This window comes from Arthrobacter sp. 05L421 (assembly GCF_056397785.1).
Genome location: NZ_JBFTOC010000008.1, coordinates 1 through 56,542, shown reverse-complemented (window position 1 = coordinate 56,542; position 56,542 = coordinate 1). Strand labels below are relative to the sequence as shown.

Genomic DNA, 56,542 nt, shown 5'->3' with positions numbered 1-56,542 from the left:
ACCGACCACAAGGCCCGCCAGCGCAAGCTGCTCGGCTGAACCCCCTCGAACTTCAATCACTCAAGGAAGAGTCCCATGACTGCCACCACTGACCAGACCACCCAGACCCAGAGCACCAAAACCATCCAGCACTTCATCAACGGCGCGGAAACCGCCGGCGTGGGCACCCGCACCCAGCCCGTCTACAACCCCGCCACCGGCGCTGTCTCGGGCGAGCTGCGGCTGGCCAACCGCGAGGATCTGGACGCGACCGTCGCCGCCGCCCGCGCCGCCGCCGATTCCTGGGGCGACATCTCCCTGGCCAAGCGCACCGCCGTGCTGTTCAAGTTCCGTGAGCTCGTCGCCTCCCACGTGGACGAACTCGCCGAACTGATCACCGCCGAGCACGGCAAGGTCCTCTCCGACGCCAAGGGCGAGATCGGCCGCGGCCTGGAGGTCATCGAGTTCGCCTGCGGCATCCCGCAGCTGCTCAAGGGCGACTACTCGGACCAGGTCTCCACCGGCATCGACGTCTTCTCCTTCCGCGAGCCGCTCGGCGTCGTCGCCGGCATCACCCCGTTCAACTTCCCGGTCATGGTGCCCCTGTGGATGGCCCCGATGGCGATCGCCACCGGCAACGCCTTCATCCTCAAGCCCTCCGAACGCGACCCCTCCGCCTCCATGCTGCTCGCCAAGCTGTGGAAGGACGCGGGCCTGCCCGACGGCGTCTTCCAGGTCCTGCACGGCGACAAGGGAACCGTCGACGGCCTGCTGACCCACCCGGACGTGGACGGCATCTCCTTCGTCGGCTCCACCCCGATCGCCCGCTACGTGCACGAGACCGCCACCGCCCACGGCAAGCGCGTCCAGGCCCTGGGAGGGGCGAAGAACCACGCGATCATCCTGCCCGACGCCGATCTCGACAACGCCGCCGACCACCTCGCCGCCGCGGCCTTCGGCTCCGCCGGCGAGCGCTGCATGGCCATCTCCGTCGCCGTCGCCGTCGGCGAAGCTGCAGACCTGCTGGTCAAGAAGGTCGAAGAGCGCGCCCTGGCCGTCAAGGTCAAGAACGGCACCGAACCGGACGCGGACATGGGACCCGTCATCACCCCGGCGTCCAAGGAACGGATCGTGAAGATCGTCACCGAAGCCGAAACCGCCGGTGCCGCCATGGTGGTGGACGGCCGCGACCTCGTGGTCCCCGGCCACGAGGACGGCTTCTGGGTCGGCCCCACGGTCCTTGACCATGTCAAGACCGAAATGACCGCCTACACCGAGGAAATCTTCGGACCCGTCCTGGTCGTGGTCCGGGTGGAGGACCTCGATGCCGGCATCGCGCTGATCAACTCCAACCCTTACGGCAACGGCACCGCGATCTTCACCTCTTCCGGCGCCGCGGCCCGGAAGTTCCAGCGCTCCGTCACCGTGGGCATGATCGGCATCAACGTCCCGCTGCCGGTGCCCGTGGCCTACCACTCCTTCGGCGGCTGGAAGGCCTCGCTGTTCGGCGACAAGCACATCTACGGCCCCGAAGGCGTCTCCTTCTACACCCGAGGCAAGGTGGTCACCTCCCGCTGGCCCGAACCGACCCACGCCTCCGGCGCCTCCTACAACTTCCCGTCCAACTGACTGCGCAACTGACGCCTCGACCAACCACGATCGACTGCTCCGTAACCGTCGTTTTGAGCGTCCAAAACGGCACCTGTGGAGCAACCGATGAGAAGGAATCGACATGACTGAGAACAAGCTGATCATCGGCACCGCGCCGGACTCCTGGGGTGTCTGGTTCCCGGATGACCCCCAGCAGACACCGTGGGAGCGGTTCCTCGACGAGGTGGCCGAATCCGGCTACAAATGGATCGAACTGGGCCCCTACGGCTACCTCCCCACCGATCCGGCACGCCTCGCCGAAGAGCTCAAACAGCGCGACCTCAAGATCTCGGCCGGCACCGTTTTCACCGCCTTCCACCGCGGCCTGGATCAGTGGGACACAGCGTGGGAACCGGCCCGCAAGGTCGCCGAACTCACCGCCGCGATGGGCGGGGAACACATGGTGGTCATCCCGGCGATGTGGCGCGACGACGTCACCGGGGAAGCCGTGGAAAGCGGGACACTCAGCGACAAGGCCTGGAGCGACCTCTTCGCCGGCCACAACCGGCTGGGCAAGACGCTCCTGGAGGACTTTGGCCTGAAGCAACAGTTCCACTCGCACGCCGATTCCCACGTCGGCGCGCAGAAGGACATTGAAACCCTTCTCGCCGCCACGGACGCCAAGTACCTCAACCTCTGCCTGGATACCGGCCACGCCGAATACTGCGGAGCCTCCAGTCTCGACCTGATCAAGAACTACCCGGACCGGATCGGCTACCTGCACCTGAAGCAGATCAACCCGGACATCCTCAAAAAGGTCAACGCGGAAAACATGACCTGGGCCGCCGCCAACCTGGCCGGCGTCATGACCGAACCGCCGAACGGCCTGCCGGACCTGCGCGCCGTCATCGAAGCCGTGGAGGCGCTGAACCGGCCGATCTTTGGCATTGTGGAACAGGACATGTACCCCGTGGCCTTCGACGTCCCGATGCCGATCGCCAAGCGCACCCGCAATTACCTGCTCTCCTGCGGCTCCCGCACGGCCGTCAACTAGAACCGAAGGAAACCACCATGACAAAGATCCTCCGCGTGGCCGTCATCGGCGCCGGCCGTATGGGCGCAGACCACATCCAGCGGCTCAACACCCGCATCCACGGCGCTGAAGTCGCCGCCGTCGTCGACGTCGACCTCGCCCGGGCGCAGGCCGCCATCGAAGGCATTCCCGGCGCCGTCGCCCTCGCAGATGCCGGGGAAGCCCTCAACAACGGCGACGTCAACGCCGTACTGATCGCCACCCCCGGTTTCCTGCACGAGGACATCCTGCTCAAGGCAATCGCCCAGGACATCCCGATCCTGTGCGAGAAGCCGCTCACCCCGGATGCCGAGTCCTCCTGGAAGATGGTCGAGGCAGAGCAGAAGCTGGGCCACAAGCGCATCCAGGTCGGCTTCATGCGCCGCTTCGACGCCGAATACGCCGCCCTGGGCAAGATCATCCGCGACTCCGAACTCGGCGAGCTGCTCATGCTGCACCACCAGCACCGGAACCCCACCACCCCGGCGGGCTTCACCAACGAGATGCTGATCAACGACTCCGTGGTGCACGAATTCGACGCCATCCGCTACTTCACCGGCGAGGAAATCACGTCCGTCCAGGTCCGCCTCGGCAAGGCCACGCGGAACGCGCCGGCCGGGCAGCACGACCCGCAGCACGTGCTGATCGAGACCGAGTCCGGCGTCCTGGCCGACGTCGAGATCTACGTCAACGCGAAGTTCGGCTACGAGGTGGCCACCCAGGCCTCCTTCGAGGACGGCATCGTCAGCATCGGCGGGGACAAAGGCCCCTACACCCGCAGCAACGGCCGCTGGGGCGGCGAGGTCACCCCCGGCTTCGAGGAGCGCTTCGGTGCAGCGTACGACGTCGAGATCCAGTCCTGGGTGGACGCCGCCCTGCGCGATGAGATCGGCGGCCCCACCGCCTGGGACGGCTACGCCACGGCCGCATGCTGCGAGGCAGGCGTCGAGGCGCAGAAGAACGGCGAAAAGGTCGCCGTGAAGCTCAACGCCAAGCCCGCGCTCTACCGCTAGGAACCCTGCCGGCCGGCCTGCTTCTCCTGCAAAGAACGAAGCGCCGGCCGGCTGCACGCCCGCCAGATCCACCATGGAGTGCTCAACGTGAAAATCGCCCTTGACCCCACCCCGTTCCACCACAGCCACGGACTCCTGGAGTTTCCGCGCGTGGTGGCCGACCTCGGCTACAAGTACATGCAGCTGACCCCGCACGCCGATTTCATCCCGTTCTACAACCATCCGAAGGCCGACGACGAGCTCGTGGGCCAGCTCAAGGCGGCCTGCAAGGACGCGGACATAGAAATCGCCTCGGTGCTGCCGGTGCTGCGCTGGTCGGGGCCGGATGAGGACGCACGGGAGGCCGCTGTCCGCTACTGGAAGCGCGCCATCCAGATCACGGTGGACCTGGGCGTGAGCACCATGAACACCGAGTTCAGCGGCCGGCCGGAAAAGGCCGAGGAATCCGAGCGGGCCTTCTACCGCTCCATGGAGGAACTGCTCCCCATCATCGAGCGGGAGGGGATCGACCTGCTGATCGACCCGCACCCGGACGACTTCGTCGAGGAGGGCCTGGCAGCGATCCGGGTGATCCGCGGGCTGAACTCGAAGAACGTGGGCCTGGTCTACGTGGCCTCGCACAGCTTCCACATGAAGAACGCGCCGCTGGAGATCATGCGGGCCGCCGGCGACAAGCTGCGCCTGGTCCACGTCGCCGACACCATGGACCACCACGCCTCACACGGGCTCCGGTACATCACCAACCCGCCCGGGAACCCCGTCCGGGTGCACCAGCACCTGAAGATCGGCGACGGCGACGTCAACTGGGACGAGTTCTTCGGCGGCCTGCAGGAGATCGGCTTCCTGGACCGTGACGACACGGTGATGGTGTCCAGCGTCTTCGCCGAGGACGACAACGCCGCCGAAGTTTCCCGGTATCAGCTGGAGACCATGAAGGAGCGCGTCGAGAAGGCGAGCCGTTGACGTTTCCGATCGAACGGAAGAAAGCCCCGCCCCGGCACTACCCAACTGTGCCAGCTGGTTGGGCGCCGCTGGGCGGGGCTTTTCTGCGTTTCGCGCGCTAGACCATGGTGGCGCTGCTGCGTTCTCGCGCTAGACCGGGGCGTGCAGGCGGGGGAGGGCGTCAACCAGCGGCGCCAGTTCCGGCACCTCCTGGGCCTCGGCCAGCGCCCGCTCCAGCGTGGCGTCGTGGACCGGCCTGCTCTGCTCGAGCAGCGTGATGCCGCTGGGGGTGAGCTCGGTGTAAATTCCGCGGCGGTCATCCGCGCACAGGATCCGAGTCAGGAGGCCGCGGTCTTCGAGCCGGTTGACCAGGCGCGTGGTGGCGCTCGCGCTCAACGCGGTGGCGCGGGCCAGCTGCTGCATCCGCATGTGCCAGCCGTCCTGCCGGCTCAGCGCGTCCAGCACGGTGTACTCCACCACGGAGAGCTGCGCCTCGCCCTGCAGGGACCGCTCCAGCTCGGACTCGATCAGCCCGTGCAGGGCCGCCAGGGTCCGCCAGCCTTGCGCGCGGACCTCGACGGCGTCGTCCTTGATGCCCATCAGGTGTTTCCCTTCAACTCGCGTGCCCGGCGGGGGTGCTGCAGGACACATCAAATAATAGTTGCTTGCGCGCTATATCTGCTTGTGCAACAATAAATAACGCGTCTGCAACTACTAGCCTACGCGCCATATCTCTTTCCGTACAGCTTTGTAAGGAGCACCTCCATGCCTGTTGGCCTGATAGCCCTCGCCCTCGGCGGGTTCGGCATCGGACTCACCGAGTTCGTCATCATGGGCCTGCTGCCGCAAGTGGCCGCAGACTTCCACGTCACCGAGGCCACCGCGGGCTGGCTCATCTCCGGCTACGCGCTCGCCGTCGTGGTCGGGGCGCTGGGCCTCACGGCGGCCGTGACGCGCTTCGAACGCAAGCCGGTGCTGGCCGTGCTGATGGTGCTCTTCATCGCGGGCAACCTCGTCTCGGCGCTCGCGCCCGATTATTCGATGATGATGACCGGCCGCATCATTGCCGCGCTGGCCCACGGCGCGTTCTTCGGCATCGGCGCGGTGGTGGCCGCCAGCATGGTGGCGCCCACCAAGAAGGCCGGCGCGATTGCCATCATGTTCACCGGCCTGACCGCCGCGAACGTGCTCGGTGTCCCGTTCGGCACCATGCTGGGACAGGCCGCGGGCTGGCGCTCCACGTTCTGGGCGATCACGGTCATTGGCGTCCTGGCACTGGCCGGCATTCTCGCCCTGGTGCCGAAAACGGGAGCAGGCGAGATCGCAGCTGGTTCTGCCCCTGGTTCTGCCGCAAATTCGGGCGGCCTGCGCGGCGAGCTCCGGGCCTTCCGGTCCGGGCAGGTCTGGCTCTCCATCCTTGTCACCATCCTCGGCTACGGCGGCATGTTCGGCGCCTTCACCTACATTGCCTTCACCCTTACCGAGGTCACAGGCTTCTCCGCCACCACGGTCCCGTGGCTGCTGATCCTCTTCGGCCTCGGGCTCTTCATCGGCAACACCGTGGGCGGCAAGGCGGCCGACAAGAATGTGGACCGCACCCTCGTGGTAGTGCTCGCCATCCTGGTGGTGGTGCTCGTGGTCTTCGCCCTGACCGCCGGCAACCAGCCGGTGACCATCGCCTCCATGGTGTTGCTGGGCGGGTTCGGCTTCGCCACGGTTCCGGGGTTGCAGATGCGCGTCATGAAGTACGCCAGCAGCGCCCCCACCCTGGCCTCCGGCGCCAACATCGGCGCCTTCAACGTCGGCAATGCCCTGGGTGCCTGGATGGGCGGCGTCACCATCACCGCCGGCCTCGGCTACACCTCGCCCATCTGGGCCGGCGCCGGAATCACCCTGCTGGGCCTGGCGGTGATGGCGTTCGCGGCAGCCGCTGCAAAGAAGCACGACGCCGACCTGCCGGGAACCGGCGGATCAACTGTTCCCGCCGTTCCCGCCGTTGCCGTGGCGGAAACCAGCACAGACCTTCCCGTCACCGAGGCGGCAGCCGTTGCCCGCTGACCGGCCGACTACAACAACAACACCAGGAAACACCATGAACTCAATCCCGAATATCGTCCTCAACAACGGGGTGCGGATGCCACAGTTGGGCTTCGGCGTCTTTCAAATTCCCGACGCCGAGACCACCGAGGCCGTAGCCGCGGCGCTCGCGGCCGGCTACCGGAGCATCGACACAGCTGCCATCTACGGAAACGAAACCGGAACTGGCCGCGCGCTCGCCGAATCCGGCATCGCCCGGGAGGACCTTTTCATCACGTCCAAGCTCTGGATCGACGACCTCGGCTACGAGCCGGCCCTTGCCGCCTTCGACGCGAGCCTGGCCAAGCTGGGTCTCGACTACCTGGATCTTTACCTGATCCACTGGCCCGCGCCGGCGTCGGACCGGTATGCCGACTCCTGGCTGGCCCTTGAGAAACTCCTTGCCGACGGCCGGGTCAGGGCCATCGGCGTCTCCAATTTCGAGCCGGGGCACCTGCAGCGGCTCATCGACCTGGGCGGAACGGTGCCGGCCATCAACCAGGTGGAGCTGCACCCGGCCCTGCAGCAGCACGACGTGACGGTGTTCAACGCGGCGCAAGGCATTGCGACGGAGGCCTGGAGCCCGCTGGCCCAGGGTGCCCTGCTGGCAGATCCGGCCATCAGGGAGATCGCCGCCCGGCACGGCAGAACCCCGGCGCAAATCATTCTGCGCTGGCACCTGCAGCAGGGAAGGATCGTCATCCCGAAATCAGTGACACCGGCCAGGATCCGGGAAAACCTGGAGGTGTTCGACTTTGACTTGACCGAGGCCGAACTGGCCGCCGTGAATGTCCTTGAGCGGAACGGGCGCACCGGACCAGACCCGGCCACGTTTAACGGCTAACCGTCCGTGCCTGTACGGCCCAGCAGACCTGCGGCAGGCCCAGCGGGCGCAGCGGCAGCCGGCCCAGCGAACTCGCGGCCTAGCGGCCAAACGGCAGCCGCGGGTCCGGGTTCTGGCCCTCCCAGGTCTGGCGGATCCAGCCATGGTGCGGATCATCGCTGATGAGCCACGCCCGGACCGGGCCCGGACCGGCCATGACGTTGAGGTAATACAGGTCGTAGCCGGGGGCGGCCATGGCCGGCCCGTGCCAGCCGTACGGCACCAGGACCACGTCGCCGGTCCGGACCTCGGCCGCAACGTCGATGGGCCGGTCGTCGGAGGCGTAGACGCGCTGGTAGCCGATGGCGTCGTCGGCGCCGGGGCGCTGCGGTGCTCCGGGCGTCACCCGGGTTTCGAAGTAGTAGATCTCCTCAAGATTGGTCTCGCCGTCCTTCTCCTCGTCGTGCTTGTGCGGGGGATAGGAGGACCAGTTTCCGGCCGGGGTGAGGACCTCGCAGACGATGAAACGGTCCGCCTCCAGCGCGGCGGGGGTGCCGAAGTTGTGGACCTGGCGGGAGCAGTTGCCCGCTCCGCGCAGTTCCACCGGCGTCTCGGCGGCGGTGATGAGGCGGGTCGGGTAGGAGGCTTTGGCCGGCGCGGTGGCCACCGCCACCCGTCCGCCGTCGGGCGAAGTGATGGCTACTGCCTTGCCGGCTCCGGTGTAGAACACATCGCTGGGGCCGCTGAAGACGCTGTCCCGGCCGGCCAGAGCGTAGTCCTGGCCGTCCACGGTGGCCACGAAGGAGCCGCCCAGCGGGATCACGATGCGTTCTTCCGCCGCGGCGTCCAGTCCGACGGCGCCGCCGGGCGCCAGTGTGGCGACCTTCAGCCCGGTGTGTGCCCAGCCGTCCACCTCCAGTCCCGAATCTGACGTCCCGATCGAAATGTCCCACTTGCCTTCGGCGGCGGTGCCGAGCGGATAGACCCAGGTGGCCATGGAAGTTGCCCTTTCGTTGTCGCGCCGGAGGAGGGCGCGTGTGTGTGCGGGGTTGGAGGCGGTGGCGTTCGGAGCTGGCGCCTGACTCGACGCCCTACCGTTCGGCGCCGACCGTTGAGCTCTTATCTCTGAACTCTTACCTTTGGACCAGTGTCATTTCGAAGCTGTAGGAATCCGCCCGGTAGACGTGGTGGCCGGTTTCCACATTGCGCCCGGTGTCGTCCACGGCGGTCCGCTCCATGGTGACCAGGGCGGAGCCGGGCGTGGTCTCAAGCAGCGGCGCCTGGTAGTCGTTGGCGATCATGGCGCCGATCCGCTGCGAGGCCAGGCGGAAGTTCACGCCGCCGTTGCGCAGGATGGCGTAGAGGCCCTGCGCGCCCAGGCTTGCCTCATCGATGGCGGTGATGTCGTCCCGCACCCAGTTCTCCATCAGGGCCAGCGGCTTGCCGCCCACTTTCCGGAGCCTGGTGAAGTGGTAGACCTTGGCGCCGGCCGGAAGGTGCAGCGCCGTCCGGGTCACGGCGTCCGCCTCCTCGTGCGAGAAGCTGAGCACGTCGGTGGTGGGCTTGCTGCCGTTGTTGGTCAGGTCGTCGTAGAGGCTGGAGAGTTCCAGAGGGCGGCGGACCTGGCTGGAGACCACCTGGGTGCCGACTCCGCGCTTGCGGACCAGGAGGCCGGAGCGGACCAGCTCATCCATGGCTTTGCGCATGGTGGGCCGGGAAAGGTTCAGCTGGGCGGCCAGGTCGATCTCATTTTCCAGCCGGCTGCCGGGCTCCAGCAGCCCCGTGTGTATCGCGGCCTCGATGCCCTGCACCACCTGGTGGTACAGGGGCACCGGGGAAGAGCGGTCGATCCGCAGATTTAGTTGATTCGCCACTGGGCGTGCTCCCTTGTGCTCCGCGGCGGCCGAAGGGCCAGCCGGTCTGCGTATGTCAGGCTATGTTCGCTTGATAGGACATACTGCCTTTTTCTGATAGTAGCAGGGCCGCCGCGGGGAGCCAAGGACCGCCCTGAGGGGCCAGAAGGGTAGAGGCTGGGCGGGCACTACGGGAACGCTCTGGTTCGCAAATTTGGCCATCTCTTCACGTTGCGTTACGTCAAAACATCCTAATGTCAGGACAAACTATTGACAACTGTGATTGGAGTCACCATGATCGGTGGTAGATGGCTCACAGACCGACGCGATGAAGCGGCCGGCGTGGCCCGGAATCGAAGGAGATTGATCGTGACCAAGTTCTCGTGGCGGAAAGCGACCCTCGTGGCGGCCGTTGTACCCATGCTGGCCCTGAGCGCGTGTTCCAGCACCGGTGGCAAGCCCGCTGACACAGGAAATGCAGCCGGTGGCGGCCAGGTTGCCTCGACGCCACGGATTAAGATCGCCTTAATTACCCACGCCGCAGCGGGCGACACGTTCTGGGACATTGTTCGTAAGGGCGCCGAGGAGGCATCGGCCAAGGACAACGTTGAGCTCCTCTACACGTCCGATCCGGAAGCCGGGCGCCAGGCCCAACTCATCCAGCAGGCTGTCGACCAGAAAGTCGACGGCATCGCGGTCACGCTCGCCAAGCCCGAAGCCCTCAAAGACGCCCTGAAGAAGGCCACCGACGCCGGAATCCCGATTGTGAGCCTCAACGCCGGCGAGGATGTCTCTGCGCAGCTGGGGGCGTTCACGCACTTCGGCTCGAACGAAAAGCTCGCCGGTGAGGCGGTCGGCACCCGGCTCGCGGCGGAGAACTTCAAGCACCCGGTCTGCGTGATTCAGGAGCAGGGCCACGTCGGACTTGAAGCCCGGTGCGCCGGCGTCAAGGCGAAGGTGCCCGGAACGGAGATCCTTTACGTCGACGGCAAGGACATGACCTCCGTTCAGTCCACCGCCACGGCCAAGCTCCAGGCGTCCAAGGACGCCGACGTCATCATCGGCCTCGGCGCACCCATCACCCTGACTCTCCTCAAGTCGGTCGCTGACGCCGGCAGCTCTGCCAAGGTTGCCAGTTTCGACCTGAACGCAGAACTCGCCCAGAAGATCGTGGATGGTGCAGTTCTGTTCACCGTGGATCAGCAGCCGTGGCTGCAAGGCTACGGCGCTATTGACGCGCTGTGGCAGAAAAAGCGCGGCGGCTTCAGCATCGGCGGCGGCCAGCCTGTCCTGACCGGTCCCGCGATCGTCGACAAATCAAATGCGGCCGATGTCCTGAAGTTCGCCCAGCAGGGTATCCGCTAAAAGCCCGCTGGCCGGGCCGGTGTATGCCGGCCCGGCAGCAAGGAGAATTCTCATGACCGTCACCCAGACCAAGACAGAGTCAGCGGCGCCCGATGAGCGCGTCGCCAAGCGCAGTCCGTTCCAGAAACTTCTCGGACGTCCCGAGGTCGGTGCCCTGGTGGGCGCGATCGTCCTCTTCATCTTCTTCGCGTTGGTGTCCCCGACGTTTACCCAGCCCGGTGCCCTGGCCACCATCCTGTACGGTTCCTCCACGATCGGGATCATGGCGGTGGGGGTGTCCTTGCTGATGATCGGCGGGGAGTTCGACCTTTCCACCGGCGTCGCGGTGATCACCTCGGCGCTGACGGCGTCGCTGTTCAGCTGGAACTTCAGCACGAACGTCTGGGTCGGCGTCGGCCTGGCCCTGGTGGTCTCCCTGTCCATCGGCTTCATCAACGGCTGGATCCTGATCAAGACCAAGCTGCCGTCCTTCATCGTCACCCTGGCCACGTTCCTGATGCTGACCGGCCTGAACCTGGGCCTGACCCGGCTGATCGGCGGCTCGGTCTCCTCACCCTCGATCGCCAACATGGACGGCTTCGACTCGGCCCGGGCGGTCTTCGCGTCCTCCGTGAACATCGGCGGGGTCGAGGTCAAAATCACGGTGTTCATCTGGTTCGCGCTGGTCGCGGTGGCCACCTGGGTGCTGATGCGGACCCGGGTGGGGAACTGGATCTTCGCCGTCGGCGGGGACGCGAACGCGGCCCGCGCCGTGGGCGTGCCGGTCAAGGCCACCAAGATCGGGTTGTTCATGGCCGTGGGCTTCTGCGCCTGGATCCTGGGCATGCACAACCTCTTCGCCTTCGACACCGTGCAGTCCGGCGAGGGCGTGGGCAACGAGTTCCTCTACATCATCGCCGCGGTGATCGGCGGCTGCCTCCTCACCGGCGGCTACGGCTCGGCAATCGGCGGCGCGATCGGCGCGTTCATCTTCGGTATGGCCAACAAGGGCATCGTCTACGCGCAGTGGAACCCGGACTGGTTCAAGTTCTTCCTGGGCCTGATGCTGCTGCTGGCCACCATCGTCAACCTCATCGTCAAGCGCCGCGCGGAACTCAAGTAAGGGCCGGAGAGAACCATGAATGCCAAAGAGATCGACCAGCAGACCCTGCTGCAGAACGAACAGGACCCCCTCACCCACACCCCCGTGCACCTGCTCTCCCTCGACGGGGTCGCCAAGCACTACGGCAATATCATCGCCCTGTCCGACGTCACGATGGCCGTGGACAACGGCCGCGTCACGTGCGTGCTGGGCGATAACGGCGCCGGCAAATCCACGCTGATCAAGATCATCGCCGGTCTGCATCAGCACGACGCCGGGGTGCTGAAGGTGATGGGCGAGGACCGGAAATTCGCCTCGCCCCGGGACGCCCTGGACGTCGGGATCGCCACCGTCTACCAGGACCTCGCGGTGGTGCCGCTGATGCCGATCTGGCGGAACTTCTTCCTCGGCTCCGAACTGACCTCCGGCTTTGGCCCGTTCAAGAGCATGGATGTCGAGAAGATGAAGGACATCACGCTCAAGGAACTCGCCGCGATGGGCATCGACCTGCGCGATGTGGAGCAGCCCATCGGCCAGCTCTCCGGCGGTGAACGCCAGTGCGTCGCGATCGCCCGGGCCGTGTACTTCGGCGCGAAGGTCCTGATCCTGGACGAGCCCACCGCGGCCCTGGGCGTGAAGCAGTCCGGCGTGGTGCTGCGCTACATCCTGCAGGCCCGCGACCGCGGCCTCGGCGTCATCTTCATCACCCACAACCCGCACCACGCCTTCCCCGTCGGGGACCGCTTCCTGCTGCTCAAACGCGGCAAATCGATCGGCTACTACGACAAGAAAGACATCACCCTCGACGAACTCACCGCCCAAATGGCCGGCGGCGCCGAACTCGCCGAACTCGCCCACGAACTCGAACAACTCGGCGGCCACGGCGACATCGTCAAGGAAGTCCAGGGCGACGTCGCCGACGTGTCCCAGACGACCGGCAAGACCTACGAATAACTGCCGTCCCAAACCTGAAAGGACAAGCCTTTGGCTTACCTCAACCGCAACGCGTCCGACGCCGCCCAGCCAGTGCGGATCGGGCTCATCGGCTCCGGCTGGATGGGCGCCTTCCACGCCGAGAGCATCGCCCGCCGTGTCCCCGGCGCCGTCCTTGCCGCCATCGCCGATCCCAACCTTGAATCCGCCGGGGCGCTGGCAGGTGCCCTGGGCGCCGCGAAGGTGACCGCCGACGCCGCCGATCTCCTGGCCGACCCGGAGATTGACGCCGTCGTCATCGCCAGCCCGGCGCGTTTCCACTCCTCCCTGATCGGCCAGGCCGCAGCCGCCGGGAAGCACGTCTTCTGCGAGAAGCCCTCAGGGCTGGGACTCGAGGAGCTCGACGCGGCCCTGGCCGCCGTCGACGCTGCCGGGGTGCACTTCCAGATCGGCTTCAACCGCCGGTACGCCGCGGACTTCCAAGCAGCCAAGAAGGACCTTGCCGCCGGAATCGCGGGGGAGCCGCAACTGCTGCGTTCCCTGACCCGGGACCCGGGCACCGGAAGCATAGGCCACGCCGCAAGGATCCCGGCGTGGACCATCTTCCTGGAGACCCTGATCCACGACTTCGACACCCTGAACTGGTTCAACGAGGGCGCCGAGCCCGTCGAGGTGTACGCCGTCGCTGACGCGCTCGTGGAACCGGACCTGCGCGAGAAGGGGTTCCTGGACACCGCCGTCGTGACCATCCGCTACAGCAACGGCGCGATCGCCGTCGCCGAGGCAAACTTCAGCGCGCTGTACGGCTACGACATCCGCGGGGAGGTCTTCGGCTCCAAGGGCATGGTCCAGGCCGGCCGCGCCACCGAAACCACCGCCCGCCGGTTCACCGCCGAGGGGATGTCTGCCGACACGCCACGGCTGAACGTCGAGCTCTTCCGGCAGGCCTACACTGACGAGCTCGTGGACTTCGCGGACGCCGTGCGCGCCCAGCGGGACGGCCGGCGTGACGGAACAGAGTCCGAATCGAAGACTGAGCCGGCGCCGAAGCCCTTCAGCCTCACCCCGGGAGCCTCTGACGCCCGGCGCGCGCTGGCCATGGCGCTGGCCTGCATCGAGTCGGTCAAGCAGGGCACGCCGGTGGCTGTCAACGAGAAGGCGGTCCTCTGATGCGGCTCGCCGTTTGCGCTGAAATGGTCTTCACCGACCTGCCGTTCACGGAGCGTGTGCGCCGGCTCCACGACGCCGGCTTCGACGTCGAACTCTGGGACTCGCGGTCCAAAGACATCGGCGCGCTCAAGGCCACCGGCGCGGTGTTTTCCTCCATGACCGGATACACCTCCGGCAGCCTGGTGGATCCGGATACGGCGGACGACGTGGTCCGGACTGCCGAGTCCCTGATTCCAACCGCCCGGGAGCTTGGCGTCAGCCGGCTGGTGGTCCACCCGGCGGAACTCGTCGACGGCCGCGCGGCCAGGCCGGTCTACCGGTCCAGCGGCCACATGTGGGCCACCGGCGCCCGGACCCTGGAACGGCTCGGGCAGCTCGGTGAAAAGTACGGCGTGACGTTCTGCCTCGAAAACCTCAACACCATCCGGGACCACCCCGGCATCCCGCTGGCCCGTGCCAAGGACACGCTGGCGCTCGTGCAGGCCGCCGGGCACCCTAACGCCAGGCTCATGCTGGATCTGTACCACGCCCAGATGGGGGAAGGGAACCTGGTGGAGCTCGTCCGGAGCGCCCTGCCGTACCTTGGCGAAATCCAGGTGGCCGACGTTCCCGGCCGCTGTGAACCCGGCACCGGGGAAATCAACTACGCGGCCGTCGCCAGGGCGCTCGTGGACGCAGGCTATGAAGGAACCGTGGGCATGGAAGCGTGGGCCAGTGGCGACAGTTATGCGGCCCTGGAGGCCTTCCGTTCAGCGTTCACCGTGACCGCAAAGGCAGCCGCACGAAGGACGTCGTGCTCGGACTCGTCGGGGTCGGGCGAATCGGCGTCATGCACGCCAACAACATCGCCGCCCTCAACGAGGTCCTGAACCCGCAGGGCATCAACGTCCGGCTCCGGCTCACCGACGTCGCCGAAGAGCATGCCCGGACGGTGGCCTCCGGTCTCGGCGCCGAATTCCTGCCGTCGGCCCAGGCTCTCCTTGGCTCCGGGCCGGACGGCCTCGTCATCGCCACCGGAACGGGAACCCACCCCGAGCTCATCAAGGCGGGTGTGGACGCCGGGATCCCGGTCTTTTGCGAGAAGCCCGTGGCCCTGAACGTGGCCGATGCCCTGCCAGTGCTCGACTACATCCGGGACCGGCAGGGCGTGGTGCAGATCGGGCATCAGCGCCGGTTCGACGCCGGCTATCTGGAGGCCCGCCGCGCCTACCAGGCCGGTGAGCTGGGCTGGATCCATTCCCTGCGCGCGGTCACCTGCGACATGACGCCGCCACCGGTCGAGTTCCTGGCCAGTTCAGGCGGGCTGTTCCGGGACTGCTCGGTCCACGATTTCGACATCCTGCGCTGGCTGACGGGCCGCGAAATCGTCGAGGTCTACGCCAAGGGCTCCAACAACGGGGATCCGGCCATTGGCGAGGCTGGCGATGTGGACACGGCCCTCGCGCTGGTGACGTTCGACGACGGCACCGTTGGAACGGTGTCTGCCACCCGCTACAACGGGGCGGGCCACGACGTCCGGCTGGAAATCCAGGGCTCCCGGAGTTCGCTGATGGTGGGTCTGGACGACAAGGCCGCTCTCGCCTCCGCCGAAGCGGGGATCGCGTTCCCCACCGGGAAACCGCACCTGACCTTTGCCGAGCGGTTCGAGCCGGCGTACCGGTCCGAGATGGCTGCCTTCGTCGAGCTGATCCTTGGCCGTCGGGAGAACCCCTGCACCCCGGAAGACGCCGTGGCGGCGTCCCGGGTGGCTGATGCCGCGCAGGAGTCGCTGGCCACCGGTGTCCCGGTCCGCGTGGCCCTGAGCGTCGCCCGGTGAGCGCCGCCCGGTGAGCGCCGCCCCCGGTGAGCTGCTGCGGCCGACCGCCAGCTGACCGGAGCCTCGGGATCGCATGCCCGGGATCAAGCGCAGTGAAACGGAAACCCCGGGGCCCCAGGCCCCGGGGTTTCCCGTTATCTGCCCTCAATCCCGGGTGCGGCACACGTCCACGAACGCCCGGAACGGCTCGAGCCGTTCCCCGGCCGGGAGCTCCAGTGCCTCGGGGTGCCACTGGACCGAGGCCACCCAGCGCTCCGGATCCTCCAGCGCCTCGACCGTCCCGTCCTCGGCCACCGCCGTCACCTGCAACTTTCCTGCCACCCGGGCCACGGCCTGATGGTGGCCGGAGGCGATCTTCACGCTCACGGCACCGGACCCGCCCCCGTACAGGGCGGCCACCTTGGAGCCGGCCTCGACCACTACCTCGTGCCAGGCCCACGGGCCGCACCCGTGCACCGGCGCGGGCTCGTGGTGCACCACTGCCCCCGGCGCCATGTCCTGGATCAGCGTCCCGCCGTAGAGCACGTTGAGCAGCTGATGCCCGCGGCAAATGCCGAGCACGGGCAGCCCGGCGTCGATCGCAAGACGTGCCACGGCGAGATCCAACGCGTCCTGGGCCTGGTTGACGTCGTAGCAGAGATCGGTTTGTGCCTCGCCGTAGAGGCCGGGGTCGAGGTCGCCGCCGCCGGGAAGAACGACGCCGTCAAGGGACGCCAGCGCCGCGGCGAGGCCGCCGTCGTCGGGCCCCGCAGCGGTGAGCAGCACCGGTTCGCCGCCGCCTTCACGCAGCAGCTCCACGATGCACTCGAACAATCCGTTGGCTTCCGCCACGCGCGGGTCGGGATCGGCGGAGCTGCTGAGGCGGACGGGAACGCCGATGCGCGGCCGGCCGCCGGAGAGGTTGCGGGAAGTCTGCATGCCTCATTCTGCAACATGATCCCGGACTAGGATTGCCAGATGAACGCCCGCTATCTCGTGTCCCGCAGCCGGTACATCGCCGCTGCCCCCGGTACCATCTTCGACGTACTCGCCACGCCGGCCCTGCACAGCGTGACTGACGGCTCGGGCACCGTGAAGGGCGCCCAGCCGCGCGGACCCAGGCGGCTGTACCTCGGTGCCAGGTTCGGCATGGAAATGAACATGCGGGTGAACTACAAGATCCTCAATAGGGTCTGCGAATTCGAGGAAGGCCGCCGGATCGCGTGGCGGCACTTCTACGGCCATGTGTGGCGCTACCTGCTCGAACCGTCCACGGGCCCGGACGGCACTGCCGGCACGCTGGTCACCGAACAGTGGGATGCGCGGCGTGTCCGCGGCAAGAGCATGCTCCGGCTGGCCGGTTATCTGCGCCGCCATCCGGCCAACCTGGAACAGACGTTGGCCAAGCTGGACGCCTACATGGCCGCGCACCCGGACTTGGGTAATGTGGAGGGCAGCACGAAACGCGACTGAAGGTGGGAACTGGGATGGGCCGCAGGACTCTGGTCGACGATCTCGTCGACGGCCTGCTAAACGACATCCTTGACGGAAAGCTCCAGCCCCACAGCACGATTCCGCCGGAAGCAGATATCGCCAAGGCTTACGGCGTCAGCCGGCTGACCGTGCGCGAAGCCCTCAAGGCGCTCCGCGCACAAAACATCCTCTATGTGAAGGCCGGCAGGGGAACCTTCGTCAACCCCACGGACAACTGGACCGGCCTGGACGCGATCTTCAAGGCCGCTTCCCACGGCAACGCGGCCGATCAGGTCTCGGTGGGCCTGATCGAGATGCGGCGCATGGTGGAGACCGGGGCCGCCGCGCTGGCCGCCAAACGCTACACACCGGAGCACGCCGAGCGGATGCGCGAGTGCATCGAGGACATGAAGCGCTTCCACGAGTCAGGCGACCTGGACCGCTTCGTCGAAGCGGACATTGGCTTCCACGACGCCGTCCTGAGGGCCTCCGGCAACCCGTTCGTCCGTGCCCTGTTCGGCCAGCTGGGCCAGCTTTTGTACATCACCCGCCGCGAGACGTCGGCTGTCGGTGTGATCCAGCAGCATGCCATCGATTACCACCAGCGGGTCATGGACAGCATCCTCAGCGGCGACGCCGAGCGCTCGCGGCAGGCGATGGATGAGCACATGGACCAGACCAATGCGGACTACGAACGGTACGTGCGGGGCGCCAAGTCCTGACGTCCGCCCCCGGGCCATTGACGTAACCCGAATCACATTCTAAGATCGTGCCTAGTCCTTGAATCAGATGTCTGACATCTGACTCAACAAGATTCCTGCAGCACGCGCTTCCAGGCGGGCAGGATGACCACCCCCATTCAAGCCATTTTCTGACCCGGCACAGCCGCAGGGCAGGAAAACACGTAAGAAGGTCGATGATGACTTCATTAGCCCCCAAGTCCTTCGGACTCGGCGAACTGGGCGACCGTACGCTGCGCAAGGTCCGCCGCCGCCATGCCCTTGATTGTCCTGCTCTACTTCGTTGCCTATTTGGACCGCAACAACGTCGGATTCGCCAAGCTCACCATGAGCGAGGACATCGGCCTGAACTCCGCCGCTTACGGTCTGGGCGCCGGCATCTTCTTCCTCGGTTACGCCCTCCTCGAGGTTCCCAGCAACGCGGGCATGTACCGGTTCGGGGCCAGGAAGTGGCTGGCCCGCATCCTGATCACGTGGGGCATCTTCGCCACCGCCATGTGCCTGGTGAACGGTGAAAGTACCTACTTCATCGTCCGGTTCCTGCTCGGTGCCGCCGAGGCCGGCTTCTTCCCTGCGATCCTGTTCTACCTGACGCTGTGGTTCCCCGCCGCGCAGCGCGTCACCGTGCTGGGCATCTTCATCCTCGCCCAGCCTGTCTCCAATGCGCTCGGCGCCCCGGTCTCCGGGCTCCTCCTGCAGATGGACGGCGTCATGGGCCTCCAGGGCTGGCAGTGGCTCTACATCATCGAAGGCATCCCGGCGATCGCGCTGGGCCTTCTGACGCCCATCCTCATGACGGACCGCCCGCGGGACGCCAAATGGCTCGACGCCGACGAGCGCAACTGGCTCACCGCCACCATGGACGCCGAACTGGCCGCCAAGTCACAGTCGGGCAAGCACAACTTCCTGGCCGGCCTCAAGGACAAGCGCACCCTGGTCTACTCGGCCCTGTACTTCGGCCTGGTGTGCGGGATCTACGGCCTGGGTCTGTGGATGCCCACCATCGTCGCGGCCCTGGGCAATTTCTCCACCGCCGAGGTCGGCTTCATCGTCTTCATCCCCTATGCCGTGGCCGCCGTATTCGTCTACTTCTGGAGCAAGCGCGCGGACCGGACGGGCAAGCGGGCCTGGCACTCCGCGGTCAGCATGGTGCTCGCAGGCGTGGGACTCCTCGCCGCCGGCTACCTGCTCCCGGTCAACCCAATCCTTGCGATGATCGGCCTGACAGTCTCGGCCATGGGGATCTACGGGGCCATCGCCCCCTTCCTCTCGATGCCCTCCGCCGCCCTGACCGGTGCGGCCGCCGCCTCCGGTCTGGCCTTGGTGAACTCCCTCGGAAACCTCGGCGGCTTCATCTCCCCGTACGCCGTCGGCCTCCTCAAGGACGCCACCGGCAGCAACCAGAGCGGGCTGCTGTTCCTGTCCCTGTGCCTGTTCCTCACCGCCGTGGCCACCTACCTCTACGCCCGCAGGCGCCCGGAGGGCGACGCCGCCCTTGACCCCGCGGTCGCAGCGGCTGCCGCCGTCGTCGCCCCGGCCAAAGCACTCTGATCCCCAAGATCCCGAACTCCCCGAAAAGGAACCTCCTTCATGACATCAATTACCCCCTTCCCCACTGAACGCACCGTGGTCCTGACCGGTGCCGCGTCAGCCCGCGGCATTGGCCGCGCCGCCGCCGACCGTCTGGCCAGCGAGGGCTGGTCCATCGTCATCCTGGACATCAATGCCGAGGATGCTGCCGCAGCTGCCGCCGAGATCGGTTCCAACCGCGCGGTCAAGGCCATCGGCGTCGGCGCCGACGTCTCGGACGCCGCTTCGGTGGACCGGGCCATCACCGAGGTCGAGGGCGCGCTGCCCCCGATCGTGGCCCTGGCCAACCTGGCCGGTATCAGTTCCCCGACGACGTTCATGGAAACCACAGTCGAGGAATGGGACAAGGTCTTCGCCATCAACATGCGCGGATCCTTCATCGTCTCCCAGCGGGTGCTAAAGGGCATGATCGAGCGCAAGCTTGGCCGGATCGTGAGCATCTCCTCGATTTCGGCCCAGCGGGGTGGCGGCACCTACTCCAAGGTCGCGTACAGCGCTTCCAAGGCCGGGATCATCGGATTCACCCGTGCCCTGGCCCGCGAGGTGGGCGAATTCGGCGTCACCGTCAACGCCATCGCCCCCGGCCCCATCGACACCGACATCATGGGCGGCACGCTGAGCGAGGACCGCAAGGCTCAGATGTCCGAGGGCATCATGATGGGACGCGTCGGCAGCCGCGAGGAAGTGGCGGCCCTGATCGCCTTCCTGCTCGGCCCGGACGCCGGTTACATCACCGCGGCCACGTATGACATCAACGGCGGCCTCCAGGTCTCCTGACCTGCCCGCACCCAACCTGCACGCACCCCCGTTGCGGTATCACTTTGGGGTCCTAAAATCCCTGAATGGCCGCCCAGAGTGATAGCGCAACGGGTGTCAGGAGCGCAACGGGGGTCAGAGATCCTTGCGGCACTGGGCGTGGCCGAGCTGGTAGAGCCCGTTCAGGTCGCCGTCGGCAAGCCCGTCCGGGGCCCCGATCTCCGGGTACATCAGCTGGGCCGGGTCATCCACATGCTCCAGGCCCATCACGTGGCCGAGTTCGTGCAGGATCACGGCCGTGGCATAGGCCGCACCCTCGGGCCGGTCCAGGTCTTCCGCGATTTGCGGGGCGTCCAGTTCCAGGCTGCCGGTCACAAAGCTCTTGGGACCGTCGCCAAAACTGAAGTGCGTGCTGCCGCCGGTGCCGATCACCGGGCCTTTAAGCTGCGGGGCATGCTCCGGCGTGGTCCAGGCGATCAGTAGCGGCGCCCACCGGTCCCCGTAAAGATTCTTCTGGTAGGGCGCGCGGGTTGGCGAGGGCGCCTCGGATGTAGGGCCGTCATTGATGAACTTGATCCCGGTGGCCTCCGAGATCGTCCGGATGGAGTCTTCCACGAGCCGCTCGGCGCCCTGCGGGGCCAGGACGGCATTGATGACGTAGTGCAGAGGCCGGCATGGCGAATACCCCACCGGAGTGCCGTCGCCGTTCGTCGCGAGGAACTTGTAGGAGGTGCTGGCGGTCTCCGGTTTCCGGGGCGTGCCGAGGGGTTTGTCCTGCTCCTCGAGCCCGGGCGGGGGAGTGTCCGTCCGGTCCCCCTCGGCCGGCACGGCAGGCTGGCCGGATGCCTGGCCGGACCGTGGTGCCACCGGCTGGGCACGGCCTGCGTTGTCCCCTGTTTCGTGTCCCGTTCCGCGGGGGACCTCGAAGAGGCCGGTGAATCGAGGGTCGCCGTAGACCAGTCCTGCCGTGAGGAAGGCCCCGCCGGCGATCACCGCGGCGGCGGTAAGGTTCCTGGCAACCCGCAGCGCCGTGGCGCCCCGGCTGTGTCGCGGCCCCCGGTCCCGAAATTCAGGACCTTCCACTAGCCAACCACGGCGCCAAAGGCCATGCCCAGCAAGTACGTCACGCCGGCTGCGCCCATGCCGATGGCCAGTTGGCGCAGGCCGCGGGTGGCGGGCGAGGTGCCCGAGAGCAGGCCCACGACGCCGCCGGTGAGCAGCAGCGCCAAACCGACCAGGGAAGCCGAAACCACCAGTGCGGCGATTCCCGTCATCCCCAGCAGGAAGGGAATGATGGGGATGATGGCGCCGGACGCGAAGAAGCAGAAGCTCGACGCCGCCGCGCCCCACGCGGTGCCGACAGCCTCGTGCTGGTCCTCGCTTTCGGGCAGTTCCGGGCGCAGGGAAAGGCTCGGATCGCAGTCGCAGTCCAGCAGGCCCATCCGCTCCGCGACGCGGTGCTCGGCGGCCTCCCGGGACATGCCGCGGGCCAGGTAAACGAGCAAGAGTTCGTTGTGCTCGATATCCAGCAGCGGCGCCGCCGCCAACGTGATCTGGGTGGGACGCGTCGCGGCGAGGAGCTCCCGCTGCGACCGCACGGAAATGAACTCGCCGGCGCCCATGGACAGTGCGCCGGCCAGCAGCCCGGCGACGCCGCTGAGAAGCACCACCTGGCTCCCCACGCCCGAGGCCGCCATGCCCATGACGAGGGACAGGTTGCTGACCAGCCCGTCGTTGGCGCCGAAGACGGCAGCCCGGAACGTTCCCGCCAGCCGGTTGCGGCCCCGGGTGGCCAGTCCGCGGACCACTTCCTCATGGATCTGCTCGTCGGCGACCATGGCCGGGGTAGCGAACGTTTCAGTGGCGTAGGGGGAGCGGCTCTCCGCCCGCTGGGCCAGCGCCAAGACGAAGACCGAGCCAAAGTGCCGGGCCAGGAAGCCCAGGAACCGGCTCCGCAGTGAGGCATGCCGGTCCTTGCCGGCGTGCTCGCCCAGCAACTGGATCCAGTGCGCCTCATGGCGTCCCTCGGCCTCGGCCAGGGCCAGCAGGATGGCGCGCTCCTCGCCGGAACGGTTCTGCGCCAGGTCACGGTAGACGGCCGCCTCGGCACGCTCATCGGCGAGATACTGGCGCCAGCGCTTGATGTCCGCGGCGCTCGGATCTGCGCTCGGATCTGGGCTGGAAGCTGGGCTTGGTGCGGTGACGGGAGTTGCGCCGGAGGCAGGGGAGACGTGCGGCGGGGCGGGATGCGGGTCCGTGCTGCGGGCCGAAGCGGCTTGTGTCGGGTGTTGCTGCGAAGAATCGTTGCATTCCGATTCGGTGTGCTGAGACACGAAAAACTCCTGGGTTTGGTCGGGCGTGGTCCGGCCCCATTGCGACTCCAGAGTACCCCGTAATTCCGCGCTTTTCCGGCTGGCAATCCTCAGTGGAAAGTTTAGGCAGCCCGCAACTGGCCTGCCGCGGCGGGGCCGTCTGTCGCTGCTTTCCGCCAGCAATTGTGAGCCCTTGACCGTCCGTTTTCGCGGTGGTCGAATGAAACCCAGGGCGGGTTCCCCGGGGCCTTGCCACCACCGACGCCGCATGGAGGTTGCATCATGGATAGCACCGCATCACACCCCATCCAGCCGGCCAGGGAGTCACTCGAGTCCGATCCCGCCTACGACTACGCCGAGGACGCGCCCGTCAGTGATGCCGCGGAGACCGAGGACGAGGAGCTTCTCCAAGAGGCTGATCGGCTCATTCCGCTGGACGCGGAGGACTTCCTGGGCGACGAGAAACCGGTGGTGCCTCTGGAGGGGGAAGAATTCCTGGAACCCGAAGAGAACGAGTGAATCCCGCGGACTCTTAGGTGCCTTAAAGGCCGACGGCGGCGCCCCCGGAAGGGGAGCGCCGCCGTCGACCGTTAACTCGCCGTCAGGACCCAGTGGGTCAGGACTATAGGCGTCAGGAACCTAGTGCGACGGCACCGAAATGTGTGCGCTCTCGGATGCCTCGCCGGCAACTCGCCGCTGCCAGTTCTTCATGACGGCGGAATCCGTCGGCTTAGTCAGCAGCGACACGACGATGTAGACGACAGCGGATGCCGCGAGGCCGTAGTAGATCGGCTCGTTGGCGTAGATGCCGTCCAGCGGTACTTCGGCGTTGATTTCCAGCACGATCATGGTGCCGAGCGTGATGACCGTACCCACCGCCATGGACGCGGCGGCGGCCACACCGGTGCCGCGCTTCCAGACCAGGCCGCCGAGGATGGCCACGAGCAGGCCGCCGACCAGGATGTCGTAGGCAATGGTCAGGGCGGCGACGACGTCCTTGGTGATGATGGCGATGACGATAGCCACGATGCCGAGTCCCAGGACCCACATGCGGTTGGCGCGGACGTCGTGCTCCGGGTTGTCCGTGTCGTCGGTGTTGATGGTCTTGCCGAACCAGCCGGCGACGAACGGGACCACATCGGCGCGGGCCACGGTGGCGGCCGCGATCAAGGCGCCGGAGGCGGTGGACATCATGGCGGCGACGGCGGCGGCGAGCACGAGGCCGCCGATGCCGATGGGCAGCAGGTGGGTGGCGACCTCGGCGTAGACAACGTCCTTGCCGAGGGCCTTGACGTCGATGTTCGGCAGCGCAACCCGGGCGCCGAGGCCGATCAGGGCGCCGGCAGCGCCGTAGAGGATGCAGTAGACGCCGGCGGTGGCGCCGCCCCAGCGGGCAACAGTTGGGGTCTTGGCGGTGAAGACGCGTTGCCAGATGTCCTGGCCGATCAGCAGGCCGAGGGTGTAGACGACAAAGTAGGTGATGATCGTCTGGACGCCGATGCCGTCAATCTGGAAGAAGCTGGCGTCAACACGGGCACGGATGCCGTCGAGGCCGCCGGCGGCGTTGAGCGTGAACGGCAGCATCAGCACGAAGATGCCGACGGTCTTGATGACGAACTGGACCTGGTCGGCCAGGGTGATGGACCACATGCCGCCGATGGTCGAGTAGACCAATACGATTGCCCCGCCGACGGCGATGGCGAGGGCACGGTCCCAGCCGAAGAGCACCACGAAGATGGTGGCGTAGGCGCTGGTGGAGGTGGCGCAGAGCATCAGCGTGTAGGCGAGCATCACGATGCCGGAGGTCTGCGTGGACTTACTGCCGTAGCGCAGGGTCAGCATCTGGGACACGGTGTAGATCTTCAGCTTTTGAATGGTGGGGGCGAAGAGCAGGCTCAGCAGCAGGACGCCGGCGCCGATTGCCACGACGAGCCACATGCCGGAGATGCCGAACTTGTAGCCCAGGCCCACCCCGCCGACAGTGGAGGCGCCGCCCAGGACGACGGCGGCCATGGTGCCGGTGTAGAGGAACGGGCCGAGGCGTCGGCCGGCGACGAGGAAGTCGCTATTGTTCTTGGTGCGGGACTTGCCCCACCATCCGAACGCCAGCATGGCGGCCAGGTACACCACCACGATTGCGATGTTGACGAAACTTGCGTCCATTAAGGGCTCCTTGGAGCTGGTTGGCAGCGGATGCGCATTGCCGGGCCTCAACAGTGTGTTCGGCAAGGCTGCTGCTGCGTGAAGTGGTTGGTGGAGGATGTCCGTCGGAACCTCCGGTATTGCCCAATAGGCAACACATGTTGCCAAAAAGAGTATGTTGTGACCCCGGTAACAGTCAAGGCGCAGCGCGTGCTGCCGCCGCATCCGCGTCACGAAGGCCCGCTCCCGCTAGGATTGCTCCAATGATGGGGCCAAGCGGCCGGCCGTGAAAGGTTCCTAAATGAAGGCTCTACCAGTTGAACCGAGCAATGTTCCCGTTGCCATCGGTTCGCGGATCCGCGCCGCCAGGCAGTCCCAGCGGCTCACCATTGAACAGGTCGCGGACGCCACCGGGCTCACCAAGGGATTCCTGAGCCGGGTTGAACGGGACCTCACATCGCCCTCGGTCGCTTCCTTGGTGACGCTGTGCCAGGTCCTGTCCATCTCGATCGGCGACCTCTTTGCCGCACCCGAAACGCACCTCACGAAGCAGAACGAGGGCCCCCGGATCTCCCTCGGCGGTGAGGGGATCGTCGAGCGGCTGCTGACCGCTCGCTCCGAGCGCCGCGTCCAGATCATCCAGGCTGTGATTGAGCCGCGCGGGCGCGGCGAGTCCGAGCTCTATGCCGTGGACTGCGACGTCGACGTCCTGCACGTGGTCAAGGGAAGCATCCGGCTGATCCTCACCAATGAGGAATTCGAGCTCAGCACCGGGGACACTGTGACGTTCCCCGGCCGGGAACCCCACACCTGGGTCAACCCCACCGACGACGCCGTCGAGGTTCTGTGGGTGCTGGTCCCTGCCGCCAGCCGCTGAGGTCATAGGCGGGCCTGGCTGCGTTCCGGTGCCGGGTGCCGCCGCACTCCTTCCCGGTTGCTAAGCCGACGGGGGCCGCGGGCCAGCGCCCAGTCCCGGAATCTAGCGGGTGGTCCGCGGCCGGCCCGGAGGCAAGTGGGCAGGAAAGTCACGGTCTGCGCGGGGTCCGGCTCAGCACGGCTCGAATTTCAGCGATGACACGCTCCGGCTCAAACCAGATGTGCTCCGGCATGTACCTCAGCACGGCAAACCCGTTGACCGTGGAGGCGTTGTTTCGCCCCAGGTCCCGGCGCATGGCCTCGCGGTCGGAATGGAATGCGTAGCCGTCCACTTCCACGATGAGGAATCCCTCAATCAGGAAGTCGACCCGGCCGATTCCCGGGAGCTGGACTTGGGTGTCGAAGCCGATTCCGTTTGCCTTGAAGAGATGCTGGGCATCTACCTCCACGATTGACTCGGCGCGTAAATCCACCTGCCGCAGGGCCTGGAGTACCGGACCTGACCGGTCGCCGATGAGCTGGGCCTTCAGCAATTCGAGGGGAACGCCATGTAAGCGCATGGCTGATGTCGCCAGGGCTGTTGATGCGGGCGGCCTCAAGCACGACAGGGCATGCAGCGCAACGTCCCCGACCGCGGCCACTGGCAGCTGGGCAGGGCCATCGAACCTGATGGTCCGGTGCCTGATGAAGCCGGTTCCGTGGCCGTGGTTGCAGGCCAGATGATGCTGGGCCGGAAGGTCTCTAAGCCACAGGCCGTAGTGCGCGGCCGCACTGGCGCAGGTGACCCGGGCATTGTGCCAAATGGCCGCAGCGAGCTCCGGCTGGCACTCGGCGAGCATGAACACTCCTCGCCTGGGTTGGCGTGCCCCCGCCCTCGTCAGCCTGACGATGTCCGTCCGGGAGTATCCCGCGGCCAAAAACTGGCCGGTCCCGGCGACTCCGCCGAGTTGTGCAAGGTAGTTGATGGGGTCCATGTCGCCAGTCCACAGGGCCGGCCTGAACCATGGAAGACGGCAATGGGGCTATGTGGGCATGGGGTCAAGCGGACAGGGGGCTCTGCTGGCAATTCGGCGGTTGCGAATTCACCGGCGGGCGCTGCCTGCCTTCCTTCCCGGTTGCCCGGCGCGGGCGCAGCTCCGCGGCCGGGAAAAGCTCTGGATCCCGGGGCGGGGCCAGGGACGGGTGTGGAGCAACCGGGAAGGAGCGCCGACCGGCCACCTGGGGTTCTGGTGAGACTTGCGTCACATGCCGGAAATCTGCCGGAAACGGCAATTTAATGCCCGGGGCCTCCATGTAACGTGCCGGCAAGAATCGGAATGCCTTCCCGAAACACGTCGTGGGTAGCGTCATCTGCGGGGGGACGTACAACAGTCCCAAAACGTCACATGGTCTCGCCGAATCGGCGCCTCGTAGCGCCGGCACTCGAGGAAGGCTCCCGCTATGAAGTTCTCTGTGCTTGCAGTAGGAATGGCAGTAGATCCGCAGGTCCTTGACCCCGGATCGACCGCGTGGATGCTCACGGCGTCCGCGCTGGTCCTCCTGATGACCCCCGGGCTTGCGTTCTTCTACGGCGGGCTCGTCAGAATGAAGTCCGTCCTCAACATCATGATGATGAGCTTCGGCGCCATGGGCGTGGTGGCCGTCGTCTGGGCCCTGTGGGGTTACGGACTGGCCTTCGGCCCGGATGCGTTGGGCGGATTCGTCGGGGATCCCTTCACTAATTTCGGCCTGAGCGGGCTGACCACCAGCATCGGCACCAAGGCCGCAGGCCTGCCGGACATGATCTTCGTCGGCTTCCAGGCCACGTTCGCCATTATCACCGTCGCGCTCATCAGCGGGGCGGTGGCCGAACGCGTCAGGTTCGGACCCTGGCTGCTCTTTGCCGCCCTCTGGGTCACACTCGTCTACGCGCCGATCGCGCACTGGGTCTGGGGCGGCGGCCTCTTTGGACCCACCGGCATCATCGGCAGCAAGATCTCTGCCCTGGACTTCGCCGGCGGCACGGTGGTCCACATGAACGCCGGCATAGCCGGACTCATGCTGGCGGTGGTTCTGGGCAAGCGGCTGGGCTTCATGAAGGACCCCAACATCCGTCCGCACAACCTGCCGTTCGTCATGCTCGGCGCGGGACTGCTCTGGTTCGGCTGGTTCGGCTTCAACGCCGGCTCGGAACTCGCCGCCGACGCCACGGCCGCCCTGGCCTGGACCAACACGCTGCTTGCCACCAGCGCCGCCCTGCTGGGCTGGCTGCTCGTCGAGCGGCTGCGCGACGGGCATGCCACCTCGCTCGGGGCCGCCTCGGGTGCCGTCGCGGGACTCGTGGCAGTCACCCCGGCCTGCGGCTTCATCGACCCCGTCGGAGCGATCCTGATCGGAGTGATCGCCGGAGTCGTCTGCGCGCTCGCCGTCGGGCTGAAATTCAAGATCGGACTCGACGACTCCCTGGACGTCGTGGCTGTGCACTTCGTTGGCGGCCTGTGGGGGACCCTGGCCCTGGGCTTCTTCGCGCTGCCGTCCGCCAAGACCGGCGGCGGCCTTTTCTACGGCGGCGGCCTGGCGCAGTTCTGGCCACAGATCCTCACCGCGCTGATTGTCACGGCATGGAGCGCCGTCATGACCACCCTGATTGGCTTCGCGATCCACAAGAGCATCGGCATGCGCGTTTCCGAGGCCAACGAGCTCTCCGGCATCGACGTGACGGAACACGCCGAAACGGCGTACGAACTCCTCATGGTCGGCGGCAGCTTCCGCCCCGGTGACCCGCATGCCAGGACAGATGCTGCCCATGCCCAGGCCGAAGGTCAGGCCCAGACCCCAGCCCACGCCCAGGCCGAAGGTGAGGCCGCGCGCGGCAAGGTGTCGTCATGAAGCTCGTGACGGCCATTGTGCGGCCGGAGCGGGTTGACGCCGTCAGCGCGGCCCTGGAGCGGTCCGGAGTCAACGGCTTGACTGTGAGCCAGGCCAGCGGCTACGGCCGGCAGCGGGGCCACATCGAGGTGTACCGGGGTGCCGAGTACAGCTCCGACCTGCTGCCCAAAGTGCGGCTGGAAGTCCTGGTCAATGAGGACGCCCTCGGCGCCGTCATGGCAGCCATTGAAGAGGGCGGACGCACGGGCCACTTCGGCGACGGCAAGATCTGGATCATTGACGTGCGCGACGCCGTCCGCGTGCGGACGGGCGAGCGGGGCGCCTCGGCCATCGCGTGAGGCCGCTGGTAACGCCATTGGTAAACAAATGATGCGCAATGCGAAACTTCGAGTGTATGATGGCTGTCACAACCGTCGGTCAATCCTCGAAGGAGAGGCTTCTTTTGGAAGAGCTGCGCATCGAGGCCAATGGCAACCTTGGCCCCATCGATTCATCCCGCGTCCCACGCTACGCCGGGGCTGCCACATATGCCCGCCTGCCGCGCCTGGACCAGGTGGCCAAGGCTGACGTCACGGTGGTCGGCGTGCCGTTCGACTCCGGCGTCTCCTACCGCCCCGGCGCCCGCTTCGGGTCCAACCACATCCGCGAGGCCAGCCGTCTGTTGCGCCCGTACAACCCGGCCTGGGACGTCAGCCCCTTCGAGAACATCCAAGTTGCCGACGCCGGTGACATGGCGGTCAACCCGTTCAACATCAACGATGCCATCGAAACCATCCAGCAGAACGCCCTGGACCTGACGGCGTCCGGCAGCAAGCTGCTGACCCTCGGCGGCGACCACACCATCGCCCTGCCGCTGCTGCGCGCCGCTGCCGAGCGCGCCGGCGGCCCCATCGCCATGCTGCACTTCGATGCCCACCTGGACACGTGGGATACCTACTTTGGTGCCGAATACACCCACGGCACCCCGTTCCGCCGCGCCGTCGAGGAAGGCATCCTGGACACCGAGGCCATCAGCCACATCGGCACCCGCGGCCCGCTTTATGGCAAGAAGGACCTCGACGACGACCACCGCTTCGGCTTCGGCATTGTCACGTCCTCGGATGTCTACTACCAGGGCGTCCTGGAGACAGTGGCCAAGGTCCGGGACCGGATCGGGAACCGCCCGCTCTACATTTCGGTGGACATCGACGTCCTTGACCCCGCGCACGCGCCCGGCACCGGCACGCCGGAAGCGGGCGGCCTCACCAGCCGCGAACTGCTGGAAATCATCCGCGGGTTCCGCGGCATGAACCTGGTCGGCGCCGACGTCGTCGAGGTCGCCCCGGCCTACGACCACGCCGAGATCACCGGCGTGGCGGCAAGCCACGTCGCCTACGAACTCGTGACCCTGATGGCGGACCTCGCCGTCGAAGGGGACCGCTTCGGCGCACCGAACGGCTACGCTGCCCAGGCCCTCGGCCAGGAATCCCGCCGCCCCGCCGGCTTCGGCTCCTCTGTGACTTCGCGATGACCGGCGTGCGCAACGGCGGAGACCTCGTCGTCGAGACCCTTGAGGCGCTCGGCGCCAAGACCGTCTTCGGCATCCCGGGCCAGCATGCCCTGGGCCTGTTCGATGCCATGGGCCGCGGAAACCTGCACTTCGTCTCCTCCCGGGTCGAGAACAACTCGGCCTTCGCCGCGGACGGCTACTCCCGCGCCACCGGCGAGGTCGGCGTGCTGTTCCTCTCCACTGGTCCCGGCGCGCTGACGTCCCTGGCCGGGCTGCAGGAGGCCTACGCCACCGGCGTGCCCATGGTCGTTGTCGCGAGCCAGATCCCGCTCGATGGCCTCGGCGCCCGCCGCAAGGGCATGCTGCACCAGCTCGATGACCAGAAGGCCTCGGCCGCGAACGTCACCAAGTCCCAACGGCTGATCCAGCACGCCTCCGGCATCCCCTCGGCCATCCAGGACGCCTGGACCGAGGCGATCTCCTCGCCGCAAGGCCCGGTTTGGCTGGAAATCCCGCAGAACGTGCTGCTGGACCCCATTATGGTGCCGCCGGTGGAGGACGCCCTCGCCGAAGCGGCCGACAACCCGCCCCGGGTGGAGCTGGTCCGGGAAGCCGTCAAATGGCTCTCGACGGCGGAACGTCCCGCCATCATCGCCGGCGGCGGCACCCGCCGCGGCCGGGCCGAGAAATCGCTGCTCTCGATTGCGGAGAAGCTGCGGGCACCGGTCATGTGCACACCCGGCGGCAACGGCGCGTTCCCCTGGAACCACGAGCTCTCGCTGCAGTCCTGGATCGAGGACCAGCACATGACGGACGTGTTGCAGGACGCCGACGTGCTGATCGTCATCGGCTCCTCCCTGGGCGAGGTCACCTCCAACTACTTCACCTTTGAACCGCGCGGACGGATCATCCAGATCGACGCCGAACCCCGGGTCCTGGAGTCCAACCGCCCCGGCCTGGGCATCCGGGCCGACGCCGGCCAGGCCCTCGCCGCCCTCGACGAGGCCCTGATCGAACCGCACGGCGAACGCGCCGACTGGCACGGCACCTCTCCCGAAGCCCTGGTCAAGGACACCTTGGCCAAGGTCACCGCACGGCTCGAGTCCCAGGACCTCGGCAAGGAACTGAAGTTCATGGCCGACATCCGAGAGGCCGTTCCCGCGGCGATGCAGACGTTCTGGGACATGACCATCTCCGCCTACTGGGGCTGGAGCTGCTGGGACGCCCGCGAGGGCCAGTTCCACTCCGCGCAGGGCGCCGGCGGGCTGGGCTTCGGCTTCCCCGCGGCGATCGGCGGTGCCGTCGGGCTGGAAACCACCGGGACGCCCGGCGGTTCGGCCCGGGTGCTGGCCGTCTCCGGCGACGGCTCGGCCATGTACTCCATTTCCGAGCTCGCCACCGCCAAGCAGCACAACGTCCCGGTCACCTGGCTGATCGTGGACGACGGCGGCTACGGCATCCTGCGTGAATACATGGTGGGAGCCTTCGGCAAGGCCACGGCCACCGAGCTCGCCCGGCCCGACTTCGTCAAGCTGGCCGAGGCTTTCGGGGTCCCGGCCGTCCGGGTGTCCCCCGAGGACGTCGGGGACGCCCTGAAAGCCGGCTTCGCCGCGGACGGCCCCAACGTCGTCGTCGTCGAGACCCTGCTCAAAATGTTCGGCCCCACCCACCTGGCGACGTAGTCGGCCCGGGGCCGCACTGCCCCAAAACAGCACAGCACAACACAGCGGACCGGCCGGTCTGCCCCTCACGATGAGGGGCAGGCCGGCCGGTCCGCGTTTGTCGTTAAGCCCCCTTTCGGCGCCACTTCGGGACCCGCATGGCACCCCCTCACAGCACCTCTCACAACAGAGTTAGTTTCCCGAAGTAACCAATTTAAGATATAGTTGCCTTGGGCAAACAAAAAAGGGGTGTCCATCATGTCAGTTGAAACCAACGCTGCAGCCAAACTCGTCTACCAAATTTTCGACCTCCAGCGCGCCGTCCGCTGCGTAGCCGCCGCCAGCCTGCGCGGGCAGGACACCGGAGTGGCGCTTCAGGGCGTTCTTCGCTTTGTGGGGGAGGGCGAATCCCGGGCCACGCATCTTGCGGAACGGCTCGGCGTCAGCGCGCCGGTCCTCAGCCGGCACATCGCCGAGCTCGAGGAGCACGGCTATGTTGTCCGCCGGCCGGACCCCGAAGACGGCCGCGCACAGCTGATCGCCCTGTCCGCCACCGGCGCGGAGAAACTGCGCGTCATCGAGGACCAGCGGACGGCCGCCCTCCAGGGCTTGCTGCAGGACTGGAGCCAGGACGACGTCGAACTGACGGCGCGCACCCTCGAAAAACTTGCTGAGTCCCTCAGGACTTCAGCCCGGGCAACGACGGCCGGACCCACGAATACGACCGAAATTGTTGAGGAGTAGATATATGGCTAGCCACGCTGCCGCCACGGGGCCGGATACCGCGCCGTTGAACCCTGCGCCGTTGAACCCTGCGCCGTCGGACCTGCCGCGGATGGCGCCCCGGGCATCCCACCCCGCCGCAGCACCTGCGGAGATGACCCACCGCCAGATCATGGAGGCCCTCACCGGGCTGCTGGCGGCGTTCTTCACCGCCATCCTGAGCAGCACGATCGTAGCCAACGCGCTGCCCACCATCATGTCCGAGCTCAAGGGGACCCAGACGGACTTCGCCTGGGTGATCACCGCCGCGCTCCTGGCCAACGCGGCCACCACGCCGATCTGGGGCAAGCTGGCGGACCTCTTCAACAAGAAGGTCCTTGTCCAGCTGAGCATCGTGATCTTCGTGGCCGGCTCCGTCATGGCCGGACTGTCAGAGACCATCCCGCTGCTGCTGACCGCCCGTGTCATCCAGGGCATCGCCATGGGCGGGCTCACCGCTCTGGCCCAGGCCATCATCGGCTCCATGATCCCGCCGCGTGACCGCGGAAAATACTCCGGCTACATGGGCGGCGTCATGGCCGTGGGCACTGCCGGCGGCCCGCTGCTCGGCGGCTTCATTGTCGACAGCCCGCTGGGGTGGCGCTGGACCTTCTTCGTCTGCGTCCCGCTCGCGGTGGTGGCGCTCATCCTGCTGCAGGTCACCCTGAAAATCCAGCACGTCAAGCGCCCGGCCAAGATCGACTGGCTCGGCTCCATCCTCTTGACCTCCGGCGTCAGCCTGCTGCTCATCTGGGTCTCCTTCGCCGGCAACCCGGACTACTACGACTGGTGGTCGTGGCAGTCCGTCGCCATGGTGGGCGGCGGCGTCGTGCTCCTGGGCCTGCTGGTGCTGGTGGAATCCAGGGTGGCGCAGCCCATCATCCCGCTCAACATCATCTCGGAGCGGACCACCGCCCTCGCGATCCTCGCCTCGGTGGCCGTTGGCGTGGGCATGTTCGGCTCCTCGACATTCCTCGGCCAGTACTTCCAGGTGGCACGCGGTGCGAGCCCCACCGAGGCCGGTCTGCTCACGCTGCCCATGATCGCAGGCAACCTGATCGGTTCGGTCGCCTCGGGAATGCTCATCAGCCGCACCGGCAAGTGGAAGCGGTATCTGGTGGCGGGAGCCATCCTGCTGATCGGTGGCCTCGGCCTGGCCGGCAGCATGGACCACACCACTGACCTGTGGCTGACGGGTATCTACACGGCCATCCTTGGCGTTGGTCTGGGCCTGCTGATGCAGAACCTCGTGCTCGCTGTCCAGAATACGGTCCAGGCCAAGGACATCGGCACTGCCAGCGCCTCCGTTGCCTTCTTCCGGTCCGTCGGCGGAGCAATCGGCGTCTCGGTCCTCGGCGCCGTGCTGGGCAACCGGGTCAAGGTGCTCGTGGTGGAGGGACTCGCATCCGCCGGAATCAAGGTTCCGGCCGGATCTGCCGGTGCAAGCATGGACCTCAAGGACATGCCGGCACCGATCCGCGACATCATGCGGGCTGCGTATGGCGACGCGATCGCTGAGGTCTTCCTGATCTCTGCGATCATCGGGCTCGTGGCGCTGGTTGCCATCCTGTTCATCAAGGAACGCCCGCTGCGCCGCACAGTCGATGTCCGTCCGGAGCCCGCCGAGCAAGCAGGGGACGCAGCCACCGATGCCGCTGTGGGCGTCTCCGGAGGCGCGGCGGTAACGGTTTTGGCGGGTACTTTGCGGAACGGCTCGGACGACGCCGTCGGGGCAGTTGCGTCCGACGGCGGCATCGTGGACCTGGACCGGGAATTCATCGAGGTACTCAGCCGGGAGCGCGCCGAATCCCGCTTCCCCGATGCCGCCCGCCGGGAAGCCGACCTTGGCTACCGGGCCGGCGCCGGCTCCGGCCAGGACTCCGCTCTCTCGGAGTCCGGTGCGGCGGAATTCAGTGCGGACCGGGCGGCCGATAGGGAGGGTTCCCGGCAGCGGGCCCGGACCCTGGTGGCCGAAAACCCGACCCAGGCCGCCGATGTCGTACCCGTCCTGCTGCAGACCCAGCAGCTGCTGGCGGAACAACAGCTCCAGCTGGCGGATGCCCTGCTCGCCGTGCATGAGCAGGCCGCCGAGCAGCGTGCGATCGCTGCGGAACAGGCCCGTGTTGCCGCAGAGCTCACGGTCCTGCGCCGCCAGCTTGCCAAGGAGCGCAAGATGCAACGCGCGGCGGCCGACTACATCGCCACCCACGGCCGGCACCGCACCGAGTAGCGCCGGCCGGCAGTACCGGACAGCCTGGCACCGCATTTGTGCGGTGCCAGGCTGTGTACTGCTGGTGCCGGATCCCAGAGGTCCGCGGCCGCCCCAGGGCAGCAGCGGGGCCTCTGCGCAGCCGGGGGGCCTTCGTGCTGCTGGCCATCGTGCGACCTGCATTTGCGCGGCAGGGCCGCCGGAACGCTGCGGACAGAGGCTTAAGTACGTCGTTTGGATGATGTTCAGTGTCCCGTGTTCCACCCGGCCGGGGGATTTCGTAGAGTTGGGTGGCTAATGGCTGTCGGTCCCCTGGGATAGTCTCCAATCAGCTTTCCAATGAACTTTGATTTGTTCGGTTTTTGTTGGTCTTTGTTCGGTCTTCGTAAATTTCAGTCTTCGTAAGGACTCGTGGGCATGCTCGTCACTCTCATGCGGCGCTATTCCAAGCCGTATCTGCCATACATCGCGGCTGTGGTCATCTTTCAATTGGCTTCGACCATCGCGGCGTTGTACCTTCCCAGCCTCAATGCCCAGATCATCGACGAGGGCGTCTCCCGCGGCGACACGGACTACATCTGGCGCACCGGCGGGGTCATGCTCGGCGTCTCCCTGATCCAGGTGGCCACCGCGATCGCCGGCGTCTACTTCGGCTCGAAGGCTGCGATGGCGTTCGGCCGTGACCTGCGCCGCGGCGTCTTCCGCAAGGTGAGCAGCTTCTCGGCGCGGGACGTCAACCTCTTCGGTGCCCCCACCCTGATCACCCGTGGCACCAACGACGTGCAGCAAGTCCAGATGCTCATGCTCATGGCCCTGAACTTCATGGTGGCCACGCCCATCATGTGCATCGGCGGGATCTTCATGGCCCTGCGCGAGGACCTCAACCTGTCCTGGCTCGTCTGGGTTTCCGTGCCCCTGCTCGTCGTAGTGGTGGGCTACCTTGTGGTCCGCCTGATGCCGCTCTTCCGTTCCATGCAGGAGAAGATCGACCGGCTCAACGGTGTCCTCCGCGAGCAGATCATCGGCATCCGCGTGGTCCGGGCCTTCGTGCGCGAACCCCACGAGGCCGAGCGCTTCGGGGCGGCCAACAAGGACCTCACCGACGTCTCGCTGAAGATCGGATCCTTGTTTGTGCTGATGTTCCCCGCCATCGGCATGATCCTGCACGTCTCAACGGCCGCCGTGCTGTGGTTCGGTGGCCAGCGCGTCGATGCCGGCGAAATGCAGGTCGGCTCACTGACCGCCTTCCTCCAGTATCTGTTGCAGATCCTCATGGCCGTCATGATGGGTACCTTCATGGCCATGATGATTCCCCGCGCCTCAGTCTGCGCCGACCGGATCGGCGAAGTGCTCGACGTCGAACCCTCAATCCACGAATCGCTCACCCCGGTGGCGCCGGCCGCACGGTCCGGTCGCGTGGAATTCCGCAACGTGACCTTCGCCTACCCCGGCGCCGAGGCGCCCGTGCTGAGCGACATCAGCTTTACGGCAGAGCCCGGAAAGACGGTGGCGATCATCGGCTCCACAGGCGCCGGCAAGTCGAGCCTGCTTGCCCTGCTGCCGCGGCTCTACGACGCCGAGTCGGGTGAGGTCCTGCTCGACGGCGTCCCCGTCACCCAGCTGGACCGGGCCCAGATCACCCAGCGCGTGGCCATGGTGCCGCAACGGCCCTACCTGTTCTCCGGAACCATTGAGCACAACCTGCGCTTCGGCAAGCCCGAGGCCACGGACACGGACCTGTGGGAGGCCCTCACGGTCGCCCAGGCCGCGGATTTCGTGCGCGAAAAGAAGGGCGGCCTGGCATCGCGGATCGCCCAGGGCGGCACCAACGTCTCGGGCGGCCAGCGGCAGCGGCTGTGCATCGCCCGCGCCCTCGTCACCGAGCCCAAGGTCTTCCTGTTTGACGACTCGTTCTCAGCCCTTGACGTCGCCACCGATGCCAGGCTCCGCCGCGCGCTCAAGGCCAAGACGGCCGATGCCACGGTGATCATCGTCGGCCAGCGCGTTTCCACCATCGCCGATGCGGACCAGATCCTGGTGCTGGACAACGGCAGGATCGTGGACCGCGGAACACATGAGGAACTGTTGGAAAGCTCCAGCACCTATCAGGAAATCGTCGAATCCCAGCTGAGCGCGGAGGCAGTGGCATGAGCATTAACGAGAAAGTCTCCACCACTTCGGCCGCCGCAGCCGACACGACCGCAACCGACACCACCGCGGCCGGGACTGCCGGAACCGACCTGATGGACGACGACTTCATCGAGGAGGAGTACACGCCCGGCGAAGCCGACGGCGGCATGTTCGGCGGTGTGCCGGCCAAGAAGGCCCAGCACTTCTGGCCCTCAGCCAAACGGCTCATGGGGCTGCTGAAACCCGAGCGCGCCGGCATCATCGTCGTGCTCGCCATGGTGACGGTCGCCGTCGTCCTCAACGTCATTGCCCCGAGGATCCTGGGCCAGGCCATGGACGTGATCTTCGCGGGAGTGGTCGGCAAGCAGCTCCCGGCCGGTGCCACCAAGGAGCAGTTCATCGACGGACTGCGCTCCCAAGGCCAGAACAACTTCGCCGACATGCTGGCCAAGATGGACGTAGTCCCGGGCACGGGCATCGATTTCCAGAAGCTCGCGTTCCTCATCAGCGTGGTGCTGGTGATGTACTTCGTCGCCAACATCTTCCTGTGGCTCCAGGGCTATGTCCTGAACGTGCTTGTCATGCGCGTGGTCCGTAACCTGCGTGATGACACCGAGAAGAAACTCAACAAGCTCCCGTTGAACTACTTCGACACCCGCCAGCGCGGCGACATCCTCTCCCGCGTCACCAATGACGTCGACAACATCCAGCAGGCGCTCCAGCAGGCCTTCGCGCAGCTCGTGAACTCTGCCCTGACGGTGATCGGGATCGTGATCATGATGTTCATCGTGTCCTGGCAGCTGGCCCTGATCGCGCTCGTCGCCCTGCCGCTCTCCGGCGTGGCCGCCGGCATCATCGGCGCCCGCAGCCAGAAGCTCTTCGCCGCCCAGTGGAAGAACACCGGTGAGCTCAACGGCCAGATCGAGGAATCGTTCTCCGGCCACGACCTGGTCCGCGTGTTCGGCCGCGACGCCGACATGCTGGCCCGCTTCGACGAGCGCAACGAGGAACTGTACAAGGCCAGCTTCGGGGCCCAGTTCGTCTCCGGCATGATCATGCCGGTCATGCAGTTTGTTTCCTACCTCAGCTATGTGGGGATCGCCGTCGTCGGTGGGCTGCGCGTGGCATCCGGTGCCATGAGCCTGGGTGACGCCACCGCGTTCATCCAGTACTCGCGCGAGTTCACCCAGCCGCTGGGCCAGATGGCCGGCATGGCTAACATGCTGCAGTCCGGCGTCGCCTCAGCCGAGCGCGTCTTCGAATTCCTCGACGCCGACGAGCAGGACGCCGAGACCGCCACCGAGCACCTCCCGGCGAAGACCGACGGACACGTCGAATTCCAGCACGTCACCTTCAGCTACACGCCGGACAGGCCGCTGATCGAGGACCTGTCCTTCACGGCCGAACCCGGGCACACGGTGGCGATCGTGGGACCGACCGGCGCGGGCAAGACCACCTTGGTCAACCTCGTGATGCGCTTCTACGAACTCAATGCCGGCAGCATCACCTTGGACGGGGTGGACATCACCAGGCTGAGCCGTTCGGAGCTGCGCGCCAAGGTGGGCATGGTGCTGCAGGATGCCTGGTTGTTCGGCGGAACCATCTACGAGAACATCCGTTACGGCAAGCTGGACGCCACCGAGGACCAGATCATGGCCGCGGCCAAGGCCACCTTCGTGGACCGCTTCGTCCGCGCGCTGCCGGACGGTTACAACACGGTCATCGACGAAGAAGGCAACAACGTCAGCGCCGGCGAAAAGCAGCTGATCACCATTGCCCGGGCCTTCGTGGCGAACCCGTCGCTGCTGATCCTGGACGAGGCCACGAGTTCCGTGGATACCCGCACCGAAGCCCTGGTCCAGAAGGCCATGGCCGCATTGCGCACGGAGCGCACCAGCTTCGTCATCGCCCACCGCCTCTCCACCATCCGGGACGCAGACACCATCCTTGTCATGGAGGACGGGCAGATCGTCGAGCAGGGCCGGCACGCCCAGCTGCTGGCCATGGAGGGCGCGTACTACCGGCTGTACATGTCCCAATTCGCCGGCGAGGACGCGGACGCGGCTTTGCTGGATCCCGCGGAGGACTCGACGGCGGTGCACAGCTGAGCGCCGTCGGGCGCCCCGCCGGGGAGGGCACGGCCGTCGGGCGCCCCGCCGGGGAGGGCGCAGCAGGGGAAAGCCGCCCCGCAGTTGCAGGCCCCGCCGGCGAAGGCGTCGCCGGGGAAGCCTCCACGGGGGAGGGGCCAGCCACGGAGCCCCGGCGCCTCGAGGTGGAGGTGCCGATGCGCTGGAGCGACATGGATGCCTATGGGCATATCAACAACGTCCAGATTGTCCGGATCCTGGAGGAAGCCCGGATCGCGGCGTTCGGGCCGCCCCGGGGCGCCGGACTGCCCGGAACCGAACCCCTGGTGTCGCTCTTCAACGACATCCCGGAAGGGACGCTGGCGCTCGTGGTCGAGCACAAGATCAGGTACGTCAGGACGCTGGAATACCGGAATGTGCCGGCCGTCGTCCAGTTGTGGATCGGCGCCGTCAAGGGCGCCAGCTTCGACATCCACTACCTGGTGCAGGATCCTCTCACGCGGGAGGACTGCGTCCGGGCCACGAGCCACCTGGCCTTCGTCGATGAGGCAACCGGCCGGGTGCTGCGGCTGACGCCGGAGCAGAAGGAGCGGCTGGCCCCGTACACCCGCGCCCACCCGGTCCCATAGCCTCTACCACCGTGCCGGTGGGGCTCCTACAATGAACAACTCCGGACGCTCTAAGGAGGCGTGGTCGCTGTGAACATGGGCAAGAACATGCACAAGAGGCACACCCGCAAGAAGAATTGGAAAGAACTCTCGCCGATGGCAAGGTTCGGTACAATCGTGGCGGCCACCGTTCAGCTGACGCTGCTCATTGCTGCCCAGACGGACATCAATCGGAGGCCGGCCGAGGAGATCCGGGGCAACAAGGCGCTGTGGCGGTTTGCCACCTTTGTGAACTTCATTGGGCCGGCCACGTATTTCACCGTCGGTGTGAAGCACCGGGCTGGCGCGAAGTAGGGGCAGAAGTCCGCTTGCCTGCGGTCTACTGAACGGTAGCTTTGGGGCGGCGTTAAATGCGCGCGTTCAGTTTAAGCCTGTAAATTGAACGTATGACCCCAGCCAAGAAGCCTGCCCTGCACCGTGCCCTCGGCATCTCCAAGGAGATAGAAGACGCGGCGTGGTTTGTGCTGGGGCCCGGATTGCTGGGCAAAGCGTCCGCCCTGGACGGCCGCACCAAAACCTGGTCAGTCCAGGCCGCCGCGGAGTTGCTGGAACGCCTTGAACGCGGCGTTCCCGATCCCAAGGCGCCGATGATGACCAACCTGCGCCAGAACCTGGAAGATGCCACCCGCGGGGCGAAGCAATTGGCCGTGGAGCTACTCTTCCTCCAGTCCCTGCCGCTGGCCCACGAGGTCAAGTCCCTGAAGGTCAAGCGGGCTCGCGTGGCCGAGGCGGCGTCCTGGCTGGAGCCTCCGCTGGAGCTCCCCGACGAGCTCTACGCGGGCATGACGGACCACGGCGTGATCCGGGACCGGACCGCGGAATTCAACTGGACCATCTGGGACCACCTGAAATGGCTCTGCCGCTTCGTGAAGCACGTCGCACAGCGGCCGGCCCACGTCGTCCAGACTGCGGTCAAGGATCCGCTGGCCTTCCACCGGCTGGTCGCCGGGACCCCGGATGACCAGCCGGCCATCCGCCGCAGCATCGAGTTCCTGGTCTGGCCCAGCTACTTCGAACCCGTGGTGGCCGACGTCGAACGGCAGGAAATCCGCGACGCCTTTGCATCCCTGGTGGGCGGGGCCAAGGGGGACAGCGACGAGGACATTTCAGCGGACATCCACAGGATCCGCCTGCACCTGGACCAGCAGGCCGGGCAGCGGATCGACTGGTACTCCCGCCAGCTGGTGAGCCAGTGGCGGAAGGTCGGCGACCCCGGCCGCCGCGCCTGGCTTTTGCGCACCCACCACGAGAACGCCGAGCTGCTGGGGGAGTGGCGCGACGAGGAAGCGGTAACGCTCGACGTCGAACACCTCCGCCTGCTGGACCCCGGCGTTTCGGCCGGGCTGGTCCAGAATGCGGTGGACGAGGACTACAAGCACCTCGGTTACGTGGAGCGCGAGGACACCAAGACCGCCGTCTTCGCCTTCCTGACCGTCATGAAGCCGGGTGACCTCGCGCTGTACCAGAGTTCGGGCAAGGTCCGGATCGGTGTGGTCCTCGGCGAACCGGAGCATGGAAAGGACAATCGCCAGCTCCGCCGCAAGGTCCGCTGGTTCGATGAGGAGCACGACGCCACCGGGCTACCCCGCCACGTGCAGCGGCAGCTGACCACGTCCGGCAACATCGTGGACATCACCCGGGTGATCCAGGCGCTCGAGGCGCTCCTGCCGGCAGAAGCGGAAGCCGAGGACGGAGACGGCGCCGAGCCGGCTGCCGCCGTCGAACCTGCCTATGAGGGTTTCCGGCCGCTGACGCCGGAGTTCGCCGCGTCCCTGCACATGGACCTGGACCCGCTGCAGGAAATCGCCGAACTCCTCGAGGAGAACCGGCAGCTGGTGCTCTACGGTCCGCCGGGAACGGGCAAGACGTACCTGGCCAAGCACCTCGCCGCCGAGCTCGCCGGCGACACGACGGACGAGCGGGTCAAGCTGGTCCAGTTCCACCCGTCGTACGCCTACGAGGACTTCTTCGAGGGTTTCCGTCCGGACAAGACGGACGAGGGCCAGGTGTCCTTCAAGCTCGTGGCAGGCCCGCTGCGCCGGCTCGCCGAGGAAGCTGCCAAGCCGGGAAACGAGAGCAAGCCGTACTTCCTGATCATCGACGAGATGAACCGGGCAAACCTCGCCAAGGTGTTCGGCGAGCTGTACTTCCTGCTCGAATACCGCGATGACCGCATCTACCTCCAATACAGCCCCAACGAGCCGTTCACCCTGCCGGACAACCTTTACATCATCGGCACCATGAACACCGCGGACCGTTCCATCGCGATGATGGACGCGGCCATCCGGCGGCGGTTCTCCTTCATCGAGCTGCATCCGAAGACCGAACCTGTGAAGGGCTCGCTGCTGCGTTTCCTCCAGGCCCGCGACCTGGACACGACCCCGGCCCTGCTGCTTGACGCCTTGAACGACGCGATCGACGAGTGGGACCGCGACCTCATGATCGGTCCCTCCTACTTCATGAAGAAGTCTGCCCAGACGCCCAAGGGACTGCGCAGAATCTGGAAGTACGAGCTGATGCCGCTGCTGGAGGAGCACTATCACGGCCAGCTCAACCGCGCCCAGCTCGAGGAACGGTTCGGACTGGAGCAACTCCTGGGCCGCCTGGCGCATGCCTAGGCTGGCCGGGGACGCGGTAGCGCTGGACCGCAGTCCGTCGGGCCGCACGGACCGGGCCGGGTCGAACCACGGTTCGGCTGGGCGCAGTTCGTCGGACAGGGGTTCGGCCAAGTCGGGTTCCGCCAAGGTGACTTCGAACGGGCGGGGTCAATCCGGACGCGGCGGCGCAGCGGAGCCCTGCCGGCACATTGTCCTGGACGAGCTCTCCGCCGGCGTCGTGGAGCGGCTTGATCCGGACACCGCGGCCTACGTCAACGCCAGCGGCCTGGCAAAGGCCTCCCCGATGGGCATGGGACTGTACCGGATCGAACCGGTGGGGAGCGTGGGCTCCGTGCGGACCCACGCCGTGCAGCTGGAGGTGCGGCCGAAGGGACGGCTCGGGCTGAGCCGGCTGCTGTTCCTGCTCGGTTACGCGGGGGACCAGGGTTTCCGGGACGAGTCGGTCGCCGCGGTGGAGCACACCGACCTTTGGAGCGCCCTGGCCGAATCCCTGGCGCAACTCGCGGACCGGGCGCTGAGCCGGGGTGTGCTGCAGGGCTATCTCATGGTGGAAGAATCCCTCCGGACCGTTAAGGGCCGGATCCGGATGTCGGACCAGATTTCCCGCCGCCCGGGGATGCTGGTCCCGCTGGAAGTCTCCTATGACGAGTTCACCGAGGACATCGCGGAGAACCGGATTCTGCGCGCCGCGCTGGAGCGGATGTCCCAGGTGCCGCGCGTGCGGCCGGAAGTCCTGAGCCGGCTGCGCCAGCTGAAGGGAAAGCTCGACGCCGTGACGCGCCTGCAGTCCGGCGCGCCGCTGCCGCAGTGGCGGCCCAGCCGGATGAACACGCGCTACCACGCGGCCCTCCGGCTCGCCGAGCTGATCCTGCGGAACGCGTCGGCTGAGGCCGGTGACGGCAAGCAGCAGTCGGCGTCGTTTGTGGTGGACATGGCCAAGGTGTTCGAGGACTTCGTGGGGGTGGCCCTGCGCGAAGCCATGGCCGCCCATCCCGGAGAAATGCGGTTGAGGTACAACGCGCTGCTGAACGAGGCCGTCCGCGACTCGGATCGGATTGTGGTCCAGCCGGGGGCCGTCCACTTCCTCGGCGGCCGGCCCGTGATGGTGTACGACGCGAAGTACAAGGCCGCGGCTGACGCGGGCGCGTCACTCTCGGGCGACCACTACCGGATGCTCGCCTACTGCACGTCCTTGCGGGTGCCGACGGCATGGATCATTTACCCCGGAGCAGGGGAAATCAAGCTGCGCCGGATTCTCAATACCGACATCGACATTGTCGAGTTCCCGCTGGATCTGTCCCTGCCGCCGTCGGAAATCCTGGCCTCCGTGGCAGATCTTGCCCAGCAGTCCTGGGGCGAAGTGCTCCGGCAGGCCACTATCGCGCGTTAGTCCAGCTAAACCGTTCGGCCAGCTAAACCGTTCAGCCACCTAAACCGTTTGGCCAGCTAGGCGGATGCTTGCTGGTCCGCCACTGTCCGCAAATGTCCCAGGAGCGCCTTTTCCGGCTGGCCCGGGTTGTTCGCGACGTGCCACTGAAGTTTCTCCCGCACGTCAGCTTCTTCCGGATCAGTGCCCGCGAGGACCTCGTCGATGATCGAGGTTGCCTGCCGGCGCAGCGGCTCCAGATCAGGGTCCGCGCCGCGGAAGTGGCGGGGCCGGGGCCGAATGGCGCGGTGTTTGGTGTGGCCGAAGCGGGAGAACTGAAGAACTGTGGAGCTGGAATCTGCTGGCGTAGCAGCCGTGTCGGACTCGTCGTTGGACATCAGCAAGTGCGGCATCGTGCGCTCTCCCGTGTTTGCAGTACGCAGTGGTACTGACCGAATATTTCCCTAAGGCCCCCGGAGTCGAATATTAGCGGAGGCCGTTCAGCCTGCATCGGAAGCAGGCGGCGCGACACGCAGGATTTCTTCCGGTCATCGGATGGCCTCAGGAGGGTTCGTCCGTTGGCAGCTCCCGTGGCAGGCCTCTGAGGAACACGTCCAGCCGGAGCTCCAAGGCCGATCGGTCCTTCAGCTCGCACTCCCACACCGTGAGCACTTCCCAGCCCTCACGCTCGAGCTGAAGCCGCTGGGCGGCGTCGCGGTTCCGGGTTCGCGTGCGCTTGGTTTCCCAGAACTCGGCATTTGCTTGGGGTGCATGCTGCCCTACCCGGCAGTCATGGAAGTGCCAGAAGCAGCCGTTGATGAAGATGACTTTGTGGCGGCCGGCGAAGACGAGATCGGGGTTGCCCGGGAGTTTGCCGCCATTTGCCGCGCCATGCAGGCGATAGCGGTATCCCTTCGCGTGCAGCAGCCTGCGGACCAGCATTTCCGGTTTGGTGTTCTTACCCCGGATCCGGGACATGTTCCAGCTGCGCCGCTCCGGAGTCAGCTTGTCCGCCATCATTTAAGTCTAGGCGGCCGCCAAGCCGTGGCGCTTGCCGGGCTGTATCGACGACGGCGGGCAGCTAGCGGGCAGCTGGCGGGGCCGGCAGCCGCCGTCGGGCGCTAGAACTCCCGCTCTGGGTGTTCGCCAAACTGGAAGTGGCGTCCGCTGACCGAAGTCGGTGTGATTTCCACGTAGAAGTCCTTCAACGTGGGAACCCAGGGTTTCAGCCCGAGGGCCTCGGCGTCGGCAATGTCTGCCGACTGATCGAGTACCCGCGCAGTGCCGCGCAGGACCACGGACCACGCTTCCTCGGATAGGATTCCGTCGGTTTCGAAGAGCACCTTGGAATTGATGGTGAGCTCGGCCAGTTTGTTGCCCGGGGCGGTGCGGAGGAACAATTTCCGTCCGCTGGCCGCATAGTTCACCGGGAAGATGTCAGGTTCTCCGGCGACAGTGACCACCAGCCTGCCGTGTTTCGTGCTGTCTATCAGTTTCCAGGATTGCTCGTCGTCCAGCTTGAGGATGGGATTGCCGTCTTCGTGTTCAAACATCATGGGTTCATTGTTCTGTCCGCGATAGGGACATGGCTAGGGGCTAAAGGACTCATGACGGGTGGGCTGCCGGTTGGTGGGGCGAAGCGCAGCCTGTGGATAAACTTGACCAGCAAAATGTGATCTCAGTTACCCTTAAGCCATTCGGCTTTCAAGTGTCTTGATTTTCTATCGGGGGAGTACCTGACCATGACATTTCGCACCTCGCTTTCTGGCATCTGGCGAGCCGGTGCGGTCGCTTTGGTGTCGATCTCCTTGGTGTCTGTCACGGCGTGCAGCGGGGGCGGAACGCCGCCGCCCGGATCTCCATCGCCTGCTGAATCGCAAAGCCCGTCAGCATCGTCCACTACAAGTGCAGTTCCGACGCCCACCGCCAGCTATAAGCCGGCCGACGCATCGGGAAGGGCACAGAACGTTCCGGTTCCCGAACTGCCCGAGGCCGCGAAGGCGGAGACGAAGGCAGGTGCTATTGCTTTCGCCGCCTATTGGTTCAAATTGCTCAGCTATGGGTACGAAACTGGCAAATTGACCCAGTGGGAGGCAGTGACGTCGCCAGGCTGTGATCCCTGCTCGAAAGCCAAGAGTGTCATTGGCGCTTGGCATTCAGGAGGCCGTTGGCTTGTGGGAGGAACTATCACGACTCCGACAGTGAGCAGCCAATTCGTTCGTGACGCTGACGCCACCTATCAGGTAGTCGTCCAGACGCATCAAGCCCCGCTTACCTACATGAGGCAGGACGCTACTGTTGCGCGTAGCGATTCTCAGCCGGACGACAAGGGGAATCTTCTGTTTCTAAGCTACGGCAACGGTAGATGGACACTCGTTAACATCGGCAGCATCGTCGGCTGAATGATGGGCCCTGTGAGCCGGTACCGAGTTCGGTTATTGCTAGCAGTCGCCGCTGCTTTGACGTTCGGCATGGGAATTTCGACTGCGCGGGCAGAGCCGCCTGAAATTTTTGGCGACTGGACTCCGGTCAGCGTCAACGTCGGTGGTTATAGGTTGGATCCCGCGACGGGAAAATTTGTTGCTCTCCATCCAGGAACCCCCTCCACCGACCCCTTCCAATACAAATACGAGCTCCAATGCCACTTGGGCGGAGGCGACTTTGACGCCGATTGTCTCGCCCGAGCGGTGGACTGTTCGAGCGGGCCAGACGGAAAGCCCGGCATTCCCGTTGTCTGGTTAAAGGCGCCGGCGGGCGTGCCCAATCCGACATGGTCATTTCACTCCGGCCCAACCTGTCTCTTCGATCCCAGGCCCGAGGACCTGCTTCCTAGAATTGCCGCAATGATCCAGCGAGAGTTCCAGCGGCTTCCGATATCTGCTGGAAGTGCCACGGCCCAACCCAGCCCCAACACCCTGCGCGGAGCAGAGACTAACTTCTTTGCCAGCGCTGCAGATCAGCAGTTCGACATCACGATCCTGGCTCAGGCCGTCCACGTCGTTGCCAAGCCCGTGGAATACTCCTGGAGTTATGGGGATGGCACTACGTTGGGCCCGCAAACGGCGGCCGGCGGACCGCTTCCGCAGGACCGCTGGGGCGAGAAGACCCTGACAAGCCACGTCTACGCCCAGACCGGCAACTTCCCCGTGGTTCTGACAACGCATTTCCAAGGCACCTACTCCGTCAATGGCGGCCCACCCCTTCCCATCCCCGGCCGAGGCTCCTTCAGTTCGCCGCCGCAGACCGTCAGCGTTTGGCGTTCGATCACCAGGAATTACGCCGACACATGCCTGCAGAACCCCCGAGGCCAGGGCTGCCCCGGCGTCGCCGCTCCGTCTCCCTAGTGCGTCGCCGCTCCGTCTCCCTAGTGCGCAGCCGCGCCTGCTCCCGAGCGCTGAGTCCCGGTGTTGCTCCCAGGTGGCTAGCGCGCGCGGCCCGACAATTCACCCCAACGGTGGCTCCACGTCTCGTGGCTATGCTCGCAGCTCCCGGTCCACCCGTTCCATCCGGGCGCTCACAAGCTGGCACCGGGGATCGTTCGGTCCGATCAGCGCCGCCGCGGCAGCAGCAGTCGCCGTATCGGAAGATCCCATGTCGCTTGTGCACCACTGCAGCATTAGCCGGGCATCACCGCTGGACCGGATGGACGCTCCTACGGCTGCGTTCAGTTCGTCCCGCATGAACCCAACTGCCAGATTGGCCGAACGGGTGAGGAGTTTTGCCGAGTAGGCCGTAAATGCCTCGGCAACCCGCCCGTCCCGCAGATGCGCGGCCACGACTGAAGCATCCGTGACGACGTTGACCGTTGAATAGAACCGGTAGGGGTTTGCTTCCAAGACATCGCCCAGGATGTTGCGTATCCGGTGCATCTCGGTCCGGATCGCGGCGCCGGTGCCCGTGTCACCATGGATCTCGTACGCCAGTTCATCGGCGCTCCAGCCCTGGTCACGTGAGGCCAGCAGGGCCATGATCTCGGCACGCCGCAGCGTCAGCGGGCGCCTGCTGCCGCCGTCGAGCGCCGCGGACGGCGCGTCTCCCAAGAGCCGCAGCACCAGCTGCGACTGGGCGCCGTCGCGCCGTGCTCGCTGGTCGCGTGGTGCCGAGTGCCCTGGGGGCCGGGCATCGCCGTTGGGAACCGCAGCCGATCTCAGCAGCTCCTCTGCAAGCCGCACTCCACAACGCACCAGCCGCAGGCTGTCCGGCGTGACCGACTCGAACGGTCCGGAGACATCCAGGACGCCGACGATTTCGCCCGACAAGGGGTCGCGAATCGGAGAGGCAGTACAAGCCCAATCATGATGGGTCCGCACGAGGTGCTCGGCCGAGAAGAGCTGCGCCGGGGCGCCGGTTACCAAAGCCTCGCTGATGGCGTTGGTGCCAACCCCGGACTCGGACCAATCCGCACCCTCCACGAACTCCAGCGAGTCTGCAAGCCGCAATGCGTGTTTGCTTCCAACACGCCACAGCACTTCGCCCTCGTGATCGGTCACGATCAGCAAATGGCGCCCGGTGACGGTTTCATCGGCCAGCAACTGCGAGAGCGCAGGCATCACCGCGGCCAGCCGATGGCCAGCACTGAGGGAGCGCGCCTCGGAAACTTCATGCCGGTGCAGCGGCCGGTGCCGGTCCGGATTGATACCCAACGCGAGGGAACGCTGCCAGGACTTGATAAGCGAAGGGGACAGGTGCGGATCCGGATGGCCGGAAATGGTGGCCTCGTGCGCCGCCCGAAGAGTTCGGGCGTACTCCGCCGGCGCGGAAAACCTGAGGTCTGAGGGATACGTAATGGAGCCATTGCCCTGCCGCATGCTCATTCTCCCAACTCGCCCTCGAATCGTCGCACCCGGCAGGTTCTCGGCCGCCGTCGTCTCCCGGGCGCGCCGGCCGACAGCTTGAGAGCTCCGTGTAACCCGATTGTAACCCCCTGCCATCTTTACTTGTGATGCGGGTCACCGCGTGGTCTAGGCGTCACGCAAAGGGAACGACCCACTGTCAGCAATGGAAAGAGGAATCATGCCTGAGACACCAAACGGCGTCGTCGGGGCGTGGCTGGCGCAGTTCGATGAGGCGCTGCGCAGCCACAACACGGACGCCGCACTGGAACTTTTCGACGACGATTCGTACTGGCGCGACTTCGTCTCCTTCACCTGGAACCTCAAGACACTCGAAGGCAAAGCAGCCATCGGCCGCATGCTCGACGCCACCCTAGACGATGTCCAGCCCACCAACTGGACCCTGGCCGAGGACGCCACCGGGGATGCGGCAAATGCGGAGGCTTGGGTAAATTTCGAGACCGCCCAAGCCAGGGGCTACGCCCATTTGCGCCTCCGAAATGGCAAGTGCTGGACCCTGCTCACCACCATGCAGGAGCTTAAGGGCTTCGAGGAGAGGAAGGGCCCCAATCGGGAGAAGGGGGTCGCCCATGAGATCACCAAGGGCCGCAAAACCTGGCTGGAACTGAAGGAAGAGCAAGAAGCGCGACTGGGCTACGAAGACCAGCCCTACACCGTCATCATCGGCGGCGGACAAGGCGGAATCGGACTGGGGGCGCGGCTGCGGAGACTCGGCGTGCCCACCATCATCATCGAAAAGAATGAGCGCCCGGGCGACTCGTGGCGCAACCGCTACAAGTCCCTCCACCTGCACGATCCGGTCTGGTACGATCACCTTCCCTACATAAAGTTCCCCGACGACTGGCCGGTTTTCGCGGCCAAGGACAAGATCGGCGACTGGTTGGAAAACTACACACGGATCATGGAACTGAACTACTGGTCCAAGACCGAGTGCACCAACGCCCGCTTCGACGAATCGTCCCAGGAGTGGGTGGTGGAGGTGATGCGCGACGGCGAACCGGTCACCCTGCGCCCCAAACAGCTTGTGTTCGCCCTGGGTGTTTCGGGGCACCCCAGCGTCCCCGTATTCGACGGCGCCGAGTCCTTCCTGGGGGAGCAGTACCACTCGTCCAAGCACCCGGGCGGTGGAGACTGGACCGGCAAGAAGGCCGTGGTCATCGGCTCCAATAATTCAGCCCACGATATCTGTGCCGACCTCTGGGAGCATGGGGCCGATGTCACCATGGTCCAGAGGTCCTCTACTCATATTGCCCGCAGTGAGTCCCTCATGGACCTTGCGCTGGGCGATCTGTATTCCGAAAAGGCACTCGCGAACGGCGTCACCACGGAGAAAGCCGATCTGCTGTTTGCGTCGTTGCCGTACCGGATTCTGCCCGAAGCCCAGATCCCTGTTTATGCGGAGATGGCCAAGCGGGACGCCGGCTTCTATTCCCAGCTGGAGGCAGCAGGCTTTGACCTGGACTTCGGCGTTGACGGTTCCGGCCTGTTCCTGAAGTACCTGAGGCGCGGTTCCGGCTACTACATCGACGTCGGTGCCTCGCAGCTCATCATCGACGGTCGGGTCAAGCTCGCCAACGGCGAGGTCAGCAAGATCACCGGCAACTCCGTCGTGATGGCCAACGGAACCGAACTGGATGCAGACGTCATCATCTACGCCACCGGCTATGGGTCGATGAACGGCTGGTTGGCTGATTTGGTCTCGCCCGAGGTAGCCGACGCCGTCGGCAAGTGCTGGGGTTTCGGATCAGATACGCCCAAAGATCCGGGCCCGTGGGAGGGGGAACTGCGCAATATGTGGAAGCCCACAAACGTGGAGAACCTCTGGATCCATGGCGGCAATCTGCACCAGAGCCGTCACTACTCCACCTATCTGGCCCTGCAGCTCAAAGCAAGGATGGAAGGACTCCCAACGCCGGTCTTCGAGCTGCAGCCCACACACCACACGCGCTGAGTACACCTGCTGACACGCGGGTCGTGACAATCCCAGAGACGGCCACCAGACTGGGGTTACGGCCCCGTCGTGAGAACCCACCGACATTCCGTGGATGCGTCTGACCGGGCGCATCCACGGCCTGGAATGCGAAGGTTAAACATCATGAAAGCAGCACGATTCCACGCCCGCGAGGATCTCCGGATCGAAGATGTTCAAGAGCCGGAGCTGCGTCCGGGAACGGTGAAGATAGCCGTAGCCTGGTGCGGTATCTGCGGCACCGACCTCCATGAATTCCTCGAAGGACCTATTTTCACCCCGCCGCCCGGCCACCCCCACGTTCTTACTCACGAGGCCGCCCCGGTCACCCTGGGGCACGAGTTCTCCGGCACCGTTGAAGAACTTGGTGAAGGCGTCAGCGGTCTGGCCGTCGGAGACAACGTCGTCGTTGAGCCGTACGTCGTCTGCAATGAATGCGGTCCCTGCCGCAGCGGACACTACAACCTGTGTACAAAGTTGGGCTTCATCGGTTTGGCGGGCGGCGGTGGCGGCCTGAGCGAGAAAGTTGTTGTCGACACGCGTTGGGTGCACCCTGTCGGCGACATCCGCCTGGACGAGGCCGCACTTGTCGAACCCCTCGCCGTGGCGTATCACGCCGTCGGCAGGAGCGGCCTCAAAGCCGGGGACGTCGCCGTCGTCGGGGGTGCGGGACCCATTGGGCTCCTGACCGCCGCGGTCCTCAAAGGGATCGGCATCACCACGATCGTTACTGAGCTATCGGCCGCCCGCAAGGACAAGGCGACTTCGTCCGGGGTAGCGGATCACGTTCTCGACCCCAGTACCGACGACGTCAAGGCGCGCGTCCTGGAATTGACCAACGGTGCAGGGGCCGATGCGGCGTTTGAATGTGCAGGCGTGAATGCCGTGTTGGACACGATGCTCGACGTCGTGAAGCCCGCTGGCGTCGTCGTCAACGTCTCGATCTGGGGACACCCGGCCACAGTGGATATGCAGAAAGTGGTGCTGAAGGAAATCGATCTGCGCGGCACCATCGCTTACTGCGGCGATCATGAAGCCGCCATCAAGCTCGTCCAGGAAGGAAAAGTCGACCTGAAACCCTTCATCACCGGAAGAATCGCCCTGGACGACTTGGTGGATAAGGGGTTCGACACGCTGATCAACCACAACGACACCGCGGTGAAGATCATCGTCCGCCCGTCGTGATCCGAGTCTCAGATGGAATAGTTGCAAACGCTGTGCAGTTACCCCAAGTGAACCAATCCATTGTGAAAGGAACTGCGCATGCTGTTTTCCCCGATGACCCTCGGCGAGCTGGAACTACCCAACCGACTCGTGATGGCGCCGCTTACCCGCGTACGCTCGGGCAACGAAGGAATCCCCGGCCCGCTGGTGGTCGAACATTACCGCCAGCGCGCCTCGCTTGGCCTGATCGTCAGTGAGGGCACGTACCCCAGCAACGCCGGCCGAGGCTTCCCGGGCCAGCCCGGACTGGTGACGGACGAGCAGCTGGCGGGCTGGGCCAACGTCACCGCCGCCGTACACGCTGAGGGCGGCCGCATCTTCGCCCAGGTCATGCACGCCGGCCGGGTTACCCACCAGGACACCACCGGTGGCTACGAGGTAGTCGCACCCAGTGCCATTGCCATCGACGGCGAGACCCGTACGTACAAGGGCAAGCAGGCGTTCCCCGTACCGCACGCCCTGACCACCGCGGAACTGCCGGGCATCGTCGAGGAATTCGTGACGGCTTCCCGCAAGGCCGTAGAGGCCGGGTTCGACGGCGTCGAACTCCACTCGGCCAACGGTTACCTGTTGCACGAGTTCCTCACTCCGGCCGCCAACCAGCGCGACGACATCTACGGCGGCTCCCCGGAGAACCGGGCGCGCTTCGTGATCGAAGTTACCCGGGCCGTAGTAGACGCCATCGGCGCGGACCGCGTCGGCATCCGCATCTCCCCGGAGCACAATGTCCAGGGTGCCCTCGAACTCGACGCAGCAGACGTCCAGGCCACCTACGCCCACCTTGTGGACGCTCTGGCTCCCCTGAAGCTGGCCTACCTCAGCATCCTGCACAAGAACCCCACCAGCGAGCTGGTCCAGGACCTGCGTGCACGATTCAACGGAACGTTCCTGGTCAACACCGGCTTCGGCATCGTCACCACGCGCGATGAGGCCACCGCACTGGTGGCGAACGGCCACGCTGACGCCGTCGTCGTCGGGCGCCCGGCCATCGCCAACCCGGACCTGGTCCGCCGCTGGCGCGAAGGCCTGCCGGTCAACGAGGCGAATCCGGCCACGTTCTACACCGACGGCGCCGAGGGCTACACTGACTACCCGGCCTACCAGAACTAGGCAGCGGCAGCACCTCCACCACTGGACAGGTCCAGCCGTGGCAGCAAAGAGTGGGCAGAACACCGTTCTGCCCACTCTTTGGGTTAAAGAATGCGCATGTCCCGTCCTATAGGATCTGAAGATGCAACCAGCTTCCTCCGGGAGTCGCCCTGAGGGCCACTACGCGGGCCGTCCCGTCAGCCGCCAGGTCCTCGCCGACCACGTCTATGAAGAGCTTTTGGCGTCGCTGATGGACGGACGGCTCGAGCCCGGGGCAGCCGTGAGTATCGATGGAACCGCCCGGGAGCTCAATGTTTCGCCGACGCCGGTGCGGGAGGCGCTTGCCCGGCTCGAACACACCGGAATGGTTCGACGCGTCGCGCTCAAGGGATACAGGGTTGCGCCGATGTTCACCCAGGAGGACTTCGCCGAACTCATGGAAGCACGACTTGCCATTGAGCCCGTGAACGCCCGGTTGGCGTGCGCCCGGCAGACGCCGGCGCACCATGCCGAGCTGGCCAAGGCCGTCACCGACCTTACGAAGGCGCCGCGGGGCCCGTCGTTTGTCGAATACCGTGACTATCTGGAAGCCGATGAGCGGTTCCACCGGTTGATCGCGGAGCAGACCGGCAACCAGTTCATGGTTGCCGCCTATGCCGCCCTCGGCGGGCAGGTCCAGCGCTTCCGCCTGTTCGGCGGCGTGGGCATCACGGACGCGGAACAGGCGATCGCCGAGCACCAAGCGGTCCTGGACGCGCTGTCCACCGGTGACCCGGAGAAGGCCGCAGCCGCCATGGCCGAGCACGTGCAGAATGTGCGCGGCCGCGCCATCGCGGACGCTCCCGCAGAATAAGGCCCGTTCCGGAGACTTCGGGAGACTTCCAGAGAACTTCCGCAGGCCTTCGTGAGGCATCCCCGCGGCCGACCTGCAAATAACTTTCTTGTGACCCTCTTCACAATCAGATCGAATACCCTATAGGATCTTCGATTGTGACGGCTACGGTGCCGGCATGGGGAGTCACAAGGGAGTGAACAGTGCAAACAGAAACTTTGGCCGCAGGGCCTAAGGAGTCAGCAACACGCCGCACCATCAAGAATCTGCGGTGGTGGATCCTCGGCTGGGCCTTGGCCGCCGGCATCATCAACTACATGGACCGCAGCGCAATCTCCATCGCCGCACCGCAACTGATCAAAGACTTCGGCATGACCCGGACGGACATTGGCCTCCTGGGTACCGTGTTCTCTTGGACGTACGCCTTTGCCCAGCTGCCCGCTGGCTGGCTCGTGGACAAGCTTGGTGCCCGCCGGATGTACTTCCTGGCAATCGCGGGCTGGAGCATCGCAACCGCGCTGATGGCCATCGGCGGCAAGATGTGGCAGTTCATCACCTTCCGGTTCCTGCTCGGCATCACCGAAGCCCCGAACGGTCCGGCGTCGGCCAAGCTCACCGCTGACTGGTTCCCCCGGGCCGAACGCGGCCAGGCCACCGCCATCTGGGACAGCGGCTCCAAATGGGGACCCGCCATCGCTCCGCCCATCCTGACCGCCATCATGCTCGCCTTCGGCTGGCAGGCCATCTTCATCTTCCTCGGCGTCGCAGGCCTCGTGCTGGCGCTGGCCTTCTTCCTGTACTACCGCGCTCCCGAGGAGCACAAGCGCATCAGCGCCAAGGAACTGGACTACATCGAAAGCCAGCGCACCACCCAGCTCCTGACGGCCAAGAAGGTCTCCTGGCTCGGACTCTTCAAGCACCGCCAGATCTGGGGCATGATGGCCGGCTTCTTCTGCGTCATCTGGATCTGGAACATCTTCATCGTCTTCCTGCCGCTCTACCTGCAGGAAGAACGCGGTGCCAGCATCGCCAGCTCCGGCTGGCTCGCGGCCGTCCCGTACCTTGGCGCAGCCATCCTCGGAATCACCGGCGGCTGGGTAATGACGCGCTACTCGAAGAAGGCAGGCCGCGATCCGCTGCTGGCCAAGCGCCATGTGATGTCCGTAGCCGCGATTGCCGCCGGCATCCTGATCTGCCTCATCCCGTTCGTGGATTCCCTCCCGCTCGCTATCGCCGTCATGACCGTGGCCCTGGGCTTCGTCGCCACCATGCAGGCAGCCGCCTGGGCCATGCCCGGGGACATCGTGGACAACTCCCAGGTTGCCTCGGTCGGTGCCATCCAGAACTTCGGCGGCTACTTCGGCGGCGCCTTTGCCCCGCTGCTGACCGGCGTGATCGCCGACGCCACCGGCTCCTACGCGCCGTCCTTCGTGATCGGCGGCATCATCGCGGCCCTGGCCGCCGTGGCATACACCGTGCTGGTCCGCGAACCCATCAAGGACAAGACCGCAGTACTGCAGACAGAAAGCTGAACCGACGCATGAGCACCGCAACAAATGCATTGACGACGACGGCGGTCGCCACCTCGGCGGCCGCCCCGGCGGCGGGACCCGCCAATGCTGGGACCGCGGAGGCGGGAACCGCCCGGCCGCCGTTCACTGTGGCCGTCACGGCCGACGCTGCGCGGCCCGACGGAAGCTCCATTCACGGGGATCTGGGGCTGCAGCGGCTCAGCGAGAACGGCATCAGCTGGAGCGTCCTGCCCAGCTACACGGACCCGGTTCCGCTACCCGACCTCGCCGGGGTCCAGGCCGTGCTGTCGCTGGGACACATCGCCTTCGACTCACGCACCGTGGACCACGCTCCTGACCTGAGGCTGATCGCCCGGTTCGGGGCCGGCTACGAAACCATCGACTTGGATGCCTGCACCCGCGCTGGTGTCGTTGTCACCAACACCCCGGACGCGATCCGGCGACCATTGGCAGTGGCAGGGCTGACGCTGCTCCTGGCGCTCTCGCACAAGCTCCTGGCCAAGGACCGGCTGACCCGAACCTCGGACTGGGCGCAACGCGAGCACTACCGCGGCGCGCCACTGGTGGGGCAGACGGTCGGCATCGTGGGCTTCGGCAGCGTGGGCGCCGAGCTTGCCCGCCTGCTGGCGCCGCTCGGGATGAAGGTGGTGGGGAACAACCGCAGCGGACGCCATGCGGAGGCCGCCCGGCTCGGCGTCGAGTTGCTGGGTCTGAATGAGCTTCTGGAGCGCTCGGACTACGTGGTGCTCTGCGCCGCGCTGACCCCGGCGACCGAGAAACTCATCGACACCGCCGCGTTGGCCCGGATGAAGAAAGGCGCCTACCTGATCAACATCGGCCGCGGAAAGCTCGTGGACACCGACGCCCTCCGGGACGCCCTGCGGGAGGGGCAGATCGCCGGCGCCGGCCTGGACGTCTTCGAGCCGGAGCCGCTGCTTCCCCACGACGAGCTCCTGACCTTGGACAACGTGGTGCTGTCCCCGCATTCCCTGTGCTGGACCGAGGACTTCACCCGGGACGTCTCGTCCAGCGCCATTGACTCCATCCTGGCCGTCGCGGCGGGGGAGCGGCCCGCCAATGTCCTGAATCCGGAGGTCTTCTCAACCGAAACTTTTGCGGCGAAGCGCGCGAGTAATGCCAGGTGTGACCTTGACAACATCGCCTCGGATAGTAAATCCTATAGGAAACAGGATTCCACGAAGGAGTGAACCCCCATGGCTTACACAGCCGACAACTGGCCCATCACCGCAGCGCTCCTGCAGTTCCCGGGAACCGACGCGCAGGGTAACCACGTCAACGACGCCGACGCCGCCGCCTGGGCCGGGGTCTTCACCGAGGTCAGGGACGCCGGCTTTGCCGAGGCCGACCTCACGGACAGCTGGGTCCGCCCCGGCGACCTGAGCCCGGCCCGGCTTGCCGAGTTCAAGCAGACCGCGGACACCGTGGGCATCGGCATCCCCGTCATCTCCGCCATCCGCCGCAGCGTGATCGAGGAAGGGAACTGGGAGGCGAACCTGGCCTACAGCCACCGCACCATCGACGCCGCCGCAGAGCTCGGCTGTGAGGTGGTCTCCTTCGGGCTGCACCAGGCCATCACCGCCGAG

The 56,542-nt window shown here is 66.1% G+C and carries 51 protein-coding genes and 1 pseudogene (1 of these 52 cut by a window edge); 40 read left to right on the top strand and 12 right to left on the bottom strand.

What is annotated here, in order from left to right:
* The 5 genes from iolD to AC1DKQ_RS11305 form a co-directional block, all read left to right on the top strand.
* A protein-coding gene (gene iolD / locus AC1DKQ_RS11325; protein ID WP_476884995.1) for a 3D-(3,5/4)-trihydroxycyclohexane-1,2-dione acylhydrolase (decyclizing) crosses the window boundary here: on the top strand, positions 1 to 39 show its 3' end. The gene continues 1,890 nt to the left of window position 1, outside the view; only the last 39 of its 1,929 coding nucleotides appear in the window; the start codon falls outside the window, past its left edge; it ends in the stop codon at positions 37 to 39.
* Positions 40 to 75: 36 nt separating this feature from the next.
* Entirely contained in the window at positions 76 to 1,608 is a 1,533-nt protein-coding gene (locus AC1DKQ_RS11320) for a CoA-acylating methylmalonate-semialdehyde dehydrogenase (RefSeq protein WP_476884994.1), read from the top strand.
* A gap of 103 nt (positions 1,609 to 1,711) precedes the next feature.
* Positions 1,712 to 2,623 (top strand): sugar phosphate isomerase/epimerase family protein, encoded by a 912-nt coding sequence (locus AC1DKQ_RS11315; RefSeq protein WP_476919037.1) that lies wholly within the window; start codon positions 1,712 to 1,714, stop codon positions 2,621 to 2,623.
* A 17-nt stretch (positions 2,624 to 2,640) separates the two neighbouring features.
* A complete protein-coding gene (locus tag AC1DKQ_RS11310; protein ID WP_476884992.1) occupies positions 2,641 to 3,654 on the top strand; it encodes a Gfo/Idh/MocA family protein in 1,014 nt (337 codons plus the stop codon).
* Positions 3,655 to 3,741: 87 nt separating this feature from the next.
* A complete protein-coding gene (locus AC1DKQ_RS11305; RefSeq protein ID WP_476919036.1) occupies positions 3,742 to 4,617 on the top strand; it encodes a sugar phosphate isomerase/epimerase family protein in 876 nt (291 codons plus the stop codon).
* Positions 4,618 to 4,746: 129 nt separating this feature from the next.
* Here AC1DKQ_RS11305 and AC1DKQ_RS11300 read toward each other — a convergent pair whose 3' ends face one another.
* Positions 4,747 to 5,196 (bottom strand): MarR family winged helix-turn-helix transcriptional regulator, encoded by a 450-nt coding sequence (locus AC1DKQ_RS11300; RefSeq protein WP_476884990.1) that lies wholly within the window; start codon positions 5,194 to 5,196, stop codon positions 4,747 to 4,749.
* Between the two features lie 165 nt (positions 5,197 to 5,361).
* Here AC1DKQ_RS11300 and AC1DKQ_RS11295 point away from each other — a divergent pair, with 165 nt between their 5' ends.
* Both AC1DKQ_RS11295 and AC1DKQ_RS11290 read left to right on the top strand, forming a co-directional pair.
* Entirely contained in the window at positions 5,362 to 6,654 is a 1,293-nt protein-coding gene (locus AC1DKQ_RS11295; protein WP_476919035.1) for an MFS transporter, read from the top strand.
* Between the two features lie 34 nt (positions 6,655 to 6,688).
* On the top strand, positions 6,689 to 7,516 hold the full coding sequence (locus AC1DKQ_RS11290) for an aldo/keto reductase (protein WP_476919034.1): 828 nt from the start codon (positions 6,689 to 6,691) through the stop codon (positions 7,514 to 7,516).
* Positions 7,517 to 7,595: 79 nt separating this feature from the next.
* Here the strand turns inward: AC1DKQ_RS11290 and iolB are convergent, their stop codons facing one another.
* On the bottom strand, positions 7,596 to 8,492 hold the full coding sequence (gene iolB, locus AC1DKQ_RS11285; protein ID WP_476919033.1) for a 5-deoxy-glucuronate isomerase: 897 nt from the start codon (positions 8,490 to 8,492) through the stop codon (positions 7,596 to 7,598).
* 136 nt (positions 8,493 to 8,628) lie between these two features.
* Positions 8,629 to 9,369, bottom strand: coding sequence for a GntR family transcriptional regulator (locus AC1DKQ_RS11280; RefSeq protein WP_476884986.1), 741 nt, complete (start codon positions 9,367 to 9,369; stop codon positions 8,629 to 8,631).
* Positions 9,370 to 9,717: 348 nt separating this feature from the next.
* Between AC1DKQ_RS11280 and AC1DKQ_RS11275 the strand changes: the two genes are divergently transcribed.
* Genes AC1DKQ_RS11275 through AC1DKQ_RS11250 form a run of 6 tightly spaced genes read left to right on the top strand, consistent with a single transcriptional unit; the run spans position 9,718 to position 15,713 of the window.
* Positions 9,718 to 10,713, top strand: a complete 996-nt coding sequence (locus AC1DKQ_RS11275; protein WP_476884985.1) for a substrate-binding domain-containing protein — start codon at positions 9,718 to 9,720, stop codon at positions 10,711 to 10,713.
* Between the two features lie 52 nt (positions 10,714 to 10,765).
* Complete coding sequence (locus tag AC1DKQ_RS11270) at positions 10,766 to 11,815, top strand: ABC transporter permease (protein WP_476884984.1); 1,050 nt, start codon at positions 10,766 to 10,768, stop codon at positions 11,813 to 11,815.
* Positions 11,816 to 11,830: 15 nt separating this feature from the next.
* A complete protein-coding gene (locus AC1DKQ_RS11265) occupies positions 11,831 to 12,748 on the top strand; it encodes an ATP-binding cassette domain-containing protein (RefSeq protein WP_476884983.1) in 918 nt (305 codons plus the stop codon).
* A gap of 30 nt (positions 12,749 to 12,778) precedes the next feature.
* A complete protein-coding gene (locus AC1DKQ_RS11260) occupies positions 12,779 to 13,897 on the top strand; it encodes a Gfo/Idh/MocA family oxidoreductase (protein WP_476884982.1) in 1,119 nt (372 codons plus the stop codon).
* Positions 13,897 to 14,766 (top strand): TIM barrel protein, encoded by an 870-nt coding sequence (locus AC1DKQ_RS11255; protein ID WP_476884981.1) that lies wholly within the window; start codon positions 13,897 to 13,899, stop codon positions 14,764 to 14,766. The genes AC1DKQ_RS11260 and AC1DKQ_RS11255 overlap by 1 nt, the downstream gene beginning before the upstream one ends.
* Entirely contained in the window at positions 14,727 to 15,713 is a 987-nt protein-coding gene (locus AC1DKQ_RS11250; protein ID WP_476884980.1) for a Gfo/Idh/MocA family protein, read from the top strand. The genes AC1DKQ_RS11255 and AC1DKQ_RS11250 overlap by 40 nt, the downstream gene beginning before the upstream one ends.
* A 144-nt stretch (positions 15,714 to 15,857) precedes the next feature.
* Here AC1DKQ_RS11250 and AC1DKQ_RS11245 read toward each other — a convergent pair whose 3' ends face one another.
* A complete protein-coding gene (locus AC1DKQ_RS11245; protein WP_476884979.1) occupies positions 15,858 to 16,631 on the bottom strand; it encodes a gamma-glutamyl-gamma-aminobutyrate hydrolase family protein in 774 nt (257 codons plus the stop codon).
* Between the two features lie 39 nt (positions 16,632 to 16,670).
* On the opposite strand from AC1DKQ_RS11245, the gene AC1DKQ_RS11240 reads away from it, so the two are divergent.
* The 4 genes from AC1DKQ_RS11240 (at position 16,671) to AC1DKQ_RS11225 (ending at position 20,272) form a co-directional block, all read left to right on the top strand.
* The gene (locus tag AC1DKQ_RS11240) at positions 16,671 to 17,165 is read left to right on the top strand and encodes an SRPBCC family protein (protein ID WP_476884978.1); all 495 of its coding nucleotides are present in this window, start codon (positions 16,671 to 16,673) and stop codon (positions 17,163 to 17,165) included.
* A 14-nt stretch (positions 17,166 to 17,179) separates the two neighbouring features.
* A complete protein-coding gene (locus AC1DKQ_RS11235) occupies positions 17,180 to 17,887 on the top strand; it encodes a FadR/GntR family transcriptional regulator (protein ID WP_476884977.1) in 708 nt (235 codons plus the stop codon).
* A 273-nt stretch (positions 17,888 to 18,160) separates the two neighbouring features.
* Complete coding sequence (locus AC1DKQ_RS11230) at positions 18,161 to 19,456, top strand: MFS transporter (RefSeq protein ID WP_476919032.1); 1,296 nt, start codon at positions 18,161 to 18,163, stop codon at positions 19,454 to 19,456.
* A gap of 39 nt (positions 19,457 to 19,495) precedes the next feature.
* The gene (locus AC1DKQ_RS11225) at positions 19,496 to 20,272 is read left to right on the top strand and encodes an SDR family NAD(P)-dependent oxidoreductase (RefSeq protein ID WP_476884975.1); all 777 of its coding nucleotides are present in this window, start codon (positions 19,496 to 19,498) and stop codon (positions 20,270 to 20,272) included.
* A gap of 114 nt (positions 20,273 to 20,386) precedes the next feature.
* On the opposite strand, the gene AC1DKQ_RS11220 is transcribed toward AC1DKQ_RS11225, so the two are convergent.
* Together AC1DKQ_RS11220 and AC1DKQ_RS11215 are read right to left on the bottom strand one after the other, a co-directional pair.
* Positions 20,387 to 21,334, bottom strand: coding sequence for a matrixin family metalloprotease (locus tag AC1DKQ_RS11220; RefSeq protein WP_476919031.1), 948 nt, complete (start codon positions 21,332 to 21,334; stop codon positions 20,387 to 20,389).
* Positions 21,334 to 22,584, bottom strand: a complete 1,251-nt coding sequence (locus AC1DKQ_RS11215; RefSeq protein ID WP_476919030.1) for a VIT1/CCC1 transporter family protein — start codon at positions 22,582 to 22,584, stop codon at positions 21,334 to 21,336. Before AC1DKQ_RS11215 ends, AC1DKQ_RS11220 begins: the two co-directional genes overlap by 1 nt.
* 261 nt (positions 22,585 to 22,845) lie before the next feature.
* Between AC1DKQ_RS11215 and AC1DKQ_RS11210 the strand changes: the two genes are divergently transcribed.
* A complete protein-coding gene (locus AC1DKQ_RS11210) occupies positions 22,846 to 23,082 on the top strand; it encodes a hypothetical protein (protein WP_476884972.1) in 237 nt (78 codons plus the stop codon).
* A gap of 120 nt (positions 23,083 to 23,202) precedes the next feature.
* Here AC1DKQ_RS11210 and AC1DKQ_RS11205 read toward each other — a convergent pair whose 3' ends face one another.
* The gene (locus AC1DKQ_RS11205) at positions 23,203 to 24,726 is read right to left on the bottom strand and encodes a sodium:solute symporter family protein (RefSeq protein ID WP_476919029.1); all 1,524 of its coding nucleotides are present in this window, start codon (positions 24,724 to 24,726) and stop codon (positions 23,203 to 23,205) included.
* Positions 24,727 to 25,006: 280 nt separating this feature from the next.
* Here AC1DKQ_RS11205 and AC1DKQ_RS11200 point away from each other — a divergent pair, with 280 nt between their 5' ends.
* Positions 25,007 to 25,582, top strand: a complete 576-nt coding sequence (locus AC1DKQ_RS11200; RefSeq protein ID WP_018775913.1) for a helix-turn-helix domain-containing protein — start codon at positions 25,007 to 25,009, stop codon at positions 25,580 to 25,582.
* Positions 25,583 to 25,730: 148 nt separating this feature from the next.
* On the opposite strand, the gene AC1DKQ_RS11195 is transcribed toward AC1DKQ_RS11200, so the two are convergent.
* Positions 25,731 to 26,555 carry a DUF559 domain-containing protein gene (locus AC1DKQ_RS11195; RefSeq protein WP_476919028.1) on the bottom strand — a complete coding sequence of 275 codons (825 nt, stop codon included), beginning with the start codon at positions 26,553 to 26,555 and terminating at the stop codon, positions 25,731 to 25,733.
* Between the two features lie 466 nt (positions 26,556 to 27,021).
* On the opposite strand from AC1DKQ_RS11195, the gene AC1DKQ_RS11190 reads away from it, so the two are divergent.
* From AC1DKQ_RS11190 to AC1DKQ_RS11135, 12 genes are all read left to right on the top strand, one after another.
* The gene (locus AC1DKQ_RS11190; protein ID WP_476884969.1) at positions 27,022 to 28,449 is read left to right on the top strand and encodes an ammonium transporter; all 1,428 of its coding nucleotides are present in this window, start codon (positions 27,022 to 27,024) and stop codon (positions 28,447 to 28,449) included.
* Positions 28,446 to 28,787 (top strand): P-II family nitrogen regulator, encoded by a 342-nt coding sequence (locus tag AC1DKQ_RS11185; protein WP_476884968.1) that lies wholly within the window; start codon positions 28,446 to 28,448, stop codon positions 28,785 to 28,787. The genes AC1DKQ_RS11190 and AC1DKQ_RS11185 overlap by 4 nt, the downstream gene beginning before the upstream one ends.
* A gap of 104 nt (positions 28,788 to 28,891) precedes the next feature.
* Positions 28,892 to 29,959 (top strand): agmatinase, encoded by a 1,068-nt coding sequence (gene speB / locus AC1DKQ_RS11180; protein WP_476884967.1) that lies wholly within the window; start codon positions 28,892 to 28,894, stop codon positions 29,957 to 29,959.
* Entirely contained in the window at positions 29,956 to 31,620 is a 1,665-nt protein-coding gene (locus AC1DKQ_RS11175) for a thiamine pyrophosphate-binding protein (RefSeq protein WP_476919027.1), read from the top strand. Before speB ends, AC1DKQ_RS11175 begins: the two co-directional genes overlap by 4 nt.
* A gap of 237 nt (positions 31,621 to 31,857) precedes the next feature.
* Entirely contained in the window at positions 31,858 to 32,343 is a 486-nt protein-coding gene (locus AC1DKQ_RS11170; protein WP_476884965.1) for a MarR family winged helix-turn-helix transcriptional regulator, read from the top strand.
* 133 nt (positions 32,344 to 32,476) lie between these two features.
* Positions 32,477 to 34,591 carry an MDR family MFS transporter gene (locus AC1DKQ_RS11165; RefSeq protein WP_476919114.1) on the top strand — a complete coding sequence of 705 codons (2,115 nt, stop codon included), beginning with the start codon at positions 32,477 to 32,479 and terminating at the stop codon, positions 34,589 to 34,591.
* Between the two features lie 396 nt (positions 34,592 to 34,987).
* Positions 34,988 to 36,721, top strand: coding sequence for an ABC transporter ATP-binding protein (locus AC1DKQ_RS11160; RefSeq protein ID WP_476919026.1), 1,734 nt, complete (start codon positions 34,988 to 34,990; stop codon positions 36,719 to 36,721).
* 92 nt (positions 36,722 to 36,813) lie between these two features.
* Positions 36,814 to 38,808, top strand: a complete 1,995-nt coding sequence (locus AC1DKQ_RS11155; RefSeq protein WP_476919113.1) for an ABC transporter ATP-binding protein — start codon at positions 36,814 to 36,816, stop codon at positions 38,806 to 38,808.
* Positions 38,809 to 38,984: 176 nt separating this feature from the next.
* The gene (locus AC1DKQ_RS11150; RefSeq protein WP_476919025.1) at positions 38,985 to 39,416 is read left to right on the top strand and encodes an acyl-CoA thioesterase; all 432 of its coding nucleotides are present in this window, start codon (positions 38,985 to 38,987) and stop codon (positions 39,414 to 39,416) included.
* 60 nt (positions 39,417 to 39,476) lie between these two features.
* Positions 39,477 to 39,749 carry a hypothetical protein gene (locus AC1DKQ_RS11145; protein ID WP_476884962.1) on the top strand — a complete coding sequence of 91 codons (273 nt, stop codon included), beginning with the start codon at positions 39,477 to 39,479 and terminating at the stop codon, positions 39,747 to 39,749.
* A 92-nt stretch (positions 39,750 to 39,841) separates the two neighbouring features.
* Entirely contained in the window at positions 39,842 to 42,073 is a 2,232-nt protein-coding gene (locus AC1DKQ_RS11140) for an McrB family protein (protein WP_476884961.1), read from the top strand.
* A 193-nt stretch (positions 42,074 to 42,266) separates the two neighbouring features.
* Positions 42,267 to 43,463, top strand: a complete 1,197-nt coding sequence (locus tag AC1DKQ_RS11135; RefSeq protein WP_476885100.1) for a 5-methylcytosine restriction system specificity protein McrC — start codon at positions 42,267 to 42,269, stop codon at positions 43,461 to 43,463.
* 56 nt (positions 43,464 to 43,519) lie between these two features.
* On the opposite strand, the gene AC1DKQ_RS11130 is transcribed toward AC1DKQ_RS11135, so the two are convergent.
* The 3 genes from AC1DKQ_RS11130 to AC1DKQ_RS11120 form a co-directional block, all read right to left on the bottom strand.
* Positions 43,520 to 43,852 carry a hypothetical protein gene (locus tag AC1DKQ_RS11130; RefSeq protein ID WP_476919024.1) on the bottom strand — a complete coding sequence of 111 codons (333 nt, stop codon included), beginning with the start codon at positions 43,850 to 43,852 and terminating at the stop codon, positions 43,520 to 43,522.
* A 148-nt stretch (positions 43,853 to 44,000) separates the two neighbouring features.
* Positions 44,001 to 44,456: a very short patch repair endonuclease gene (locus AC1DKQ_RS11125; RefSeq protein WP_476919112.1), complete on the bottom strand. Its 456-nt coding sequence runs from the start codon at positions 44,454 to 44,456 to the stop codon at positions 44,001 to 44,003.
* A gap of 104 nt (positions 44,457 to 44,560) precedes the next feature.
* Positions 44,561 to 44,995: a pyridoxamine 5'-phosphate oxidase family protein gene (locus tag AC1DKQ_RS11120; RefSeq protein ID WP_476919023.1), complete on the bottom strand. Its 435-nt coding sequence runs from the start codon at positions 44,993 to 44,995 to the stop codon at positions 44,561 to 44,563.
* 186 nt (positions 44,996 to 45,181) lie between these two features.
* On the opposite strand from AC1DKQ_RS11120, the gene AC1DKQ_RS11115 reads away from it, so the two are divergent.
* Both AC1DKQ_RS11115 and AC1DKQ_RS11110 read left to right on the top strand, forming a co-directional pair.
* Complete coding sequence (locus AC1DKQ_RS11115; protein WP_476919022.1) at positions 45,182 to 45,841, top strand: DUF6318 family protein; 660 nt, start codon at positions 45,182 to 45,184, stop codon at positions 45,839 to 45,841.
* Positions 45,842 to 46,282: 441 nt separating this feature from the next.
* Positions 46,283 to 46,783, top strand: a complete 501-nt coding sequence (locus AC1DKQ_RS11110; RefSeq protein WP_476919021.1) for a PKD domain-containing protein — start codon at positions 46,283 to 46,285, stop codon at positions 46,781 to 46,783.
* A gap of 129 nt (positions 46,784 to 46,912) precedes the next feature.
* Here AC1DKQ_RS11110 and AC1DKQ_RS11105 read toward each other — a convergent pair whose 3' ends face one another.
* Positions 46,913 to 48,247: a GAF domain-containing protein gene (locus AC1DKQ_RS11105; RefSeq protein ID WP_476919020.1), complete on the bottom strand. Its 1,335-nt coding sequence runs from the start codon at positions 48,245 to 48,247 to the stop codon at positions 46,913 to 46,915.
* A 205-nt stretch (positions 48,248 to 48,452) separates the two neighbouring features.
* On the opposite strand from AC1DKQ_RS11105, the gene AC1DKQ_RS11100 reads away from it, so the two are divergent.
* The 7 genes and pseudogenes from AC1DKQ_RS11100 to AC1DKQ_RS11070 all read left to right on the top strand — a co-directional run.
* Entirely contained in the window at positions 48,453 to 50,243 is a 1,791-nt protein-coding gene (locus AC1DKQ_RS11100; RefSeq protein ID WP_476919019.1) for an NAD(P)-binding domain-containing protein, read from the top strand.
* Between the two features lie 144 nt (positions 50,244 to 50,387).
* On the top strand, positions 50,388 to 51,446 hold the full coding sequence (locus tag AC1DKQ_RS11095) for a 2,3-butanediol dehydrogenase (RefSeq protein WP_476919018.1): 1,059 nt from the start codon (positions 50,388 to 50,390) through the stop codon (positions 51,444 to 51,446).
* Between the two features lie 78 nt (positions 51,447 to 51,524).
* Entirely contained in the window at positions 51,525 to 52,595 is a 1,071-nt protein-coding gene (locus tag AC1DKQ_RS11090) for an alkene reductase (protein ID WP_476884954.1), read from the top strand.
* Between the two features lie 121 nt (positions 52,596 to 52,716).
* Entirely contained in the window at positions 52,717 to 53,427 is a 711-nt protein-coding gene (locus AC1DKQ_RS11085; RefSeq protein ID WP_476884953.1) for a GntR family transcriptional regulator, read from the top strand.
* 182 nt (positions 53,428 to 53,609) lie between these two features.
* On the top strand, positions 53,610 to 54,938 hold the full coding sequence (locus AC1DKQ_RS11080) for an MFS transporter (protein ID WP_476919017.1): 1,329 nt from the start codon (positions 53,610 to 53,612) through the stop codon (positions 54,936 to 54,938).
* Between the two features lie 8 nt (positions 54,939 to 54,946).
* A complete protein-coding gene (locus AC1DKQ_RS11075) occupies positions 54,947 to 56,146 on the top strand; it encodes a 2-hydroxyacid dehydrogenase (RefSeq protein ID WP_476919016.1) in 1,200 nt (399 codons plus the stop codon).
* Positions 56,147 to 56,152: 6 nt separating this feature from the next.
* Positions 56,153 to 56,542, top strand: a pseudogene (locus tag AC1DKQ_RS11070) (sugar phosphate isomerase/epimerase); the annotation flags it as partial.

What these genes read in the sequence shown, in the direction of transcription:
- AC1DKQ_RS11320 (WP_476884994.1), top strand. Translation starts at nt 76, where the DNA reads ATGACTGCCACCACTGACCAGACCACCCAGACCCAGAGCACCAAAACC.
- AC1DKQ_RS11315 (WP_476919037.1), top strand. Translation starts at nt 1,712, where the DNA reads ATGACTGAGAACAAGCTGATCATCGGCACCGCGCCGGACTCCTGGGGT.
- AC1DKQ_RS11310 (WP_476884992.1), top strand. Translation starts at nt 2,641, where the DNA reads ATGACAAAGATCCTCCGCGTGGCCGTCATCGGCGCCGGCCGTATGGGC.
- AC1DKQ_RS11300 (WP_476884990.1), bottom strand. Translation starts at nt 5,196, where the DNA reads ATGGGCATCAAGGACGACGCCGTCGAGGTCCGCGCGCAAGGCTGGCGG.
- AC1DKQ_RS11295 (WP_476919035.1), top strand. Translation starts at nt 5,362, where the DNA reads ATGCCTGTTGGCCTGATAGCCCTCGCCCTCGGCGGGTTCGGCATCGGA.
- AC1DKQ_RS11290 (WP_476919034.1), top strand. Translation starts at nt 6,689, where the DNA reads ATGAACTCAATCCCGAATATCGTCCTCAACAACGGGGTGCGGATGCCA.
- iolB (WP_476919033.1), bottom strand. Translation starts at nt 8,492, where the DNA reads ATGGCCACCTGGGTCTATCCGCTCGGCACCGCCGCCGAAGGCAAGTGG.
- AC1DKQ_RS11270 (WP_476884984.1), top strand. Translation starts at nt 10,766, where the DNA reads ATGACCGTCACCCAGACCAAGACAGAGTCAGCGGCGCCCGATGAGCGC.
- AC1DKQ_RS11265 (WP_476884983.1), top strand. Translation starts at nt 11,831, where the DNA reads ATGAATGCCAAAGAGATCGACCAGCAGACCCTGCTGCAGAACGAACAG.
- AC1DKQ_RS11255 (WP_476884981.1), top strand. Translation starts at nt 13,897, where the DNA reads ATGCGGCTCGCCGTTTGCGCTGAAATGGTCTTCACCGACCTGCCGTTC.
- AC1DKQ_RS11250 (WP_476884980.1), top strand. Translation starts at nt 14,727, where the DNA reads ATGCACGCCAACAACATCGCCGCCCTCAACGAGGTCCTGAACCCGCAG.
- AC1DKQ_RS11245 (WP_476884979.1), bottom strand. Translation starts at nt 16,631, where the DNA reads ATGCAGACTTCCCGCAACCTCTCCGGCGGCCGGCCGCGCATCGGCGTT.
- AC1DKQ_RS11240 (WP_476884978.1), top strand. Translation starts at nt 16,671, where the DNA reads ATGAACGCCCGCTATCTCGTGTCCCGCAGCCGGTACATCGCCGCTGCC.
- AC1DKQ_RS11235 (WP_476884977.1), top strand. Translation starts at nt 17,180, where the DNA reads ATGGGCCGCAGGACTCTGGTCGACGATCTCGTCGACGGCCTGCTAAAC.
- AC1DKQ_RS11230 (WP_476919032.1), top strand. Translation starts at nt 18,161, where the DNA reads ATGCCCTTGATTGTCCTGCTCTACTTCGTTGCCTATTTGGACCGCAAC.
- AC1DKQ_RS11225 (WP_476884975.1), top strand. Translation starts at nt 19,496, where the DNA reads ATGACATCAATTACCCCCTTCCCCACTGAACGCACCGTGGTCCTGACC.
- AC1DKQ_RS11210 (WP_476884972.1), top strand. Translation starts at nt 22,846, where the DNA reads ATGGATAGCACCGCATCACACCCCATCCAGCCGGCCAGGGAGTCACTC.
- AC1DKQ_RS11205 (WP_476919029.1), bottom strand. Translation starts at nt 24,726, where the DNA reads ATGGACGCAAGTTTCGTCAACATCGCAATCGTGGTGGTGTACCTGGCC.
- AC1DKQ_RS11200 (WP_018775913.1), top strand. Translation starts at nt 25,007, where the DNA reads ATGAAGGCTCTACCAGTTGAACCGAGCAATGTTCCCGTTGCCATCGGT.
- AC1DKQ_RS11195 (WP_476919028.1), bottom strand. Translation starts at nt 26,555, where the DNA reads ATGGACCCCATCAACTACCTTGCACAACTCGGCGGAGTCGCCGGGACC.
- AC1DKQ_RS11190 (WP_476884969.1), top strand. Translation starts at nt 27,022, where the DNA reads ATGAAGTTCTCTGTGCTTGCAGTAGGAATGGCAGTAGATCCGCAGGTC.
- AC1DKQ_RS11185 (WP_476884968.1), top strand. Translation starts at nt 28,446, where the DNA reads ATGAAGCTCGTGACGGCCATTGTGCGGCCGGAGCGGGTTGACGCCGTC.
- AC1DKQ_RS11175 (WP_476919027.1), top strand. Translation starts at nt 29,956, where the DNA reads ATGACCGGCGTGCGCAACGGCGGAGACCTCGTCGTCGAGACCCTTGAG.
- AC1DKQ_RS11170 (WP_476884965.1), top strand. Translation starts at nt 31,858, where the DNA reads ATGTCAGTTGAAACCAACGCTGCAGCCAAACTCGTCTACCAAATTTTC.
- AC1DKQ_RS11165 (WP_476919114.1), top strand. Translation starts at nt 32,477, where the DNA reads ATGACCCACCGCCAGATCATGGAGGCCCTCACCGGGCTGCTGGCGGCG.
- AC1DKQ_RS11160 (WP_476919026.1), top strand. Translation starts at nt 34,988, where the DNA reads ATGCTCGTCACTCTCATGCGGCGCTATTCCAAGCCGTATCTGCCATAC.
- AC1DKQ_RS11155 (WP_476919113.1), top strand. Translation starts at nt 36,814, where the DNA reads ATGGACGACGACTTCATCGAGGAGGAGTACACGCCCGGCGAAGCCGAC.
- AC1DKQ_RS11150 (WP_476919025.1), top strand. Translation starts at nt 38,985, where the DNA reads ATGCGCTGGAGCGACATGGATGCCTATGGGCATATCAACAACGTCCAG.
- AC1DKQ_RS11140 (WP_476884961.1), top strand. Translation starts at nt 39,842, where the DNA reads ATGACCCCAGCCAAGAAGCCTGCCCTGCACCGTGCCCTCGGCATCTCC.
- AC1DKQ_RS11130 (WP_476919024.1), bottom strand. Translation starts at nt 43,852, where the DNA reads ATGCCGCACTTGCTGATGTCCAACGACGAGTCCGACACGGCTGCTACG.
- AC1DKQ_RS11125 (WP_476919112.1), bottom strand. Translation starts at nt 44,456, where the DNA reads ATGGCGGACAAGCTGACTCCGGAGCGGCGCAGCTGGAACATGTCCCGG.
- AC1DKQ_RS11120 (WP_476919023.1), bottom strand. Translation starts at nt 44,995, where the DNA reads ATGATGTTTGAACACGAAGACGGCAATCCCATCCTCAAGCTGGACGAC.
- AC1DKQ_RS11115 (WP_476919022.1), top strand. Translation starts at nt 45,182, where the DNA reads ATGACATTTCGCACCTCGCTTTCTGGCATCTGGCGAGCCGGTGCGGTC.
- AC1DKQ_RS11110 (WP_476919021.1), top strand. Translation starts at nt 46,283, where the DNA reads ATGATCCAGCGAGAGTTCCAGCGGCTTCCGATATCTGCTGGAAGTGCC.
- AC1DKQ_RS11105 (WP_476919020.1), bottom strand. Translation starts at nt 48,247, where the DNA reads ATGCGGCAGGGCAATGGCTCCATTACGTATCCCTCAGACCTCAGGTTT.
- AC1DKQ_RS11100 (WP_476919019.1), top strand. Translation starts at nt 48,453, where the DNA reads ATGCCTGAGACACCAAACGGCGTCGTCGGGGCGTGGCTGGCGCAGTTC.
- AC1DKQ_RS11095 (WP_476919018.1), top strand. Translation starts at nt 50,388, where the DNA reads ATGAAAGCAGCACGATTCCACGCCCGCGAGGATCTCCGGATCGAAGAT.
- AC1DKQ_RS11090 (WP_476884954.1), top strand. Translation starts at nt 51,525, where the DNA reads ATGCTGTTTTCCCCGATGACCCTCGGCGAGCTGGAACTACCCAACCGA.
- AC1DKQ_RS11085 (WP_476884953.1), top strand. Translation starts at nt 52,717, where the DNA reads ATGCAACCAGCTTCCTCCGGGAGTCGCCCTGAGGGCCACTACGCGGGC.
- AC1DKQ_RS11075 (WP_476919016.1), top strand. Translation starts at nt 54,947, where the DNA reads ATGAGCACCGCAACAAATGCATTGACGACGACGGCGGTCGCCACCTCG.